We start from the raw sequence: 41377 nt of genomic DNA, 5'->3' as shown, positions 1-41377 counted from the left end.
GAGTTCAGCCCAGCGCCAAGCTGCATTGCAGCCATTCATTGACGGCTACAACTGGTGTCGACCACACTCCGCTCTCAGCCATCAGCCGCCCATGAGCCGCATTCCGGCCATGAACAACCTCCTGAGAATCAACAGCTAGCGCTGTCGTGGGTGGGCTTTGCCGGTGCCACCGTGGACCAGAGCGGCCCCTATCTGCACCTGAACCTGGGGCGCCCCGCCACGGCCGCAGAGATTGCCCAGATTGCGCACGTTGTGCGCGAGTCGGTGCCGGCCCACGTGCGCTTCTGGCGCGTGTACTGGGGGCACGACCGCCGCCCCCTGCGCCTGGACGCTGGCCAGCCGCTGGACACGGCGCAGCTGGGTGGGTCTTCGGGTGTGTGGGGGGACGTTTCCACCGGCGAGCCGGTGAAGGCCAGCTTTGGCATCAAGCACACCGGCACCACCACCCGCACGGCCGGCCAACCGCTGCCCACCGCCACGGCGGCCTACGCGGCCAAGCTCACGCGCAACGACAAGCTGGTGCTCGACTGCTGGCGCTTGGATTCCCGCCTGCTGGCCAATGAGTTCGGCGGCCTGGGCGAGCTGATGCGCGGAGAGTCCCCGCCCTACGTGCGCGTGCAGGGCGAAGGCGGCGCGCCAGGCATCGCCACGCTGGACGCAACCCCATGGAGCGCGCCAGCGGCCGAGCTGGCCGGCACCGCCGACGCCCTGGAAGAACTACCGCCCGCCCTGCCGCAGCCGCAGGGATGGGAGGGCACCTGGGGCGGCCAGCGCTGGCGCCCCGTTTTCATCGAATCGAAATCAACGGAGAGCAACTGATGGCAACCCTGCAAGACGATGGGCGCATTGCCCTGGCCATGGCCATGGCCGCACAGCCCGTGCATTTGGCCTGGGGCCGTGGCCTGCCGGCCTGGGACGCTGTGGCGGACCCCGAGCCCAGCAACGCCACCGCCCTGGTGGACGAGGTGGGCCGCCGCCTGGCCACGTTCGTGGGCTATGTGGAGCCCGACGCGGCCGGCGAAGTGGAGCTGCCCAGCGGCAGCAAATACAAGGTGGTGGCCGGCCCCACCCGCTGGCTGTACGTGCGCGTGGTCTTCAACTTCGAGGACGCGGACGGCGAAACCATCCGAGAGCTGGGAATCACCTTCGGCGCCGCGCCCGTGGGCGGCCTGCCTGCTGGCCAGCGCTACTACACGCCCGCGCAGATCGCACAGCCTGGCCGCCTCTACACCCTGGAGCGCGTGCCCGCCTTCACCCGCAACGGTGCGGTGCGTCAAACCTTTGAATACGTCCTGCCCTTCTGACCATGAGCGCAAACCCAAACGCCATTTATGACCGGTTCGACCCGGCCAAAGACTACGACCGCCACCTGTTCCGCGCTGACCGCGTGCTGCAAAGCGCCGAGCTGAACGAGGTGCAAACCGAGATGCACGCGCGCATCGCAGGCATTGCCGGCATGCTGATGAAAGAGGGCTCCATCATCAGCGGCGCCGGCATCATCGTGAACCACGCCACCGGGGCCACCACCTGCGAAAACGGCGCCATCTATGTGGCTGGGAAGGTGCGCGGCGTGCCACCGGCCGCCCTGGTCATCGCCACCGTAGGGGTGGTGTTCGTGGGCGTGTACCTGACACGCGAAATCATCACCGAGCTGGAAGACCCGGACCTGTTGAACCCAGCCAGAGGAACGGACGGCTATCAAGAGCCAGGCGCCGCCCGCGAGCGCGTGCAGCTCACGTGGGGCGTGCAGGGCAGCGGCCAGGCCGGCGAGTTCTTCCCGGTGTGGACGGTGGAGGATGGCTGGGTGCGCCCGAAGGAAGCGCCGCCCAATATCGACGCGGTAACGCAGGCCCTCAAAAACTATGACGTGGCCAGCACGGGCGGTTCGTACATCGTGCGCGGCATGGAGCTGCGCAAGGCGGCCGACCTGCCCACGGGTGAACAGGTTTACAACCTGGCCGAAGGCGCCGCGCGCATCAACGGCGCCGGCCTGGAGCTGCCCAGCGGCCGGCGCGTGGTGTTCAACGCCCAGCCCGACCTGCAATGGATCGACAGCGAGCCGCACCTGTCCACCACGGACGGCGCGCAGCGCATCGAGTTCGACCGCTGGCCCATGGTGGGGGTGCCGCAAGTGCGCATCATCAAGCGCCGCACCGTGGACGTGGTGCACGGTGGTTTTGTGGGCCAAGCCGACCCGCTGCCCGACAACAGCGTGCAGCAGATCGAGCTGATTACGCAGGGCGGCACAACCTTCAACCAGCCCGCCAACTACAAGCTGACCGCCGGCCAGGTGGACTGGTCCCCCAGCGGGCCAGAGCCCGCACCGGGCAGCACCTATCAGGTGACGTACCTCTACATCGCCCAGGTGGCGGCCACCGATGTGGACACGCGCGGCCTGACCGTCACGGACGCCGTGGCGGGCACCACCGTTTTGCTGTCGTACAACTTCGCGCTGCGCCGTATCGACCGGCTCACGCTGTCGGCTGATGGCGACATTGCGTGGGTGCGCGGTGTGCCTTCGCCCTGGCTCCCGCTGGCGCCCCAGGTGCCTGAAAACGTGCTGACCATCGCATCGGTGTATCAGACCTGGGACGAGCAGCGCCGCGTGACGCTGGACGGCGTGCGCATGGTGCCCATGGAGAAGCTGAACGAACAGGACGAGTCCATTGCACGCATGTGGCAAGACCTGGCCGAGCTGCGTCTGGCGGTGGACATTAGCGGCCGCCATTCCGGCGTGAAAAAGGGCCTGTTTGCTGACCCCATGCTGTCCAACGCCATGCGGGACGCTGGCCAGCCGCAGACCGCGCTGATTGCCAACGGCGCGCTGTGCCTGCCCATCACCTTCACCGTGCACCAGATCGGCCAGGCCATCAAGACGCGGCAGAGCCCGGCCTACTCCCACCGCGTGGCGCTCGCGCAGAACGCTCGCACGGGCAGCATGCTGGTGAACCCTTACAACGCCTTCGACCCCCTGCCCCGCCCGGTGACACTGACGCCGGCCGTGGACCGCTGGACCGAAGTGCACGACACCCTGGGCGTTCCCACCAGCGTGGCCTCGTCGTTCCGCTTCGGCAATGGCGAGAAGGTGGTGCGCAAGGAAACCACCACCGTGCTGGAATACCTGCGCCAGATCGACGTGCGCTTCGACCTCGACTTCGGCCCCGGTGAAAACCTGCAGTCGGTCACGTTTGACGGCATCGCGGTGGACGCCGACCCACTGCCAGGCGGCAGGCTCACCGCCGACGCGGTCGGCCGCCTGAGTGGAACGTTCTCCATCCCCGCCAACGTGCCGGCCGGCACCAAGTCGGTGGTGTTCCGTGGCACGGGTGGCAGCACCGCAAACACCCTGTTCACTGGCCAGGGCGAGCGCGTGGACCGCGAGCTGTCGCAAATCATCTACTTCCAGCCGGTGTTCGTGGACCCGCTGGCGCAGACGTTCGTGCTGGACAAGCCCGAGCATTGCACCGGCGTGGACCTGTGGTTTACCGCCAAGGGCACCACCGGCGCGCTGGTGCAGCTGCGCGAAGCCGAGGCCGGCTACCCATCGCCCCGCGTGCTGGCCGAGGCCTGGCTGCTGCCTGCTGCCATCAAGACGGACGGCACGCCCACACGGGCCGAATGGAGCCCAGTTGTGTTGCAGGCCGGCCGCGAGTACGCCCTGGTGGCACTGAGCGACGACAACGCCACGGCCCTGGCCCTGGCCAAGCTGGGCGGCTGGGATTCCAACTCCATGCGGTGGGTCACATCGCAGCCCTACCAAGTGGGCGTGATGCTTTCCAGCTCCAACGCCAGCACCTGGACCGCGCACCAAGACCAAGACCTGACGTTTTCGCTAATGGCGGCCAGCTACACCGAAACCGAACGGGTGCTGGACCTGGGCACCGTCAACGTGGTGGACGCCACTGACCTGTGCGTGCAGGCCTACGCCCACCAGCCCAGCACGGCCGCATCGTGCGTGATGGAGATTGCAGCCACCGGCATTGCCCACATCGTGCTGGCAGCGCCTGGCCAGGTGGTGGAGCTGCCCAGCCGGTACACCGGCCCCGTGCAGGTGAAAGCCCGTCTGCGTGGCGACACCAACTTTGCCGCCGTGCTGGAGCCCGGTATCCAGCTGGTGGTGGGTTCGCTGCAGAACGCGGGCGACTACATCAGCCCGATGCTGGGCGCTGGCGGCGTGGTGGATGTGCGCGTGACGCTCGAAGCCTATCTGCCGGCCGGCACATCCCTGCAGCTGCATGCGCTGGCTGATGCGCCTGGCGCGGTTTGGACCGAGGTTCCCTACCTGTCGTCCAGCCCGATGACAGCGGGCGTCATGGAGCTGACCTACCGCCTGGAAGACTTCGCGGCCGAGCGCCTGCGCCTGCGCATCACGCTGCACGGCAGCTTCAACGCGCGGCCGTGGGCCACCAACTTGCGCACGGCGGTGCTGTGATGACGAACGACCGCACCCCGGCGCTGAACCTGGCGCTGCCTCACCCGCAGAACCTGCTGCAAGACGATGTGCTGCGCTTGCGTGACGCCCTGGGCGCCGTTGATAGCGCCTGCGACACCCTGGCCGCGCTGATGGAAACCCGCGTGACGGACGGCGAACTGGCCACGGCCGTGGCCGGCCTGCAGGGCAGCATCACCAACCTGGGGACCACCGTGGCCTTTCTCACCAACACCAAGGTGGGCGTGGTCAACGGGCAAACCGGGCCGGCCGTCACGCTCAAGCCTTCGCACCTGGGCCTGGGGCCAGCCAACGGCCCCAGCCTGCAGACCATCACCCGCGACGGCCTGGGCCGCATTGCCACGCTGTCCACCACCGTGGGCGGCCAGGTTGCGCTGCAGACCCTGACCTACGACGCCGAAGGCCGCCTGGCCACGGTGGTGACGGCCCATGACGGCCGCACCCGAACCGAAACCCTGAACTACACGGGCGGAGCCCTGTCGGGCCTGACCGCCGTGGAGGAAACCACACCATGACCGATATTGCAGTTTTTTCCGAAACCCAGCGCCAGGGCGAGGCCACGCGCGCGGCCATGGGCGTGCAAAGGCGCTCGCGCCCGCTGTGGAGCGGCGCGGGCCGATTCAGCGGCGTGCCTGAACGATTCGTGACCCCGTACCGTGTGAGGGGGGTCAACTCGCCCGACTCCCTGTACGAGAACATCGTCCACAACGGGACGGTGTACGTTGCCACCGCGGGGTTGACGGAGTTTGTTTACACGTCCACCAACCTGCGCGATTGGACCGCAAGAAACGCGGGAGCCGGCCAAGCGGTGGCGGGTAGTTCGCTGGTGGCTGCGGGTTCGCTTCTGCTGCTGCGCACTACCTATGCGGGGGCCAGCTACTTTCGCACGTCCGTGGATAACGGCGTCACCTGGGTGATGGGCGCCAGCATGGATTCGATTGATACCGTGTCGGCGGGAGGCATTGGGTACGTGTTGGGCCTCGGAGCGATGACGGCATTCAAGTCGTTGACGCTCGCCAACCCTGGCGGAACAAACCGGAACTTCGCCACGGCCCAGAGCTGGACAAATGTTCTTTATAACGGGACGCGCTGGCTGGCCGTCAACAACGGCGCGACCGTGGCAGAGCGCAGCGCCAATGGACTGGATGGATGGGCAAACTCCGCAGGCCTGGCGACCGCGAGTGCGGCGCTTCCAGGGGGCACCCGAACCGCATATGCCGTGGGGGGCAGGTTCGTGCTGTTGACCGTGGCGGAAGGGACTGTTTCCACCATTTACAGCACGGACGGCGACGCATGGACCCCGGGCACGGTGGGGGAGTTTGAGCCCAACGGCTTGCGCGTGGCGGCAATGGGCGCGAAAGGTGCCGAAATGGGGGGCGTGCTCTATATCCCCGTGCAACTCACGAACGGCACCGACAACTGGAACGCACTGCTGGCGACACCCGATGGCGTGCAGTTCAAGTGGTTGCCAGCATTCTGGAAAGGCGCCGAAGGGGTCCCAACCGTCACCGCCAAGGCGGACGGATCAGGGCTGATCTTCAACGCTGCCAAGACCGGCACAGCAGCTCGCCGCTACGAAACCAACCCCAACGCACTGGAGATTTACCTTGCCGTTTAAGTACGACTACTTCGGGTGGTTCGTTGGTGGTGTGCCCGCCGACGAGATGCGCACCGTGCCCATGGCCCCGCCATCGCAGACCACCACCACCACCGAGGGCCAGCCGCGTGCCAACTGGAACGGCCTGGCCTGGGTGATGCGGCCCTACGTGGCGCCGCCACCAGAGCCAGAACCAGAGGCGCCCTATGTGGCCCGCGATGTGTCGCGCAAAGCCTTTCTGTCGCGCTTCACAGACCCCGAGGCGGTGCAGATTGACCTGGCATCCATCGGAGCCACGGTGGATGCCGCGCAGGTGCGCCGGTATCTATCCAAGGTCAACGCTGCCCAGCACATCGACCTGAACGACCCGGAAACCCGCGAGGGCGTGCACGCCCTGGAAGCGGTGGGCCTGATCGCGCCGGGCCGTGCGCTGGAAATTCTCGACTCCCCCATCCAATCAAAGGAAGTGCCGTGACTCTGCTTTGTGTGGCGGCCAAGCCTGGCCTTCGCCTGCGCACAGTGCTGGTTGTTCCCGGCTCGTGTCAGTTCGTAAAAGAGGTATCTACAGTCATCCGATAGCAAGAATTTCACACCTCGCGTGACATGATGTTTTGGCACCGAGAGGGGGCACCGACTCTTAGCCAAGCGTGTCGCATAGCCCGAGTCTGTCTGCCAAAGCGTGCGTTTCAATTAATCACTCTTTGAAGATTTTTTATGACTATTCAACGTCGCAAGGTTCTGCAATCTGCAACGCTGCTGCCTCTGATGGCCGCAGTTCCTGGTTTGGTACATGCCCAAAGTGCCGGTCTCGCCGTAGGAGCGCATAAGGTCATCACGGCTTCCCCGACGTACGTGGGCGCACCACAGAACAAATACTTCAACTTGGGGATGGACTATCTCCAAACGAATGGTGCACGAGGAGTTTTCTTTGACATCGTGCCCGAAGCAACCAATGGCGGCCATGCAGGGATCTGCTTTCATGCGGCTCCAAACGCCTCCGGCGCTTGGCAAGAGCTAGGACAAGGTCCTAGCCCTAGCTACCCTGTGACCCAGCTGATGTGGTTCCGAGGGGTGGGCGTTTTCTTCGAACCAAACGGTACCAACAACGGCACCATCAAGTCTGAGAAATGGATAGTTAAAGCAGATGGCCAGCCCGGGGCTACGAAGGTAGACCCCATCGGTAGTTATCCACTCAACACCATACTTCGAGTTGCGACCTCAATGGACAGTGCGACTCGCCAGATGCTACTGATCGTTTATTCCGTCGATAGCGCAACAGGGGCGGCGGTAGCGGAATTGGGGCGCGTCACGCTTGAAGCTGAAGTGTTTACCAATCTCGCAGGCGTTTTCGTCATTGGAGGCGGCAGCATTCAAGTTCAGCCCTACGCGCTCTACCCCTAAAAATGGGCCAAGCGGTATAGACCGCGCCATACAAAACACAGCCCGCCCGGCTTCGCGCCCGGCGGGCTTTTTCATGTGCTTTCGGCCCACACAGGGCCAAGCGGTGGCTTTGAAAGTGCGGGCGCAGGACCATCGGTAGGTCCATCCCAACCCTTTCAACTGGAGTACACCATGGCCACAGCTGCCAACTACCACCACGGCATCCGAGTGCTGGAAATCAACGAAGGCCAGCGCCCGCTGCGCATCGTTTCCACATCGGTCATCGGCTTGATTGCCACGGCCAGCGACGCGGACGCCGCCGCGTTTCCCCTCAACACCGCCGTGCTGGTGACAAAGATCGACGCCGCCATGGCAAAGACCGGCACGCTGGGCACGCTGTCGGGTGCCCTGGCCGCCATCAAGGAGCAGGCCAGCCCGGTGCTGGTGGTGGTGCGCGTGGCCGATGGTGAAGGCGCAGACGCTGCAGCCAAGCAAGCCGACCAAGACGGCAAGACCATCGGCACCGCCTTGGGCAGCAACTACACCGGCATGCAGGCGCTTTTGTCGGCCCAGGCAAAGCTGGGCGTCAAGCCCAAAATCCTGGGCGCCCCTGGCCTCGACAGCCAGGCAGCGACCACGGCCCTGGTGGCGGTGGCGCAGAAGCTGCGCGCCTTTGTGTACGCCGAGGCGCACGGCGCCGACACATCCGAGGCCATCGACTACCGCGAGAACTTCGACGCCCGCGAGCTGATGCTGCTGTGGCCAGGCTGGAAGGTTGCGAAGACCGGCACCGGCGTGGTGGAGGAGGTTTCGCCCGTGGGCTTTGCCCTGGGCCTGCGCGCCCGCATCGACAGCGAGCAGGGCTGGCACAAGAGCCTGTCGAATGTGCCCATCAATGGCGTGCTGGGCATCACCAAGGACGTGCACTGGGACTTGCAAAGCGCCGACACCGACGCGGGCCTGCTGAACGCCGCCGGCATCACCACGCTGATTCGCTCGCAGGGTTTCCGCTTCTGGGGATCTCGCACCTGCACGAACGACGAGCTGTTCGTTTTTGAGAGCGCCACCCGCACCGCGCAGGTGCTGGCCGACACCATGGCCGAGGGCCACTTCTGGGCTGTTGACAAGCCGCTGCACCCCAGCCTGGTGAAAGACATTCTGGAAGGCATCAACGCCAAGTTCCGCGAGCTGAAGGCAATGGGCTACATCCTCGACGGCAAGGCCTGGTACGACGAGGAAATCAACGAAACGGCCACGCTCAAAGCCGGAAAGATGACCCTCGATTACGACTACACGCCCGTGCCACCGCTGGAAGACCTGAGTTTTCGCCAGCGCATCACTGACCGCTACTTTGCCGACTTCGCCCTGCGCGTGGGCACCGGCCAGTAAGCACCCAACCGCACCGACTGACTACAGGAGAACACCATGGGACTTCCCCGCAAAATTAAGAACTTCGCCACGTTCGTGGATGGCATCAGCTACCTGGGCGAAATGCCCGAAGTGGCGCTGCCGAAGCTCGCCCGCAAGATGGACGATTACCGCAGCGGGGGCATGAATGCCCCGGTGAAAGCGGACTTCGGCATGGAAGGCATGGAGGCCGAGCTGACGGCCGCCGGCTACATGAAAGACCTGTTCACCAAGTGGGGCGCGCTGCGCCACGACGCGGTGCTGCTGCGCTTCGCCGGCGCGCTGCAGTCCGACGACAGCGAGGGCGTGGACGCGCTCGAAGTCGTGATGCGCGGCCGTATCTCTGAAATCGACCCTGGCAGCGCCAAGGCCGGCGAAGGCACCGAGCTGAAATACAAGTTCGCCCTGAGCTACTACAAGCTGACGATCAACGGCGAAACCCTGATCGAAATCGACGTGGTGAACATGGTCGAAACGGTCAACGGCACCGACCGTCTGGCCGAGGTGCGCGCCGCCCTGGGCGTGTAACGACAGCACCACCCCGCCAAACCACCACCCCGCAGCGGCCCAGCACTGGGCCGCGCCCCCTTCCCCTTCGAGAGATTCAAAACCATGATCATCGACCCGACCACCACCCCCGCAACCACCGCCGCAGGAGCCAAGGCCGCCGAAGGCGTGCCCCTGGACACCCCCATCAAGCGCGGCGACCAGACCATTACCCGCGTGCATGTGCGCAAGCCCAACGCCGGCGCACTGCGCGGCCTGTCCCTGGTGGAAGTGCTGCAGATGAACGTCACGGCGCTGCAAACCCTGCTGCCCCGTGTGACCGAGCCGCCCCTGTTGAAAAACGAGGTGGCCACCATGGACCCCGCCGACCTTGTGGCGCTGGGAACGGAGGTGGTTGCTTTTTTGGTGCCGAAGGCGCAGCGGGAGGCATTCCAGCCCGAGTAGAGGACGCCATGGCCGACCTGGCCATGGTGTTCCATTGGCGGCCCACCGACATGGACTCCATGACGGTGGCCGAGCTGATGGAGTGGCGAGAGCGGGCGCGCGAGCGCTACGAGCGCCACGAATGACCCGTTACCCCTGCGCCTTCTGGATGTGCAAGAATGAACCATGTTCACCGCCCTGACCTACCTGCTTATCACGGCCCTGGCCATCATGGCCCTGGGCGTGCTGCTGCTGCCCGTGTACGTTTGGGTGATGGCGCGCGACCGGGCGCAGGCGGCCGACCTGGCCGAAGCGCGGCAGCTGCTGGGCGCCGACTTCCCCACCTGACACACCGCGCCCGCTGTGGCGCCCGTGGGGGGCGCCATGGCTGACAACCTGCGCCTGCGCGTGGTCCTCGATTTGGTGGACCGCGTTCTATCCCCGCTGAAACGCATCAGCGCCGGCGGCACCGAAACCGCCCGCGCGCTCAAGGCCGCAAAGGACCAGCTCAAGCAGCTGAACGCCCAGCAAGCGGCCGTCACAAACGTGCAAACCCAGGCGGCCGAGTTCCAGCGCCTGAACAACCAGCTCAAGCAGCGCCAGGCGCTGCTGGCCGGCATGCGCGCCAGTGGCGACGCCACGCGCACCGCCATGGCGCGAGAGGAAAACGCGGTGGCCAAACTGACCGCCGCACTGGACCGCCAGCGCGTGGTGGCCGGCGACGCGCGGCGCAAGCTGAACGAAATGGGCGTTACCGGCAACCTGAGCGCCGCCCAGGCCAGACTGAAAACCGATATTGACGGCGCCACGGCCGCGATGGCCAAGCAGCGGGCCGAGCTGGCCAAGATGGGCGAACAGCAGCGCAAGCTGGCCGAGCTGCGCAAGAAGCACGGCAGCGAAATGATGCACGTGGGCATGATGGCCGCCGGTAGCGCGGCGCTGATGGCCGGCGGAAACAAGATGGCCGGCCCGCTGCGTTCGGTGGTGGGTGCGTTCATCCCAGCAGAGAACGCCGAAACCCAGCTGCGCGCGTCCATGATGGAGAAAACCGGCGCGGTGGGGCCAGAGTTCCAGCAGATTCTGGACCTGGCCACGCGCCTGGGGGATCGCCTGCCAGGCACAACGGCCGACTTCATCGACATGATGACGATGCTGCGCCGCCAGGGCATGACCTCGAAAGCCATCCTGGGCGGCCTGGGTGAATCGGCCGCCTACCTGGGCATCCAGCTGCGCATGCCGGTGACGGCCGCCGCTGAGTTCGCATCCAAGATGCAGGACGCCACCCAGACGGCAGAGGGCGACATGATGGGCCTGATGGACACCTTCGGTTGTCGCGAATGGAATTGCTCAAGGTGATTCAAACGTCTACCTCAGAAACGTTCTGTTCAGAATCTGCAAGGAGCCAGCGAAGCTGACGCGCTTCCACGAAATGATCTCATCAGTGTTTCCCGGGCTGACTATTTCATCTGAATTCGATCCTGAGGCCCATCTCTATATCGACATCACCGTAGAACAAGATGGTCGTAAGGTCCCTTTGGAAATGGTTGGGACAGGCGCACTTCAAGCCATTCAGCTTGTCGCATACGTCACTGCATACAACCCTGCACTTCTTCTCTTAGATGAGCCAGACGCGCATCTACACCCGTCAAACCAGAGGCTGCTCGCGCTTACGTTGCAAAAAATTTCTGAGGCTGGCAGTACCAAGGTGGTACTCGCCACTCATAGCAGACATATGTTTGATGCTCTCGCGCAAGACGAAACAACGCAACCCGTCTGGCTGAAATCTGGCACAAAACAGGATGGGACGGACAAAAGGAATCTGTCGGTACTTTTGGACCTCGGTGCCTTGGATAGCTTCGAGTTGCTGCACGCTGGCCAACAGCGGGTGGTGCTTCTCACTGAAGACACGAAAACCGCGAAACTCCGCGTTTTCCTCGCGGCAAACGGGCTTCAAGAAGGAGAGTATTTTCTGCAGCCCCTAAATGGGGTCAACAATTTGGCTGCTGCAGTTCCAATTGCCGACTACTTTACAAGGCAGGCATACAACACCTACGTGCTCGTTCATCGAGATGGTGATGGAATGACGGAAGTGGAAAAAGCTTGGTGGATGGCCAACGAGTCGAAAAAACTTCCCGACCGTACAACAGTGTTTGTCACCCCTTTCACCGACATCGAGCACACATTCTGTAGACCGGAACACATTTCTGCGGTGTACGACATTCCTCTTGAAGATGCCCAGCAAATGGTCGCGGCTGTGATCGCGGCACATAGTGCACCTTTCGCGGCTGAGTTTGCGCAGAAGCGCAGCAGCCTCAAGGACACTGCTCTACGCAAGATGGACAACCTCCCATCAGCCGTAGACCTTTTGGCGAATGGCGTGCAGTTCGAGCAAATCAAAGGCAAGCGGCTCTTACCCCTTGTTCTTAGCGCGATTCAGGGTGCGGGGCACAACCCTATGCACCTCACACAAAAAACGTCAACCGCTCTCATTCATCCAGCACTACGGGACTGCATCACAGGGGTTAAGCAGGCTGCCGCAGTATAGGCAGCGCCCTGAAAACCGAGGCGACGAAGCGCATGCGCCATTGTGATCAGGCGAAGAAACTGATACATGCGCTCCTGTGAAACGGTCGTCATAGGCGGCAAGCTTGCGCATGAATTCTGGCAAGCTCCTTTTCCGCCAGGGCGGCCCGGTGTTGGACCGTGCGGGGTTTGAGAATTTCCGAGGGCACCAGATCGAGCATGGGGTTGGTCTCGATCCGCTGGTGCGTGACGGCCCAGCGGTAGATGGCCTTCACGCGCTGCAGCACGCGGCCGGCCTGATCGGCCGCGCCGCGTGCTTCCACCTGTTTGACTGCATCCATGACGTCCCGGGCTTTCAGGCTGGCCATGGGGCGCGAATCCAGCGCGGGAAAGATGTCGTTTTCGAGTGAGGCCTGGATGCGGCCCATCGTGACAGGCTCCCAGCGGGCCGACTGGTGTGCGATCCAGTCACGGGCCAGGGCTTCGAGGGTGTTGCGGTTTTCGTGGACGACCCGAGCTTTTTGTTCCTTGCGGGCCTCCCCGGGGTCTTGGTTGTCTTGGAGCAGTTTGCGGGCCTTGCTGGCGGACTCCCGGGCGGCCTTGAGGCTGATGTCGGGGTAGACGCCAAAGGCCAGGCGCTTTTCTTTTCCGGCGAAGCGGTACTTCATGCGCCAGTAGCGCCCGCCTGCCTTGGTGATTTCGAGATACAGGCCCAAGCCGTCGGCGTGTGTGCTTCCTAGAAGTGAGTATTCATGCGACTTGGTGGGCAGAATGTGAGAGCTGTCGAGGACCCCGAGCCCCTTACGAATCAACGGCTTACGCCCAACGATCCGTTCCCGGTGACATTGTGGGAGCACCACGGTACGGCAGTGAGATCGACCCGTAACCTCCCACAGATGCAGCCCCGCTTGCGCCTGCCCTCGCCGCTTGGCTGGCCCCGCGCCTACGGGCATTGAGACGGCGCTCCTTCCCCCAGCCCGCCATGGATTCATGCGGCGTTGTCTGACAAAAGCAGGCCGTCAGCCCCCGTACGATTGCTCCGTCGCCCTGCTCTGCGACAACCCTCCCCTCCTTGCCTTGAGCAAGTTAAAGCCCGCTGAGTGCGGGCTTTTTTTTCTTCCGGGTTTCATGGGCAAAATCGAACCCATGGCAGCCCAGAACATTGTTGACCTCCCCCCTTATCGCCCAGGCATGCTGGATGTATTCCGCCGCCTCTCGAACGCGTTCCGCACCCACTGGCGTGACCACGAAAACAAGTACCCCCAGAAGATCATCCTGACAGCCCAGCAGGCAGAGGACTTGTACATCACCCGATGCTATGGCGCCGTTGCGGACCAGAATCGGAAGGAGCCACCTCCCAAGACCGAGTTCTGGAGCCGTCCGATTGAGATTTCCGATTCCACGGCAGGCGTGGTGGTCGCTCATGACGGGACGGAAATGCCGCTCTCGGCTTTCGACCAGATGCCGCCAGCTCGAACCTAGGCACGCGGGCGCCGCACCGTTCGTCATCGGGCAGAATCCGGCCAGGAGCGGACCTGGCGTTGCGCCAGTCGATCCGGATGGCTCATCTGTTCATGTGCTGATTCGTTAGTGGAGGCGATTTTGACCCCAGCTGATTTCGACGGCCGCAAAGAGCTTCACGCCAGTTGCCATTGCGGCGCCGTGAAGTTCACTTTGCTTTTGACCGATGGATTGCGCAGCGCGCGCCGGTGCAACTGCTCGTACTGCGGCATGCGGGGCGCGGTAGCAGTCTCTGTCAACCTGGATGACGTTCATGTGCATGCGGGTGAGGACAAACTGACGCTCTATCAATTCAACACCGGACAGGCCAAGCACTATTTCTGCTCCGTGTGCGGGATATACACCTTCCACTCCCGGCGTTCCGTGCCCACGCAGTATGGTGTGAACGTCGCCTGCATCGATGGGCTCAGCCCGTTCGACTTTGACGAGGTGCCTGTGCTGGAAGGTCGCAGCCATCCAAAAGATCGTCCGGGCGGCGTGCCGACTACCGCGGGCTGGATCACTTACCGCGCCAACTCCGATCACCACAGCTGAAGGCCTGCCCCTGCATCAGCCGCCTGGCAGCTGACAGCCCGCCATTCTTCGAGAGCGGGGCCGCTCCCTGCCGCGGTCTACGGTGCAAGATTGCTTTAGGCCTCACCGTACGCATGGCGTCACCCACACCCAGCGTCACAGTCGCCCGTGGAGAGGCATGTGCCCTGGTTGCCGAGATACAAGCGCCGTCAGGGCTGCGCAGGCGTGGTGGAGCCGGCCCCCTCGCTCAGGCGGAGCGCCAACGGCGGCCATCGGCTCACATCCTCGGCGGCTTGCCGACCGGGTCATCGTCCTCGTTCTCAACTTCGCCCTGGTAAGGATCTGGACCGGAGCCATCGGGCAGCTGCGGTGGTGGTGGCAGGGTCGGCGGTTCGGTGCTGGGCGGCAGATCGCCCGGGGGCAGAGGAAATTCCTCGGGGACTCGGTGGGCGGGGTGTTCGTTGGGGTCTGTGGCCATGGTGCGCTCCTTGGGCAGAAAGCCCATTGGGCGCCGTACCGTGGCCTGCTGCCGTAGGAGGCGGGCCACAAACCAAGCCCGCCAGAGGATGCACTCCGATGGGAGAGCCGTAGCTGAAAGCACCACGCGCCAGGCCGGATGCCGTGCTCGACCCGGCCCATCGCGCGCATTTGAACCCGGACACTCGCAACCAAGGCACGGCCCCAGGCGTGAAAGACGTCCGGGCGGGGGGCGATCTTGGACCACCGCGCCCTGCTTCCGGCCACGAAGGCGTCCTCTAAGATAGCCGCGTGTCCACACCGCCACCATCCCCTCCTCTGCCCGCCGCTTCCTTTTCAGAGCCTTCCGCCAGCGTGCTGGCGCAAGCGCTCGCGTTGCCCGTCTTCACATCGCCCTGGCACACGCCGCACTACCCTGATGGTGCCGTGGGCCCCTGGCGGATCAGGCGTGGCGGCGTCGGGCTGGACTGCGGCTACCACAGCGGCCCGTGTGTCGCCTCGGGTTCAGCCGTGTTGATGCGCGAGAACGGCAAGGGCGGGTGGGACACCTGGATGTCGCTCTCGCCCATGGAAATCGAAAGCCAGGAGCTGCCCTTGCGCCATGTCCGCGGCCACGTCGTCGTGATGGGGCTGGGCATGGGCTGGGTTGCGGCCAACATGGCGCTGCAGCCGGCGGTGGACCGCGTGACGGTGGTCGAGCGGGACCAGGACGTGCTGCAGCTGTTTGGCCTGTGCCGTGTGCTGGAGGGGCTGCCCGATGCCGCCGCGCGCAAGGTGGCACTGGTTCAGTCCGATGCGCTGCAATGGCAACCCCAGGGCGCGCCCGTCGATTTTCTGTATGCCGACATCTGGCTCGGGCTGGCCGAACCCCAGGCCCTGGCGGATGTGCAGCGCATGCAATCGAACGTGCACGCGCAGCAGGTGTACTTCTGGGGCCAGGAACTGGTGCTGGCAAAGATGGCCCGCAGCCAGGCAGAACCTGGAACCCCGCAGTGGGCCCCGGCAGTCGGGCACGCGGTGCGAGAGACGGGCTTGCCCTTGCTGGCGCACGCCGAGCCCGGCTATGCCGAACTGGTGGCGCGTGTGCTGCAGTGGCGCGAAGGCCGGGGTTCGGCCACCGGGTGACCGGCGGGCAGGCAGGCCCACCGCAGGCCACCCATCTCCTGGGGCGTGGTCGTCATTTGAGCCACTTGCGCCGGGCACGCGGCTGGACGGTGATGTCCACGGTCTGGTGCACGGCGGGTTTGCCGCTGGCGGTATCGGTTTCCACGACGTCTTCCAGGTCGATGTCCTTGACATCGGAATCGGTGGTTTCTTCGAGGTCTTCCAGGATGGCGCTGACCTTGCGTTCAGCCTCGTCGACTTCGGATTGGGGCAGCGGGGGAATGCGCATGGGCGACTCCTGTAGGGGCTGTGGTGGGTATATCGATCGGTGCAGCGTCCAGCGGACGGCCACCGCTCCTGCCCCCCGGCGCGGGGCCGCGCCCGGGCGGGCATCGGGGATGCCAGCGTGCCATCCCTCCATGGCTTCCACGGTAGAAAAGGCGGCGGCGCGATGACGTAGGCCACCGCGAGGTTCGGGTGTGGGAATCGCGGTAGCACAACCCAGGCATCGCCCCGCGCCGGGCCGCCATCGGGTGGGCAAGGGATCGGAGAGAGGGCCGCGCCTGCCAGATTGGAGCCTGTCCGCGACGGAACCGTCGCGGCGGGCAACGCCCGCCGTGTCAGGCCGGATGCGGCGCGGCGTGCCCCGGTGCGGCGGACCGCCCCGCCGTGAACGCGCTTCCCATCGACGCCGCCACGATGCAGCCGATGGCCAGCCATTGCAGCAGGCTCAGGTGCTCGTCCAGCAGGCCCACGGCCAGCACGGCGGCCACGGCGGGCTCCATGCTGATCATGATGCCGAAAGCCTCCTTGGGCAGGCGCTTGAGCGCCATCATCTCCAGCGAGATCGGAATGGCGCTGGAGACCGCCGCCACCGCCACCCCGATGAGCAGCAAGGCCGGCGACAGCAGCGCAGCGCCCGCATGCGCCACGCCTACCGGCACCACCACCAGCGCCGCCACCAGGAGGCCCAGCGATACCGAATGCCCCGCGTGCAGGTGCCCGGCGCGCTTGCCGAACACGATGTACAGAGCCCAGAACACGGCCGCGCCCAGGGCATACAGCACCCCCACCGGGTCCAGCGTGCTGCCGTTGAGCCCCAGCGGCAGCAGCATGCCCAGCCCGGCCATCGCCAGGGCCACCCACACGAAATCCACCGCGCGGCGCGACGACCAGATGGCCACCGCCAGGGGCCCCGAGAACTCGATGGCCACGGCCAGGCCAAACGGCAGCGTGCGCAGCGACATGTAGAACATCAGGTTCATCCCCCCGAGCGCCGCGCCATAGCAGGCAAGGGCTGCGGCATCCGCGCGCGACAGCCGCCAGCGCCACGGCCGCCACAGCAGCAGCACCAGCACGGCGGAAAAACCCACGCGCAAGGCGGTCGTGCCCTGCGCGCCCACGGCGGGAAACAGCAGCTGCTTGGCCCAGGACGTGCCAATGCCCAGGGCGGTGACGGAGCCCAGAACAGCCAGGAAGGGAAAGAATCGTTGAAAGCGCGACGCGGTCATGGGTAAAAATATAGTTCGACCCGTGCGTGCTTTTTTCTCTTATTTCGGGCCGTGCACGCAACTTTCGCTCGCTGCTTGAGAGGATTCCATGCCCACCCCGCCCCCGCTCGACCGCTTCGACCTCGCGATCCTGGACATCCTGCAGACCGACAACACCACGCCCCAGCGGGTGATTGCGCAGGCGGTGAACCTGTCGGCGCCCGCCGTGCAGCGGCGCATCCGGCGGCTGCACGACAGCGGCGTCATCCGCGCCAACGTGGCCGTGCTCGACCCGGTGAAAGTGGGCATGCCGCTGACCATCGTGCTGGAGGTGCACCTGGAGAACGAGCGCCCCGACCGCACCGCCCCGCTGCGCGCGCGCATCGCGGCCGAGGGCGCGGTGCAGCAGTGCTACAGCGTGACGGGGGAGGCCGACTACCTGCTGGTGGTCACCGTGGCGTCGATGGCGGACTACGAGGCCCTGACGCAGCGGCTGTTCGAGGGGGATGACAATGTGCGGCGCTTTCGCACCTCGGTGGCGCTGGGCAGCCTCAAGTCGGGACTGCGGGTGCCGCTGGACAAGGCGCTGGCCTGACTGGTCACAGCCCCAGCGCCTGCCGCATCTGCTTGCCGCTCAGCCGCTGGCGCGGGCCGCCGAGCAGTTCGCACATGCGCGCGTTGAGCGGTGCCTGTGCCCCATGCTGCGCCGCCAGCCGCACCACCGCGCCGCTGAGCGCATCGATCTCGGTCACGCGCCCGGCTTCCAGGTCGTCCCACATCGACGAGCGCGCCTTGGCGTCGATCTGCAGCATGCGTTTGGCCAGCCGGGTGAACAGCCAGTTGGGCAGGCGCAGCACATGGGGCAGCAGCGTGGGCGACACGGCGGTGACCTGGGCGGGGGTGATGCCCGCGCGCGCCATCACGCGCAGCGCCTCGGTCTGCAGGGCGGCGAAGACGCGGCGGCAGTCGCGGTCGAGCAGTTCCTGCCGCAAGGGTAGGTCCGACAGCGCATTGACCGGGTTGTTCAGGTTGAGCAGCAGCTTGCCCCACTGCACCGCGCGGATGTCGGCGGGCAGCACGGTGGCCAGGCCCGCCGCATCGAACACCGGCGCGATGCGCTCGGTGGCGGCGTCGCGCTGCAGCTGCAGATGCCCCGCGGTGGCGCGGTGCACCTGGGCGCCACGCAGCACCACGTTGTACGGCACCATGCCCGCCAGCACGTTCAGGCCGGGGGCCAGCGCCGCCACGCAGGCCACGTTGTCCACGCCGTTCTGCAGCGAGATGACGGGGGTGCCGGCCGCGCAGGCCGCCGCCAGTTCGCGCACGGCGGACTCGGTGGCGCCGCTCTTGACGCACAGCAGGATGATGCTGTCGGCACCGGGGGCGGCGTCGGCCAGCGTGGAGGCCAGCCGCAGCGCAGACACGGGCACGGTGCGGTCGAACCCGTCCAGGTCCGTCACCTTCAAGCCCTGCTGGGCGATGGGCTCCAGCGCATGCGGGCGCCCCACCAGGCAGACCGGCTGGCCGTGCGCTGCCAGGCGCCCCCCCACATAACAGCCAATGGCGCCTGCGCCGAGAACGATGAAGTGCATGCGGGTGCTTCCTTGGGCAATGGGAGACAGGGGCGCCACAGTGGGTGCGGCGCCTGCGCATTGTGCGGCGGCGCGCCCACGGGGCCTGGCGCAGAGGCGACGGTGTCTGCGGACACCTCCAGCCTTCAGATTTTGAGTGTTTTTGGCCTCCAGCGCTTATCCATCAAGCGCCAAAAGCTATTAAATTTGAAGCACCATCAGCCCATGGCGCCTGCGTCCAGGGGGGTTGCCGCCAGCAGACCTGCACCAAACCGCACGGTCACCAGCAAGCCGCCCAGGCGCGGCGAGGCCCCCAGTTGCACGGTGGCGCCATGGCCTTGCGCGATGGCCTGCACGATGGCCAGGCCCAGGCCGCTGCCGGGAGCGCCATCGGCGGTTTCGCGCACAAAACGCTGCATCACGCGCTCGCGGTGTTCGGGGGCGATGCCCAGGCCGCTGTCTTCCACCGTGAGCACGGCATGGCCATTGCCGGCGCGCACCTGCAGGTCCACCCGGCCGCCGGGCGGAGTGTATTTGATGGCGTTGTCGAGCAGGTTGCGCGCCAGCATGCGCAGGGCCTCGGCGTTGCCGGGCACGGTGGCGGCGTCGGAATCGAGCAGGCCCACATCCATGCCGCGCACCTGGGCGGCGGGGGCCACGTCGGCCAGGGCCAGCTGGGCCACGGCGCGCAGGTCCACGGGGTCGGTGGCGGCCGTTCCGGCCTCTTGCCGGGCGAGGGTGAGCAGTTGCTCCACCAGGCGCGTGGCACGGTCGATGCCGGCGGACAGGCGTTCGATGGCGGCGGCGCGCGCCACATCGTCGCCCGCGCGCTGCAGGCCCTGCAGCTGCAGGCGCAGCGCGGCCAGGGGCGAGCGCAGCTCGTGCGCCGCATCGGCCACAAAGTGCTGCTGGGCGGTGAAGGCGCGCTGCACGCGTTCGAACAGCAGGTTGAGTTCGCTCACCAGCGGCTGCACTTCGTCGGGCAGCTGCGCGTCGCTCACCGGCGAGAGGTCGTCGGCCTGCCGCTGGGCCAGCTGCCGGCGCACACGCTCCACCGGGGCCAGCGAGCGGCTCACGCCCCACCACACGGCCAGCACCAGCAGCGGCGCCATGATGGCCAGCGGCGCCAGCGTGCGCAGCGCCAGGCTGCGGGCCATGTCGCGCCGCGCGGCCATGTTCTGCGCCACCTGGATGACCTGCGAGCGCGTCTGCATCGAAAACACCCGGTAGGTGCCGCCGCGCGCCTGCACGTCGGTGAAGCCCAGCACGGCGATCTGCGGCAGGGCCGCGCCCACGGCCGATTCAAAGATGCGCAGGCCCTCGTTGGTCCACACCTGCACGATGAATTCGTGGTTCTCGTCCTCGGGGTCCAGGCCCGGCCCCAGGCCCTGCGCATCCACCGGCAGGCCCGAACGCAGGGCCAGCGCGGTCTGCTGCATGTGGTAATCGAACAGCGCATCGGCCTCGGCCAGCGCGCCCCGGTAGGCCAGCGCGCCCTGCACCGCCCCGGCCAGCACGATGGCCGCGAGCAGAAACACCAGCAGCCGCATGCGCAAGGATCGGGGAAGCAGCCCCTGGAGGGCCTGGGTGAGCTTGCGGGTCATGCCTTGGGTACGAGATAGCCGACGCCGCGCACGTTGAGCAGCACCTCCGCGCCGAGCTTCTTGCGCAGGCCGTGGATGTAGACCTCCACCGCGTTGCTGCTCACCTCGTCGCCCCAGCCGTAGAGCTTGTCTTCGAGCTGCTGGCGCGACAGCACCATGCCAGGCCGGGCGATGAGCGGCTCCAGCACCGCCCATTCGCGCGCCGAGAGCACGACGGGAACACCCTGCACCGTGGCCTCGCGCGTGGCGGGGTTGATGCACACGCCCTTGTGCTCGTACACCGGCTCGGCCCGCCCGGCGGCGCGGCGCAGCAGCGCGCGGATGCGGGCGAGCAGCTCGTCCAGGTCATAGGGCTTGAGCACGTAGTCGTCGGCCCCGGCGTCGAGCCCTTCGATGCGCTGCGCCACGGCGTCGCGCGCGGTGGCCACCAGCACGGGGGTGCGGTTCTTGCGGGCCCGCAGGTCGCGCAGCACGGCCAGGCCGTCGCGCTTGGGCAGGCCCAGGTCCAGCAGCACAAGGTCGTAGGGCTGGGTGCGCAAGGCGGTGTCGGCCGCATCACCGTCGCGCGCCCAGTCCACGGCGTAGTGCTCGGCGCGCAGCAGGTCCTGCACGGCTTCGCCGATCATGGGGTCGTCTTCAACAAGCAGGAGGCGCATGGCAATGGGTTCAATGGATCGAGGGGAATCGCCCCTCAAAGGATAGCGGTGGCGCCACGGCCCACCGCCATGCGGAGCATCCCGTTCGCCGCTTTTCTGTCACATCACTGTCACAATCATCGTGCGTCGGGCCCACTGCCCGACCCTCAGTTCGATCCATACCAACAGAGAACAAGGAGCAAGATCGATGGCATTCCACAAGATTCGGTTCATTTCCGCCGCGGCCGTGCTTGCCGCGCTGTCGGCAGGCGCCCAGGCACAGGGCGCGGTCAACGCGCTGTGCAGCACCGACGCCCCCTGGTGCGAAGCCGCCGCCAAGGAGTTCACCAGGAAGACCGGCATCAAGGTCAACCAGGCCCACAAAGGCACGGGCGAGATCGCGGCCCAATTGCGCGCCGAGGCCAACAACCCCAAGACCGACATCTGGTGGGGCGGCACGGGCGACCCTTTCCTGCAAGCGGCCGAGCAGGGCCTGCTGGCCGAATACCGCCCGGCCTACCTGCATGACCTGCACGGCTGGAGCGTGCGCCAGTACGCGATGTCGGGCCACCAGGTGGGGGGCTTCTACAGCTCGGCCATCGGCTTTGGCTACAACACCGAGACGCTCAAGAAGAAAAAGCTGCCCGAGCCGCAGTGCTGGGCCGATGTGATCAAGCCCCAGTACAAGGGCGAAGTGGAAATCTCGCACCCTGCCTCCAGCGGCACGGCCTACACGGTGATCGCGGGGCTGGTGCAGCTCATGGGCGAGGAGAAGGCCTTCGACTACCTCAAGGCGCTGCACAAGAACACCACCACCTACACTCGCAGCGGCCAGGCGCAGGCACCCAACGTGGCCAAGGGAGAGGTGGGCGTGGGCATTACCTTCATGTTCAACTTCGAGAAGTGGAAGGCCGACAAGTACCCGGTCAAGACCCAGGCGCCTTGCGAAGGCACCAGCTACGAGGTGGGCGGCATCGCGCTGGTGAAAGGCGCGCGCAACATGGAGAACGCCAAGAAATACTACGACTGGCTGATGAGCCCCGAAGGCCAGGCCGTGGGCGCCCAGGTCGGCAGCTACCAGGTGCCCGCCAACAAGAGCTTCAAGATGGACCCGCGCATCCCGACGCTGGACAACGTCAAGCTCATCAAATACGACTTCGAGAAATACGGCAAGGCCGCAGAGCGCAGGCGCCTGATCGACCGCTGGACCAAGGAAGTGGAGGCGCTGCCGCGTTGATGCGCGCAGCCCGCCGCAGGATCTTTTCCGACGGCGGGCCTCCCCCACGGCTTATCCCAGGCGCACCGGCACGAAGATCTTGTCGCCGTTGCGCTCGATGAGCAGCGCCACCGACTTGCCCGCCTTGGCCATGGCCGTGCGCACCTGCTCGATGTTCCGGGCCGGCGCGCCGTTGATGGCCAGCAGCACGTCGCCCGGCTGCACACCGGCCGCCGCGGCGGGGCCCCGCGCCTGTTCGATCACCAGGCCCTCGCTCACACCCACCTCGCGGCGCTCCTGCGGGTCCAGCGGGCGCAGCGACAGCCCCAGCTGGCCCTTGCCCACGGCATCGTCGTTGCGCGCCTGCTTGCTGGCCTTGTCGCTGGAATCACCCAGCGTGGCGGTCAGCTCCAGCGGCTTGCCCTGGCGCCACACCGAGAGCCTGGCCTGCTGGCCCGGCTGCGCCTGCCCCACCCAGGCGGGCAGGTCGCCCGAGGCCACGATGGGCTGGCCGTCCACCTGGCGGATCACGTCGCCGGCCTGCAGGCCCGCCTTGTCGGCCGGGCTGCCCTTGCTGACGCTGGCGACCAGGGCGCCCTCGGGCTTGTCGAGCGCGAACGATTCGGCAAACGCCTGGTTCACCTCCTGCACGGCCACACCGAGCTGCGCGTGGCGCACCTTGCCGGTGGCGACGATCTGGTCCTTGATCTTGGCCGCCAGCTCGATGGGGATGGAGAAGGACACGCCCTGGTAGCCGCCCGAGCGGCTGTAGATCTGCGAGTTGATGCCCACCACCTCGCCGCGCGCATTGAACAGCGGCCCGCCCGAGTTGCCGGGGTTCACGGCCACATCGGTCTGGATGAAGGGCACCAGGCTGTCGTCGGGCAGCGAGCGGCCCTTGGCGCTGACCACGCCCGCCGTCACGCTGTTCTCGAAGCCGAAGGGCGAGCCGATGGCCAGCACCCATTCGCCCACCTGCAGGTCGCGCGTGCTGCCCAGGCGCACGGTGGGCAGGTTCTTGGCGTCGATCCTGAGCACGGCCACGTCGGTCTTGGGATCGGAGCCCAGCACCTTGGCCCGGAACTCGCGCCGGTCGGTGAGCTTGACGATGACCTCGCTCGCGCCCTTGACCACATGGGCGTTGGTCAGCACCAGGCCGTCGGGGCTCACGATGAAGCCCGAGCCCTGGCCGTGCGTGGGCACGTTGGGCTGGCCCTGCGCACCCCCGCCGGGAAAACCGAACTGGCGGAAGAACTCGTAGAACGGATCGTTCGGGTCGATCTGCGGGCCCCGGCGCTGGCGCGCTGTGGGCTGCCCTTCGTCATCGTCCTCGTCGTCATTGGCCATCGCCGTCTTGGTGCTGCCCGTCACGCTGATGTTGACGACGGCAGGGCCGTTCTGCGCGGTGATCTGCGCGAAGCTGGGCAGCGCGCCGCCCGGGGCCGCCGGGGTCTGGGCCACGATGGGCGCGGAGGGGGTCAGGGCCCGGGCCTGGTGCCCCGTGATGAGGCCCGCGCCGGTGGCACCCACCGCGCCTGCGGCCACCAGGGCCAGGATGAGGCGGCGGGGGGTGGAGGTCAGCGTCGTGGTGTTCATGGTGTGGTGCCTTTCCCATCGGAGTTGCGATGGAGGGCAGTGTGGGCACCAACACTTAGACGAAACTTAGAGCCGGGAACGCGCCAGGCTCGGCGCGTCGAACGTTGCCGCCTGTTGTGGTGCTCCTCCTCGTGCTGCCTGCGACACGGCGCCCGGCCAGAACCGCTTCGGCGGGCTTTGCGAGCCGCTTCGGGGCGACCCAGGCTACACCGCCCCGCGCCCCTTCTGGCTCTCGAAGTACACCACCTTGCGGGCGCGCATCACGTCGCCCAGCGGCCGGTGCGCCGCCAGTGCCTGCCAGGGGTCGAACACGGCGGCCTCCACCTCGGCGGCCAGCGCGGGGTCGGCCGCAGGATCCTGCCGGGGCAGGGTCAGCCGGGCCACGGTGGTGTAGGGTGTGGGCCAGTCCACGCTGGCATCTTCGATGGGGGTGGTGGCCTCGTCCACGAAGGGCTGCAGTTGCAGGTCCCACACCAGGTCCTGCTGGCGCAGGCGGGCCGAAAACTCGGCGTTCCAATCGTCCTGCACCTGGGTGACCGGCGCGCCGTTGGAGGCATGGGGCAGCAGGCGCACACGCACCGCATAGGGCCCACACGCGATGGGCGCGGCACTGTGCACGGCATGGGCGGCAAAGCCCCCGAAGGGCCGGCCGAAGGTCTTGACCGTCTTGGCGATCTGCCTGGCGGCCCCCAGCAGCCCGTGGCGCTGCACCAGGAACTTGATCAGCGCGCCGCCGCCATGCGAGGCAGCCACCACAAAGTCCACGAACTCGCCGCTTCGGGGAAAGGCGAACTTCTCCTGGTTGATGAGCGTGAAGTCCTGGCTTTTGGCGGGCCCGTTGCCCAGGGCGGAATCGCCCTTCACCCCCAGCACGCTGAACGAAAAGCCCCGGATGTCGGGCTTGCGGTCGGAGGCCTTGTCCATGCCGCCATTGCTCAGCCGCACCCGCACGTCGTACTGTGCGGGCTGGGCAAACAGCCCGTGGGACGCAAACGCAGGCAGATCGCCCAGCACCTGCAGCTGGCCCCGCGCGGCGGTGAGCTGCTTGCGGTGCAGGCCACGGCCATTGCCGTACTTGTGCGACTTGCGCGCCTGTAGTTCGGCGAACTGGCGGGCATACCCGGCAAAGCGCCGGGCTTCGTCGGGCGCCACCACTTCTTTCCAGTCAGTGCTGGGTGCAACGGTTGTATCCATGAGCGACCTCGGTTGAAAGCCAGGTGGCATGGTAGCGCGACCTGCCGAAAATCGGGGCCCTCGCCGGCCACCGCGCTCAGAGGCCGCGAAACCGGTACACGATCGCGCCCCGCACCACCTCCCCGGGCGCCAACCAGCGCATGGGAAAGGCGGCGTGGTTGGGCGCATCGGGGTACTCCATGGGTTCCAGGCAGATACCGTCACCCGGCTGCCAGAGCCAGTTGCCCTGCTGCGCGCCACGGCCTCGGTCCCGCGCCGGGTCCGCCTTCAGGCCATGGCCCGCATAGACCTGCACGCCGGGCGCTGTGCTCCAGACCTCCATCGCACGGCGGCTGACGGGCTCGCTCAGCAGCGCGGCCAGCCGAAGGCCTGATGGGGTGATGGATGACACGGGCGGCGCACGGGATGCATCCGATTCCTCCAGCACCAGGTAGTGGTCCAGCCCGCCGGCCTGGGCCAGTTGTTCGCTGGGCGCCGCCACAGAGTCGCCCACATGGCGTGCCTCGCGAAAGTCGAATGGCGTGCCCAACACGCCGGCCAGCGCGCCCGTGGGGCACACGTCGGCGGCCAGCGGCACATAGCGGCTGGCGGGCACCTGCAGGGTGTGGCCGTGGGTACTGCCACGGCCCGCCAGGTTGAAGAACGCATGTCCGGTGAGGTTCAGCACGGTGGGTGCGTCCAGCGCCTCGGCCGTCCAGGCCATGTGCAGCGCGTTGTCGGCCGTGACCTGCAAGCGAAGCTGCAGGCGCACCATGCCCGGCACACCGTCGTCTTCGGTGCGAAAGGTGTGGCCCAGGGTGAGTGCATCGGCCTGCACCTCCTCCACCGCAAACACCTGGAAGCGGCTGCCCCGGGGACCGCCGTGGTGGTGGTGGGGACCGCTGTTGGTGGGCAATTGCAAAAGCGAACCATCCGGCAGGGTCAGCTTGCCTGCGCGCAAACGCCCCGCCCAGCGGCCGATGAGTGCGCCCATGGACAGCTGGCCGTCCAGGTAGCCCTGCAGGCTGTCGTAGCCCAGCGCCACATCGGCCAGGCCACCCTGCCCGTCGGGCACCGCCACCTGCACCAGGCGGGCGCCGTAGTTGCTCACGGCCACCTGCAGCCCGCCCGCGCCACGCAGGGTGAACAGGTCGGTGCGCTGACCGTGGAGCTCTTGTTGAAACGCTTCGCGGGAAAGGGAGTAAGCCATGGCCGCAAGTTTAGGGGGCCTCTATTTGGCGGCGGGTGGCGCGGCTGGCGCATCGCGCGTCACCAGCCAGATGCCCGCGCACACCAGCACCAGGGCCAGCAGGTTCTTCCACTCCCACAGCGCCTCGCCCAAAAACAGTGCCGACAGCGCCGCGCCAAAGATCGGCACGGTGAAGTTGAACACCGTGACCTGGCTCACGCGGTTGTGTTTGAGCAGGATGCTCCACAGCGAGAACGCGGCCGACGACAACAGCGCCAGGTACACCAGCAGCGCGGCCGAGCCCCAGGTGAAGCCCGAGAGCGAGCCCCCCAGGCCCCAGCCGAGGGCCAGCAGCGCGGCGCCACCCAGTCCCAGTTGCCAGCCTGTCATCACCACAGAGTCCATGCGCTGCGAGACCTGCTTGCCGTAGATGCTGGCGGCAGCCAGCACCAAGGCCGCGATCACCACGAAGCCTTCGCCCAGCAGCGTGAAGTCCATGTCCAGCGTACCGCGCCCCAGGTTGACCACCATGACGCCCGCGAATCCCACCACACAGCCCCAGAGCTTGGCGTGGCTCAGTCGGTCGTTGTGATAGACCCAGTGCGCCAGCAGCACGCTGAAGAACGTGCCCGTGGCATTCATGATCGAACCCTTGACCCCGGTGGTGTGCGCCAGCCCCACGTAGAAGAACACGTACTGCAGCGTGGTCTGCGCCAGGCCCAGCACCACCAGCTGTCGCCCTGCTGCCAAGCCCAGGCTCCAGACGGCCTTGCGCATGGCCACGGCCCAGGCCAGCAGGATCAGCCCCGCCCCCAGGAAGCGCCAACCGGCGAATACCAGCTGCGAGGGAATGTCGCTCCTGGCAATGCCAAACCAGGCGTAGCCGGTCTTGATGGCAGGGTACGAGCTGCCCCACAGCAGGCAGCACAGCAGCGCCAGCGCCACGACGACCTTGCGGTCGGAAAATCGGATGTGACCCATGTGAAATCGTGTCTCTCTAGTGAAACAGCCCGCGCTAAGACGGGCTGTTGAGGGGTGTTCAAGCGCTCAGGGACGCAGGCTGCAAGAACGACATTTCAATGATTCATTTACCTATGCCTCACCCCGCCGCATGCAACGGGCGCGGGCCAAGCCAGAGCTCCCGTGCAAGGGCCGCCCCGCCGCGCTGGGAGCGTCCCCCTCCCGGATTGCGCAGCAATGCGAGAGAGGGGGAAGGCGCGAAGCGACTCAGGGGGTGTCACTTCAAGTCACCGGCGCGGGGTTGAACAGCACCAGCGCGTTGTGCAGCTTCCACTGCTCGGCCCAGGTCTTCTTGCGGCCGCTGGCCACGTCGAGCAGCAGGTGGAACATCTCCCAGCCCAGGTCTTCAATGCTGGCCTCGCCGTCGGCGATCTTGCCGGCGTTGATGTCCATCAGGTCATTCCAGCGGCGGGCCAGGTCGGTGCGCGTGGCCACCTTGACCACGGGGCATTCGGCCAGGCCGTAGGGCGTGCCCCGGCCGGTGGTGAACACGTGCAGGTTCATGCCAGCGGCCAGCTGCAGCGTGCCGCAGATGAAGTCGCTGGCGGGCGTGGCGGCGTACACCAGGCCGCGTTGGTCACGGTGCAGCTTCTCGCCCGGGGCCAGCACGTGCGAGATCGGAGCAGTGCCGCTCTTGATGATGGAGCCCATGGCCTTTTCGGCGATGTTGGACAAGCCACCGGCCTTGTTGCCCGGCGTGGTGTTGGCGGCGCGGTCCACGCGGCCCCGGTCGAGGTACTGGTCGTACCAGCCCAGTTCGCGCACGATGGACTGGGCCACTTCGGGCGTGGCGGCGCGGCTGGTGAGCTGCTCCACGGCATCGCGCACCTCGGTGTTTTCACTGAACATCACGGTGGCGCCGGCGCGCACCAGCAGGTCGGCGCAAAAGCCCACGGCTGGGTTGGCGGTGACGCCCGAGAACGCATCGCTGCCGCCGCACTGCACGCCCAGCACCAGCTCGCTGGCGGGGATGGTCTCGCGGCGGCGGGCGTTCAGCCGTGTGAGGTGCGGGCGCGCGCTTTGCACGATGTGGTCGAGCATGGACATGAAGCCCACATGCTCTTCGGCCTGCAGGCACACGGTCTCCGGGCCCAGCGCCGCATCACGCTCGTCGGTGATGGGAAAGCTGCCCGGGGGCAGCAGGCGGTCGGGCTGGAGCTTTTCGCAGCCCAGGCTCACCACCATGACCTCACCCCCAAAGTTGGGATTGAGGCTGATGTTGCGCAGGGTGCGGATGGGGATGATGGCGTCGGGCGCATCGATGGCCACGCCGCAGCCATAGGTGTGCTCCAGGCCGATCACGTCATCCACCTGCGGGTACAGCGGCAGCAGCTCCGCCTTGATGCGGCGCACCGCCAGGGCCACGACCCCCGCCACACACTGCACGGTGGTGGTGATGGCCAGGATGTTGCGCGTGCCCACCGAGCCGTCTGCGTTGCGGTAGCCCTCGAAGGTGTAGCCCGTGAGCGGTTCGAGCACGGGCGGCTTCACGGTGGCCATGGGCAGACCTTCGAGCGCGCGGGCCGAAGGCATCTGCAGCAGGCGCTCGTGCACCCAGCTGCCTGCCGGGATGGGCTTGAGCGCGTAGCCGATGGGCACGTTGTAGCGGCGCACCACCTCCCCTTCGGCCATGTCCGTCAACGCCACCTTGTGGCCTTGGGGCACCTTGTCGCGCAGGGTGACGCCCGCGCCCGGCACGCCCTCGGGCAGCACCGTGCCTGCGGGCAGGCCACCGTCGTTGGCGACGATGGCGACGTTGTCGTCCGCGTGCATGCGGATGGTGAGGGGTTCTCGCATCGGGTCGTTCACTTCATGTCCGCTTCGTGTTTTGCACGGCCGTGCTCATCCACCGGCCTTCAGCACCAGGTCCGGCAACCACATCGAAAACTGTGGCACGTAGGTCACCAGCATCAGCGCCACGATGAGTGCGCTGTAGAACGGCCAGATGGTCTTCATCACCTCGCCCACGGAGATGCCGCCGATGGTGCAGCCGATAAACTGCGTGGTGCCCACCGGCGGCGTGTTCAGGCCCAGCGCGCAGTTGATGAGCATGACGATGCCGAACTGCTCGGTGGTCATGCCGAATTGCTGGCAGATGGGCAGGAAGATGGGCGTGCAGATGAGGATGGTGGCCGCCATGTCCAGGAAGGTGCCGAGCACGAACAGGATGATGTTCACGCACAGGAAGATCACCCAGGGCGAGGTGCTCATGGACTTGAGCGCATCGCCCGTCAGCTCGGCCACGCCGTACAGGCCGATCAGGTAGCCGAACATGGACGAGATGCCGATCAGCAGCAGCACGGTGCCCGTGGTCTTGACGGCCTTGGAGGCGGCCTTGAGGAACTGTTCGCGCGTGAGCTTCTTGTAGACGAAGACCGACAGCACCAGGGCCCACACCACGGCCACCGAGGCAGATTCGGTGGCCGTGAACGCCCCCGACAGAATGCCCGCGATGATGATGACCACCACCGCCAGCCCGGGGACTGACGCTCTGAAGGAGATCCACACGATCTCCCAGCCGGGGAAAGTGCCCGCAGGGTAGCCGCGCTTGACGGCCACCAGGTAGGCCGCCAGCAGATTGCACACCGTGAGCAGCAGCGCCGGCACGATGCCCGCGAGGATCAGCGCCGCGATGCTCACCTTGCCGCCCGCAGCCAAGGTGAAGATGATCAGGTTGTGCGACGTGGGCATGAGCGCGCCCACCAGCGAGGCGTGCGTGGTCACGTTCACCGCATAGTCGGCGTGGTAGCCCTCTTTCTTCATCTGCGGGATGAGCACGGCGCCCATGGCGGACACGTCGGCCACGGGCGAACCCGACACACCGCCGAACAGCGTGCAGGCGAGCACATTGCTCATGCCCAGACCGCCGCGCACATGGCCGGCCACGCTCTTGGCAAAGTCCACGATGCGGTCGGCGATGCCGCCGTACATCATGATCTCGCCCGCGAAGATGAAGAACGGAATCGCCAGGAACGAGAACGGGTTCATGCCCGAAATCATCTGCTGGAAGCCCACGGCCAGCGGCAGGCCTTCATACAGGATGGTGGCCAGCGACGACAGGCCGATCGAAAACGCCACGGGCACGCCCAGCAGCAGCAGGAGCGTGAAGGTCACGCACAGAATGGTCAACGCCATGATGGTGGAATCTTTACAGGAACGTTAGGGTGCTGGGCGGTACGCTGGGATTGCTTCGATCGTCCCCGGGGCGCTCCGCATGCGGCGGGCGTGACCCAGGCCAGGGCAGCCGAGCCAGGGCCGCCCCGCCGCGAGGGCTGCGTCCCCCTGCCCGCGTGGCGCAGCCATGCGAGAGCGGGGGGAAGCGCTGAAAGCGCTCAGGGGGGTGTGCTTCATCTCAATGCCAGGCGGGCTCGACCTCTGTGCCGCGGACCAGGGCAATGATGTGCTCCAGGGAGAACATCGCCACCAGCACGCCAGCGAGCGCGGGGGGAACGTACTTGAACGCTTCGGAGATGCCGAGCGTGGGAATCTTGTAGGGCGCCACGGACTCGGCCAGCACGCCGCAGTTCCAGGCCATGACCACGCCGAAGACCAGCACCAGCACGTGGATCACGATTTCCAGCTTGTGGCGCAGCCAGTCGGGCGCCAGTACCAGGAACGATTCGAGGCCGATATGGCCCGCGTCACGCACACCCACCGCCATGCCCAGCATGGTGACGTACAACACCAGCAGCACCGCGCCGCTTTCGGCCCAGGTCGGCGTGTTGTTGAAGATGTAGCGGCCGATGACCTGGTAAAGCACGGCGCAGACCAGCAGCACCAGCCCCGCCACCCCCAGTTGCAGACAAGAGCGCGCGATGAAGGCGCAAAGACGCGTGTACATAGAGAACATTCAGAAGACGGAAGGAGGGACCCGCCACAGGACGCACGGCCCTGTGGCATGGAACGCCAGGATTACTGCACCGCGTCGATGCGCTTGACCATGTCCTGGAGCTTGGGGTCCTTCAGGAACTTGTCATACACCGGCTTCATCGCCGTCTTGAAGGCCGCCTTGTCGATCTCCACGATCTGCGCGCCGCCGGCCTTGACGGTGGCCAGGGACTTTTCTTCACGCTCGTCCCAGATCTTGCGCATGAAGCCCACCGATTCCTTGGCGGCGGCGCGGATGGCCTTCTGGTCGTCGGCGCTCAGCGTGTCCCACACGCGCTTGCTGAACAGCAGGATCTCGGGCGCCATCGAGTGCTCGGTCTTGTTGAAGTACTTGGCCACTTCGAAGTGGCGCGAGCTTTCGTAGCTGGGGTAGTTGTTTTCGGCGGCGTCCACCAGGCCGGTCTTGAGCGCGGTGTAGACCTCGCCGAAGGGCATGGGGGTGGCGTTGGCGCCCATGGCCTCGAGCAGGGACACCCACAGGTCGCTCTGCTGCACGCGCACCTTCAGGCCCTTGACGTCGGCCAGGGTCTTGACGGGCTTCTTCACGGTGTAGATCGAGCGCGCGCCGCTGTCGTAGAAGGCCAGGCCCACGAAGCCCTGCGATTCGCAGTCCTTCAGGATCTCGTCACCGATGGCGCCATCGAGCACCTTGCGCATGTGTTCCTTGTCGCGGAACAGGAAGGGCATGGTGGGCACCATGGTGGCGGGGCAGATGTTGTTCATGGGCGCGACGTTCACGCGCGTCATGGCGATGGCGCCCAGCTTGGTCTGCTCGATGGTGTCCTTCTCGATGCCCAGGGAGCCCTTGGCGTACACCTTGATGCTGTGCTTGCCGCCCGTGGCCTTGGACAGCGTCTCGCCCATGTGGCGCACGGCCAGCACGGTGGGGTAGTCCTCGGGGTGGATGTCCGACGAGCGGAATTCCGTGGCCTGCGCGGTGAGGCCGCCGAGCACGATGCTGGCGGCAAACGCCACGCGGCCCATCAATTGGGGAATTTTCATGGTTGTCTCCTGGGTTGAAGTGTTGTGAATGGGGGAGAGTTCCGAAGCCTGTTGTCTTCAGGCGCTCCGATAGGGTGTTTCCGGCAACCCCGCCACGCCGGGGCGGGTGGCAAAAATGGCGCCGCCCAGCGCCACGTCGTCGCCCTGGGGCTGCCCGGGGCGGATGGAGGTGATGAACAGCACGTCCAGCCCCGGGCCGCCGAAGCTGCACATCGAGGGCTTGCTGGTGGGCACGGCGATGGACCGGTCCAGGCGGCCGTCGGGCGTGAAGCGGTGCACCACGCCGGCGTCGTTGCCGCAGATCCAGTAGCAGCCGTCGGCATCCACCGCGCCGCCGTCGGGCCGGCCGGGCAGATCGCGCATGTCCACGAACAGCGAGCGCTCGCCCAGGGACCCATCGTCGTGCAGCGGCAACTGCCAGATCTGCTGCACGCTCGGGTGGCTGTCGCTCAGGTACAGGGTCTTGCCGTCGGGGCTGAAGCCCAGGCCGTTCTGCGTGACCAGTCCCTGCACCTGCGGTGCCGACAGGCCGCGCTGTCCGTCCATGCGGTACAGGCTGCCCGCGGCCTGCGCCAGCGACATGTCGCGCACCATGGTGCCCGCCCAGAAGCGGCCCTGGCGGTCGCAGCGGCCGTCGTTGAAGCGCATGCCGGGCCGGGGGTGGTCCACGCCGGCCAGCAGGGTGGCGGCCAGGGTGCCCCCCACTTGGGGCTGCAGGTGAAAGACGCCCGTGTCCATGCCTGCGATCAGCCCGCCGGCCGCATGCAGCGCGATGCAGGCGGGGCGCTCCACCGTCTCCCAGCTTTGCACGCGCTGGTCCGCATAGGTCCAGCGGTGCAGCTGGCGGCCTTCGATGTCCACCCAGTAGAGCGCCTGCTCGGCGGGGCTCCAGACGGGGCTTTCGCCCACCTGGTCGCGGTGGTCGGGCAGCAGCAGGTCCACGGGGGACGTCATCGGGGCGCTCATTCGAAAGGACCCGTGCGCACGAACGGGCCGCCCTGGTAGATCACGGCGGGGTCGGTCAGGTCGGGGTGCGGGTCGGCCGCCTCGACCTTGGCGCGGAAGGGCTCGGAGCTGTCCTGCGGCCGGTAGCCGATGTGGCGCGCCAGCGTGTTGTCCCACCAGATGGTGGTGTTGTCGCCCATGCCGTAGATGGTGCTGTGGCCCACCACCGGAGCGGTCAGGCTGGCGACCACCAGGCGCTCCAGGTCGTCATAGCTCATCCAGGTGGCGAGCATCCGGCGGTTGCAGGGTTCCGGGAACGAGGAGCCGATGCGCAGGCACACCGTCTCGATGCCATGGCGGTCGAAGTAAAAACGGGAGAGGTCTTCGCCAAACGCCTTGGACAGGCCGTACAGGCCGTCGGGCCGGGCCGGGTCCTTGAGGCCCACCACCTCGTCTTGCCGGTAGAAGCCGGTGACGTGGTTGGAACTGGCGAACACCACCCGCTTGACGCCCTGCTTGCGCGCCGCTTCATACAGGTTGTAGGCACCGATGATGTTGGCCTGCAGGATCGGCTCCCAGGGCTGTTCGGTGGACACGCCGCCCAGGTGCACCACGGCGTCGACGCCCTCCAGGAGCGCGAGCATGGCACCGGCATCCTCCAGCCGCGCGGGGCGCACCTCTTCCCCCGCGCCTTCCTGGCCCAGGTCGGCCACGTCGGACAGGCGCAAGGTGCCGCAGTAGGCTTTCAGGCGCCTGCGCAGCTCGCGCCCCAGCCCCCCGGCCGCCCCGGTCAGTAACAAGCGTTGGAAACGGATGGGGGTGGGATGGCAAGGCATGGCGGTTACAAAGGCGGGGGTTCTTGGTACAGTGGCAACAGATTCTGTTGAACGTCATCAGTTGTCGTACAACAAAAATGCAATGTACTGCTTCTCCCCACGGCGCCACATAGGGATAACACCAAGAGATGAACACCGATACCGCGCTTCGCCGCAAGCCCCGCACCCTGGCCCTGGAACTGGTCGATTCCCTGGGGGACCGCATCCGCGATGGCAGCCTGGCACTGGGCGACAAGCTCCCCACCGAAGCGGCCATCATGGCCGAGTTCAGCGTCAGCCGCACCGTCGTGCGCGAGGCGATTTCCAAGCTGCAGGCCTCCGGCCTGGTGGAAACACGGCACGGCATCGGCACCTTTGTGCTGGGGCTGGGGCAGGCACCGGGCTTCAAGATCACCCCCGACCAGTTCAGCACGCTGCGCGACGTGATCGCGGTGCTGGAGCTGCGCATCGGCGTGGAAACCGAGGCGGCCGCATTGGCCGCCCAGCGCCGCACCGAGGCCAACCTGAAGGCCATGCGCGAGGCGCTTGATGCGGTGGCCGCCGCCGTGGATGCCGGCCGCGACGCGGTGGCGGCGGATTTCCAGTTCCACCTGGAAATTGCGCGCGCCACGCAGAACAGCCATTTCGCCGAACTGATGGGCACGCTGGGCAGCATGATCATCCCGCGCGCGCGGCTGGCCTCACCGGATTCGGGGGACGATGAACGGCGCCAGTACCTGCGCCGCGTCAATGGCGAACACGAAAGCATCTACGACGCCATCGTGGGCCAGGACCCCGACGCCGCGCGGGCCGCCATGCGCACCCATCTGGCCAACAGCCGCGAGCGCAGGCGGCGCGCGCAGGCCGAGGCGAGTTGACGCGCCCGCGCCGTGGGCATCGGCCCTCTCCTCTGCCAGATGCGAAGTGCCCGGTTGTCTCATCAGTACTAACCCGCAGGTCTAAGAGGTCTCAAATGTTGTACGATGACATACAACAAGACTTTCAAGCCCGTTGGCCGCACGACGGCAGATGGCGGCGGGCACCTGCGGGCGAGCTGCCCGCGCCGCGCCACCGCCACCCGGCCTTGCGGTACGCTGCGCAGCCACAGCCCGTCGGCGCCCCGCCACGGGCCCTGGGTGCGGCGCGGCATTCCGCCGAGGGCAGGCACTGCCTTCCGCACACCCTTTTCACTTCACTCACCAACCCACCACAGCCATGCATGCAAACCTGATCGGCGGCGCCTGGACAGACGGCGTCCGCACCTATAGCAACACCAACCCCTCGGACACCCGCGACGTGATCGGCGACTACGCCGTGGCCAGCCGCGAGCAGGCGCTGGAGGCCGTGTCGGCAGCCCACGCGGCCTTCCCGGTCTGGAGCGTGTCCACGCCCCAGCAGCGTTTTGACATCCTGGACGCGGTGGGCAACGAGATCATCGCCCGCAAGGCCGAGCTCGGTGACCTGCTGGCACGCGAAGAAGGCAAGACCCTGCCCGAGGCGATTGGCGAAGTGGGCCGCGCGGCCGCCATCTTCAAGTTCTTCGCCGGCGAGGCGCTGCGCCCCGGTGGCGAAGTGATGCCGTCCGTGCGCCCCGGCGTGGGCATCGAGATCACGCGCGAGCCCCTGGGGGTGATCGGCATCATCACGCCGTGGAACTTCCCCATCGCCATCCCGGCCTGGAAGATCGCCCCGGCACTGGCCTATGGCAACTGCGTGGTGTTCAAGCCCGCCGAAGTGGTGCCCGGCTCTGCCTGGGCGCTGGCCGACATCCTGCACCGCGCGGGCCTGCCGGCCGGCGTGTTCAATCTGGTGATGGGCCGCGGCGCTGAAGTGGGCCAGGTGTTGCTGGAAGACGAGCGCATTGCCGGCGTGAGCTTCACCGGATCCGTGGGCACGGGCCAGCGCGTGGCCGCTGCCTGCGTGCCGCGCGGCGCCAAGGTGCAATTGGAGATGGGCGGCAAGAACCCCTTCGTGGTGCTCGATGACGCCGACCTGGCCGTGGCCGTGGGCGCTGCCGTCAACAGCGGCTTCTTCTCCACCGGCCAGCGCTGCACCGCCAGCAGCCGCGTGATCGTGACCGAGGGCATCCACGACCGTTTCGTGGCCGCCATGGTCGAGAAGATGAAGACCCTGAAGGTGGACGACGCGCGCAAGGCCGGCACCGACATCGGCCCCGTGGTGGACGACCGCCAGCTGGCGCAGGACCTGGAATACATCGGCATCGGCCAGCAGGAGGGCGCCAAGCTCGCCTTCGGCGGCGAGGCCCTGGAGAAGAACGCCGACGGCGCACCCGGCTTCTACCTGCGCCCGGCCCTGTTCACCGAGACCACGCCTGGCATGCGCATCAACCGCGAAGAGATCTTCGGCCCCGTGGTGAGCGTGTTGCGCGCGAAGAACTACGACGAAGCGCTGGCCCTGGCCAACGACACGCCCTTCGGCCTGGCCAGCGGCATCGCCACCACCAGCCTCAAGCACGCCACGCACTTCAAGCGCCACGCGCAAGCCGGCATGGTGATGGTGAACCTGCCCACGGCCGGCGTGGACTACCACGTGCCGTTCGGCGGCCGCAAGAGCAGCAGCTACGGCCCGCGCGAGCAGGGCCGCTACGCCGCCGAGTTCTACACGACGGTGAAGACCGCCTACACGCAGGCCTGAACCGGGGGCCTTCCCGCATCACCGGCCCTGCGGACGGTGGTGCGCGGGCACGGCGCACCACCCGCCGGGTTTTGAGCAAAATGGCTCGCAAGCGCTCATGGGTAAAACGCTGACAGCTATTCTATTGATAGCAAACAATGCCTATGCTGGTGGTGGTGTGCCCGGCAACCGGGAGCGAGAACATGCCAGGGGCGGCACGCCCACCGTCCGCGAGCCGCCACGCGGCAGGGCCCGGCAAAGATAAAGCCGCAGGGCGGACTCCAAAAATGTATCCAATGGTTACACTGACGATGCCGCCTTGTTTCACGGGCGGCAGTGTCCATCCCTGCCCTCTCTTCTTCATCCCCCGCACGGGGAATCTGCGCCATGAAAATCTCCCCCCTCTTCGCCGCCCTGGCCCTTGTTCTTTCGGCCAGCAGCGCGGTGCACGCCGCAGATGACTACAACCGCCCACCCGCGGGCGACGCGCAGTTTCGCCAGTGCCTGAGCCATTCCGCCAAGGTCTACCAGGGCGGCAACGAAGCCAGCCCCATCAAGGGCCAGACCAAGGCCCAGGCGTGGTGCACCTGCATGTGGAACGAAACGCCCGAGGACTTCAAGGGCAACCTGGTGACCTTCTCCGAAACCCGCAAGGGCAAGGAAACCAACAAGCTGTGCGAGAAGCACGCCGACTGGAGCGAATGAACGAGCGCCCGGGCACTGCTCACAGGCCCCATGAACAAAGCCGCCCTCGGGCGGCTTTGTTCATTGCGCAGGCGCCCGGAACGTGCTGACGGTCTCAGGCCCGGCTGCGCAGGGTGCGGCTGAGCAAAATCACGGGAACCAGCCCCACCGCCACCAGCGCCAGCGACGGCAAGGCCGCCTCGCCCAGCCGCTCGTCGCGCGCCAGCTGGTAGGCCACCACGGCGAGGGTGTCGCTGTTGAAGGGGCGCAGCACCATCGTGGCGGGCAGCTCCTTCATCACGTCCACGAACACCAGCAGCGCGGCGGCGGCGGTGGAACGCTTGAGCAGCGGCCAGTGCACGCGCGCCAGCAGCCCGCGGCTGCCGACACCCAGCATGCGGGCCGAGTCGTCCAGGCTGAGCGGAATGCGCGCGTAGCCGCTCTGCATGGACTGCAGGGCCACCGCGCAGAACCGCACGAGGTAGGCCCAGACGATGCCAAACGCCGTGGCGGTGACGAGCGCGCCCACGCCCCACTGCGGCATGGCCGCCTGCAGCCAGCCCACGGGCAGCAGCAGGCCCACCACGATGACGGCGCCCGGCACCGCATAGCCGACGCTGGCCAGCTGCACCACGCCGCGCGTGATGGGGTCGGGCTGGCGGCGCACCGCAAAGGCCAGCGCCAGCGCGATGGCCACCGCCAGCGCGGCCGTGATGCCGCCCAGGCGCACGCTGTGCCAGGCCCATTCCATGAAGCGCTCCCACGGCAGCACCGACCAGTCGGCCGCCAGCGGCCGCAGCATGAAGGCCACTGGCGCCACGAAACCCATGACCACCGGCACCGTGCAGACCGCCCATGCCGCCCAGCGGCGCGCTCCGCGCAGCGCCAGGGGCTGCGCCTCGGCCGAGCCCGCGCGCCCGCCGCCGGTGGCAAAACGCATGCGCTTTTGCGCACGGTGCTCCATGTGCAGCAGCACCATCACCACCACCAGCAGCATGGTGGCGAGTTGCGCGGCCGCCAGGCGGTTGTCCATGGACAGCCAGGCCTTGTAGATGCCGGTGGTGAAGGTCTGGATGCCGAAATAGCTCGCCACGCCGAAGTCGGCCAGGGTTTCCATCAGCACCAGCGCCACGCCGGCGGCGACGGCGGGGCGCGCCAGCGGCAGGGCCACCGCGCGGATGCGGCGCGGCAGCGGCGCGCCCAGCAGGCGCGCGGCCTCCATGAGGTGCGCGGCACGCTCGCCCAGCGCCGTGCGCGCCAGCAGGTAGACATACGGGTACAGCGAGAAGATGAACACCCACACCGCGCCGCCCAGGCTGCGCACTTCGGGCAGGAGGCGGCCTTCGAGGCCGAAGGTGCTGCGCAGGCCCACCTGCAGGGGGCCGCTGAACTGCAGGAAGTCGGTGTACGCGTAGGCCGTCACATAGGCGGGCATGGCCAGCGGTAGCAGCAGCAGCCACTCCAGGGTGCGGCGGCCGGGAAAGTCGAACAGCGTCACGGCCGCCGCGGCGCTGGTGCCCACGATGGCGGCGCCCAGCGCCACCATCACGCTCAGCTGCAATGTGGTCCACACATAGCCGGGCAGCACGGTGGCGGCCATCTCGCGCAGGATGGCCCCGGCCTGGGCGTCGCCCTGGCCCGAGGGCGAGAACGGAAGCCACGAGGCCAGCACCGCCAGCACGGGCAATGCCAGAAAGCCTGCGAACAGGACCAGGGGAATGGTGCGAAAGGCGAAGGGCGTGCGGCGCAAGGGGCGGGAGCTCGGCAGAGGGGGTGGGAAGAAAACGCACACCCGCACGGACGGCAACCGGGCAACGCTCAGGAATGCAAATGCGAATTTTAAGCATTCACTCCCCTACCCCATAAAATGCAGACATGTTTCTTGAGGTCTCCCAACTCGAAGTGCGCTATGCGGGCCGTGCGCAGGCCGCGGTGCAAGGTGTCACGCTGGGCCTGCACGCAGGCGATATCGGCGTGCTGATCGGCCCCTCGGGCTGCGGCAAGACGACGCTGCTGCGCGCGGTGGCGGGGCTGGAGCCGGTGAGCGGCGGCGAAATCCGGCTGACCAAGGGCCTCGTGAGCAGTGCCGCGCTGAGCGTGCCGCCCGAACTGCGGCGCATCGGCATGGTGTTCCAGGACTACGCCCTGTTTCCGCACCTGTCGGTGGGCCGCAACGTGGCGTTCGGCATCCACGCGCTGCCCCGGGCCGAGCAGGCCGCGCGCGTGACCGAGGTGCTTCAGCTGGTGGGGCTAGAAGGCAGCGAGAACCGCTTTCCGCACGAACTCTCCGGAGGCCAGCAACAGCGCGTGGCGCTGGCACGCGCCCTGGCGCCGCGCCCGCAGCTCATGCTGCTGGACGAGCCCTTCTCCAACCTCGACGTGGACCTGCGCGAGCGCCTCGCGCACGAGGTGCGCGGCATCCTGAAGGCCGCGGGCGCCACGGCGCTGTTCGTCACGCACGACCAGTTCGAGGCCTTTGCCATCGGCGATGTGATCGGCGTGATGCACGAGGGCCGCCTGCACCAGTGGGACGACGCGTACACCCTGTACCACCGCCCCGCCACGCGCTTCGTGGCCGACTTCATCGGGCACGGCGTGTTCGCCCCCGCCACGCTGGTGCAGCGCGGCAACAACGTGGTGGCGCAAACGCCCCTGGGCGAACTGACCGACCTGGACGAATGCCCCCTGCCCGGCAGCTACCCGGGCGGCGAATGCGATGTGCTGCTGCGCGCCGACGACATCGTGCACGACGACGATGCGCCGGTGCAGGCGCAGATCGTGCGCAAGTCGTTCCGGGGCGCCGAATTCCTCTACACGCTGCGCCTGGCCAGCGGCCAGACCATGCTGGCCCACGTGCCCAGCCACCACGACCACGCCCTGGGCGAATGGATCGGCATCCGCGCGCAGGTGGACCATGTGGTGACCTTCCCCCGCGAGTGACGGCGTGCGCGGCCCGATGCCGCGTCAGTCCAGGAACCGTGCGGCCATCCCGGGCGCGGGCACCAGGCAGGTCTTGGAGCGCCCCCATATCCGGTAGCGATTGCGCGCCACCCGGCGGTAGAGCGCGTCGCGCACGGGCGCGGGCACCAGCCATCCCAACCAGGCCAGGCGCCAGGGCCACCCCAGGCGGTGCAGCACGCGCAGGATGGCCGCCGTGTGCTGCCAGCTGCGGCCACCCTCGATGACGAGCAGGGTCTGCAGCCCATCCACCTGCAGGCCCGCGCCGGCCAGCAGCCGCCGGCCGGTGGCGCCCTGCATGGAGGCGAAACGGATGCGCCCCGCGCGGTCGTGCCCCAGCAGGAACCGCACCCAGCCGTTGCACAGCAGGCACTGCGCGTCGAACACCACGATCATGGAGGAAGCCCCTCGGTGGTTGGCACGACCAGGTGGCCCCGGTAGTGAACCACCCGCCCCACCCACGGCACGGTGGTCTGCACGTGGAAATGCAGGGTATCGCCCCGCCCGGTCTCCTCGGCCACCACGCGCGGGCGCAGCCACGCGGGGCAAGGGATGCCCAGGAAATGCAGGTGCTGCAAGCGCATGACCAGCCGGCCCTGCTGTTCATCGAGCACGAAGCCCAGCCGCGCGGCCCCCAGATGCTCCACCACCCGGCCACCGGATTCGCGCAGGGTGGAGCGCATGGTCCGCGCGGGGAAGCAACGCGTCCACACCTCGGCGCCGGGAGTGGCATCCAGCTCGAAGACGATGTCGCCCTGGACCGGGCGCAGTGGCGCCCCCAGCGCCCACGCGAGCAGGCGGCCCATCGCGCCCGCCGGAGCCTCGACCACCACCTTGCCCCGAAGCCTGTGCCGGCCCGACAGGCTGTGAAACCGCGCCAGCGCAGGCGCCAGGCGCCCGAAGGCCGGGCCCATGGCGCGCTGGTACAGGGAAGCAAGGGTGGGAGCAGGCATGGGAAGGGGCAGGAAGATCTGGCGGCGCGCAGCGTCCGGCCGCACCGACAAGGGAAACGAACCGGCAGGGCCCGCGCCTGCCCGCCAGTCTAGCGCGCGGAC

At 67.1% G+C, this 41377-nt stretch carries 44 protein-coding genes; 24 read left to right on the top strand and 20 right to left on the bottom strand.

Features of this window, described 5'->3' with window-relative positions:
• From AC1RCS_RS12220 to AC1RCS_RS12150, 15 genes are all read left to right on the top strand, one after another.
• The coding region (locus AC1RCS_RS12220; protein ID WP_492244691.1) for an integrase core domain-containing protein at positions 1–139 on the top strand (139 nt) is incomplete at its 5' end.
• 32 nt (positions 140–171) lie between these two features.
• A complete protein-coding gene (locus tag AC1RCS_RS12215; protein WP_492244516.1) occupies positions 172–819 on the top strand; it encodes a hypothetical protein in 648 nt (215 codons plus the stop codon).
• Entirely contained in the window at positions 819–1304 is a 486-nt protein-coding gene (locus tag AC1RCS_RS12210; RefSeq protein ID WP_492244517.1) for a BW3TFN family phage tail fiber component, read from the top strand. The genes AC1RCS_RS12215 and AC1RCS_RS12210 overlap by 1 nt, the downstream gene beginning before the upstream one ends.
• A 2-nt stretch (positions 1305–1306) precedes the next feature.
• Positions 1307–4432 (top strand): DUF4815 domain-containing protein, encoded by a 3126-nt coding sequence (locus AC1RCS_RS12205; RefSeq protein WP_492244518.1) that lies wholly within the window; start codon positions 1307–1309, stop codon positions 4430–4432.
• Positions 4432–4965, top strand: coding sequence for a hypothetical protein (locus AC1RCS_RS12200; protein WP_492244519.1), 534 nt, complete (start codon positions 4432–4434; stop codon positions 4963–4965). The genes AC1RCS_RS12205 and AC1RCS_RS12200 overlap by 1 nt, the downstream gene beginning before the upstream one ends.
• Positions 4962–6068 carry a hypothetical protein gene (locus AC1RCS_RS12195; RefSeq protein WP_492244520.1) on the top strand — a complete coding sequence of 369 codons (1107 nt, stop codon included), beginning with the start codon at positions 4962–4964 and terminating at the stop codon, positions 6066–6068. Before AC1RCS_RS12200 ends, AC1RCS_RS12195 begins: the two co-directional genes overlap by 4 nt.
• Positions 6058–6522, top strand: coding sequence for a hypothetical protein (locus AC1RCS_RS12190; protein WP_492244521.1), 465 nt, complete (start codon positions 6058–6060; stop codon positions 6520–6522). The genes AC1RCS_RS12195 and AC1RCS_RS12190 overlap by 11 nt, the downstream gene beginning before the upstream one ends.
• Positions 6523–6761: 239 nt before the next feature.
• Positions 6762–7448 carry a hypothetical protein gene (locus AC1RCS_RS12185; protein ID WP_492244522.1) on the top strand — a complete coding sequence of 229 codons (687 nt, stop codon included), beginning with the start codon at positions 6762–6764 and terminating at the stop codon, positions 7446–7448.
• A gap of 171 nt (positions 7449–7619) precedes the next feature.
• Positions 7620–8816 (top strand): phage tail sheath subtilisin-like domain-containing protein, encoded by a 1197-nt coding sequence (locus AC1RCS_RS12180; protein WP_492244523.1) that lies wholly within the window; start codon positions 7620–7622, stop codon positions 8814–8816.
• A gap of 36 nt (positions 8817–8852) precedes the next feature.
• Positions 8853–9362 carry a phage major tail tube protein gene (locus AC1RCS_RS12175; protein ID WP_396503887.1) on the top strand — a complete coding sequence of 170 codons (510 nt, stop codon included), beginning with the start codon at positions 8853–8855 and terminating at the stop codon, positions 9360–9362.
• 84 nt (positions 9363–9446) lie between these two features.
• On the top strand, positions 9447–9785 hold the full coding sequence (locus tag AC1RCS_RS12170; protein ID WP_492244524.1) for a phage tail assembly protein: 339 nt from the start codon (positions 9447–9449) through the stop codon (positions 9783–9785).
• 8 nt (positions 9786–9793) lie between these two features.
• Positions 9794–9910, top strand: a complete 117-nt coding sequence (locus tag AC1RCS_RS12165) for a GpE family phage tail protein (RefSeq protein WP_492244525.1) — start codon at positions 9794–9796, stop codon at positions 9908–9910.
• A gap of 40 nt (positions 9911–9950) precedes the next feature.
• Complete coding sequence (locus AC1RCS_RS12160) at positions 9951–10112, top strand: hypothetical protein (protein WP_492244526.1); 162 nt, start codon at positions 9951–9953, stop codon at positions 10110–10112.
• A gap of 36 nt (positions 10113–10148) precedes the next feature.
• Positions 10149–11120: a phage tail tape measure protein gene (locus AC1RCS_RS12155; protein WP_492244527.1), complete on the top strand. Its 972-nt coding sequence runs from the start codon at positions 10149–10151 to the stop codon at positions 11118–11120.
• A gap of 73 nt (positions 11121–11193) precedes the next feature.
• Positions 11194–12309: an ATP-dependent nuclease gene (locus tag AC1RCS_RS12150; RefSeq protein WP_492244528.1), complete on the top strand. Its 1116-nt coding sequence runs from the start codon at positions 11194–11196 to the stop codon at positions 12307–12309.
• Positions 12310–12397: 88 nt separating this feature from the next.
• Here AC1RCS_RS12150 and AC1RCS_RS12145 read toward each other — a convergent pair whose 3' ends face one another.
• Positions 12398–13003, bottom strand: coding sequence for a tyrosine-type recombinase/integrase (locus AC1RCS_RS12145; RefSeq protein ID WP_492244529.1), 606 nt, complete (start codon positions 13001–13003; stop codon positions 12398–12400).
• A 430-nt stretch (positions 13004–13433) separates the two neighbouring features.
• Here AC1RCS_RS12145 and AC1RCS_RS12140 point away from each other — a divergent pair, with 430 nt between their 5' ends.
• Entirely contained in the window at positions 13434–13769 is a 336-nt protein-coding gene (locus AC1RCS_RS12140; RefSeq protein WP_218339644.1) for a hypothetical protein, read from the top strand.
• A 120-nt stretch (positions 13770–13889) separates the two neighbouring features.
• Positions 13890–14342, top strand: a complete 453-nt coding sequence (locus tag AC1RCS_RS12135; RefSeq protein WP_492244531.1) for a GFA family protein — start codon at positions 13890–13892, stop codon at positions 14340–14342.
• 256 nt (positions 14343–14598) lie between these two features.
• On the opposite strand, the gene AC1RCS_RS12130 is transcribed toward AC1RCS_RS12135, so the two are convergent.
• Positions 14599–14799, bottom strand: a complete 201-nt coding sequence (locus tag AC1RCS_RS12130; protein ID WP_218295992.1) for a hypothetical protein — start codon at positions 14797–14799, stop codon at positions 14599–14601.
• Positions 14800–15089: 290 nt separating this feature from the next.
• Between AC1RCS_RS12130 and AC1RCS_RS12125 the strand changes: the two genes are divergently transcribed.
• Positions 15090–15923 carry a hypothetical protein gene (locus tag AC1RCS_RS12125; RefSeq protein WP_492244532.1) on the top strand — a complete coding sequence of 278 codons (834 nt, stop codon included), beginning with the start codon at positions 15090–15092 and terminating at the stop codon, positions 15921–15923.
• Positions 15924–15975: 52 nt separating this feature from the next.
• Here the strand turns inward: AC1RCS_RS12125 and AC1RCS_RS12120 are convergent, their stop codons facing one another.
• Both AC1RCS_RS12120 and AC1RCS_RS12115 read right to left on the bottom strand, forming a co-directional pair.
• Positions 15976–16191, bottom strand: a complete 216-nt coding sequence (locus AC1RCS_RS12120) for a hypothetical protein (protein WP_218295993.1) — start codon at positions 16189–16191, stop codon at positions 15976–15978.
• 331 nt (positions 16192–16522) lie between these two features.
• Positions 16523–17413 (bottom strand): EamA family transporter, encoded by an 891-nt coding sequence (locus tag AC1RCS_RS12115; protein WP_218295994.1) that lies wholly within the window; start codon positions 17411–17413, stop codon positions 16523–16525.
• A gap of 88 nt (positions 17414–17501) precedes the next feature.
• Here AC1RCS_RS12115 and AC1RCS_RS12110 point away from each other — a divergent pair, with 88 nt between their 5' ends.
• Positions 17502–17987, top strand: coding sequence for an Lrp/AsnC family transcriptional regulator (locus tag AC1RCS_RS12110; RefSeq protein WP_218339647.1), 486 nt, complete (start codon positions 17502–17504; stop codon positions 17985–17987).
• Between the two features lie 4 nt (positions 17988–17991).
• Here AC1RCS_RS12110 and AC1RCS_RS12105 read toward each other — a convergent pair whose 3' ends face one another.
• The 3 genes from AC1RCS_RS12105 to AC1RCS_RS12095 all read right to left on the bottom strand — a co-directional run bounded on the left by AC1RCS_RS12105 (position 17992) and on the right by AC1RCS_RS12095 (position 21223).
• A complete protein-coding gene (locus tag AC1RCS_RS12105; RefSeq protein WP_492244533.1) occupies positions 17992–18984 on the bottom strand; it encodes a 2-dehydropantoate 2-reductase in 993 nt (330 codons plus the stop codon).
• A 197-nt stretch (positions 18985–19181) separates the two neighbouring features.
• Positions 19182–20567 carry an ATP-binding protein gene (locus tag AC1RCS_RS12100; RefSeq protein WP_492244534.1) on the bottom strand — a complete coding sequence of 462 codons (1386 nt, stop codon included), beginning with the start codon at positions 20565–20567 and terminating at the stop codon, positions 19182–19184.
• Positions 20564–21223 (bottom strand): response regulator transcription factor, encoded by a 660-nt coding sequence (locus AC1RCS_RS12095; RefSeq protein ID WP_218295998.1) that lies wholly within the window; start codon positions 21221–21223, stop codon positions 20564–20566. The genes AC1RCS_RS12100 and AC1RCS_RS12095 overlap by 4 nt, the downstream gene beginning before the upstream one ends.
• Positions 21224–21410: 187 nt before the next feature.
• Between AC1RCS_RS12095 and AC1RCS_RS12090 the strand changes: the two genes are divergently transcribed.
• Positions 21411–22439 (top strand): ABC transporter substrate-binding protein, encoded by a 1029-nt coding sequence (locus AC1RCS_RS12090; protein WP_218295999.1) that lies wholly within the window; start codon positions 21411–21413, stop codon positions 22437–22439.
• A gap of 51 nt (positions 22440–22490) precedes the next feature.
• Here the strand turns inward: AC1RCS_RS12090 and AC1RCS_RS12085 are convergent, their stop codons facing one another.
• From AC1RCS_RS12085 to AC1RCS_RS12040, 10 genes are all read right to left on the bottom strand, one after another.
• Positions 22491–24014, bottom strand: a complete 1524-nt coding sequence (locus tag AC1RCS_RS12085) for a DegQ family serine endoprotease (protein ID WP_218339650.1) — start codon at positions 24012–24014, stop codon at positions 22491–22493.
• 204 nt (positions 24015–24218) lie between these two features.
• Positions 24219–25208 carry a catalase family protein gene (locus AC1RCS_RS12080; protein WP_492244535.1) on the bottom strand — a complete coding sequence of 330 codons (990 nt, stop codon included), beginning with the start codon at positions 25206–25208 and terminating at the stop codon, positions 24219–24221.
• A 76-nt stretch (positions 25209–25284) separates the two neighbouring features.
• A complete protein-coding gene (locus tag AC1RCS_RS12075) occupies positions 25285–26397 on the bottom strand; it encodes an aldose epimerase family protein (protein ID WP_492244536.1) in 1113 nt (370 codons plus the stop codon).
• A 21-nt stretch (positions 26398–26418) separates the two neighbouring features.
• Positions 26419–27357: a DMT family transporter gene (locus AC1RCS_RS12070; RefSeq protein WP_369643292.1), complete on the bottom strand. Its 939-nt coding sequence runs from the start codon at positions 27355–27357 to the stop codon at positions 26419–26421.
• A 261-nt stretch (positions 27358–27618) separates the two neighbouring features.
• Entirely contained in the window at positions 27619–29193 is a 1575-nt protein-coding gene (garD, locus tag AC1RCS_RS12065; protein ID WP_255591065.1) for a galactarate dehydratase, read from the bottom strand.
• Between the two features lie 45 nt (positions 29194–29238).
• The gene (locus tag AC1RCS_RS12060) at positions 29239–30531 is read right to left on the bottom strand and encodes a TRAP transporter large permease (protein ID WP_218296005.1); all 1293 of its coding nucleotides are present in this window, start codon (positions 30529–30531) and stop codon (positions 29239–29241) included.
• A gap of 217 nt (positions 30532–30748) precedes the next feature.
• Positions 30749–31237: a TRAP transporter small permease gene (locus tag AC1RCS_RS12055; protein WP_218296006.1), complete on the bottom strand. Its 489-nt coding sequence runs from the start codon at positions 31235–31237 to the stop codon at positions 30749–30751.
• A gap of 71 nt (positions 31238–31308) precedes the next feature.
• Positions 31309–32286, bottom strand: coding sequence for a TRAP transporter substrate-binding protein (locus tag AC1RCS_RS12050; protein ID WP_218296007.1), 978 nt, complete (start codon positions 32284–32286; stop codon positions 31309–31311).
• A gap of 57 nt (positions 32287–32343) precedes the next feature.
• Positions 32344–33240: an SMP-30/gluconolactonase/LRE family protein gene (locus AC1RCS_RS12045; RefSeq protein WP_492244537.1), complete on the bottom strand. Its 897-nt coding sequence runs from the start codon at positions 33238–33240 to the stop codon at positions 32344–32346.
• Between the two features lie 8 nt (positions 33241–33248).
• Positions 33249–34067 carry an NAD-dependent epimerase/dehydratase family protein gene (locus AC1RCS_RS12040; protein WP_492244538.1) on the bottom strand — a complete coding sequence of 273 codons (819 nt, stop codon included), beginning with the start codon at positions 34065–34067 and terminating at the stop codon, positions 33249–33251.
• A gap of 128 nt (positions 34068–34195) precedes the next feature.
• On the opposite strand from AC1RCS_RS12040, the gene AC1RCS_RS12035 reads away from it, so the two are divergent.
• From AC1RCS_RS12035 to AC1RCS_RS12025, 3 genes are all read left to right on the top strand, one after another.
• Positions 34196–34924, top strand: a complete 729-nt coding sequence (locus AC1RCS_RS12035; protein WP_218296010.1) for a FadR/GntR family transcriptional regulator — start codon at positions 34196–34198, stop codon at positions 34922–34924.
• A gap of 337 nt (positions 34925–35261) precedes the next feature.
• Entirely contained in the window at positions 35262–36701 is a 1440-nt protein-coding gene (locus AC1RCS_RS12030; RefSeq protein WP_492244539.1) for an aldehyde dehydrogenase family protein, read from the top strand.
• Between the two features lie 366 nt (positions 36702–37067).
• Positions 37068–37385, top strand: coding sequence for a hypothetical protein (locus AC1RCS_RS12025; RefSeq protein ID WP_218296012.1), 318 nt, complete (start codon positions 37068–37070; stop codon positions 37383–37385).
• A gap of 94 nt (positions 37386–37479) precedes the next feature.
• On the opposite strand, the gene AC1RCS_RS12020 is transcribed toward AC1RCS_RS12025, so the two are convergent.
• Positions 37480–39114 (bottom strand): ABC transporter permease, encoded by a 1635-nt coding sequence (locus AC1RCS_RS12020; protein ID WP_492244540.1) that lies wholly within the window; start codon positions 39112–39114, stop codon positions 37480–37482.
• Positions 39115–39239: 125 nt separating this feature from the next.
• On the opposite strand from AC1RCS_RS12020, the gene AC1RCS_RS12015 reads away from it, so the two are divergent.
• On the top strand, positions 39240–40304 hold the full coding sequence (locus AC1RCS_RS12015) for an ABC transporter ATP-binding protein (protein ID WP_218296014.1): 1065 nt from the start codon (positions 39240–39242) through the stop codon (positions 40302–40304).
• Between the two features lie 24 nt (positions 40305–40328).
• Here the strand turns inward: AC1RCS_RS12015 and AC1RCS_RS12010 are convergent, their stop codons facing one another.
• Positions 40329–40718 carry a thiol-disulfide oxidoreductase DCC family protein gene (locus AC1RCS_RS12010; RefSeq protein WP_492244541.1) on the bottom strand — a complete coding sequence of 130 codons (390 nt, stop codon included), beginning with the start codon at positions 40716–40718 and terminating at the stop codon, positions 40329–40331.
• Positions 40715–41275 (bottom strand): DUF4166 domain-containing protein, encoded by a 561-nt coding sequence (locus AC1RCS_RS12005; RefSeq protein WP_492244542.1) that lies wholly within the window; start codon positions 41273–41275, stop codon positions 40715–40717. Before AC1RCS_RS12005 ends, AC1RCS_RS12010 begins: the two co-directional genes overlap by 4 nt.
• Positions 41276–41377: the final 102 nt, after the last annotated feature.

The sequence above is a fragment of the Acidovorax sp. GW823-FHT01C06 genome (assembly GCF_058798375.1).
Note: the sequence above shows the minus strand (reverse complement) of the source record. Positions and strands in the feature narration are given on the sequence as shown.

Bases quoted from the DNA above. Each gene is read 5' to 3' on its own strand.
- AC1RCS_RS12210 (WP_492244517.1), top strand. From the start codon at position 819: ATGGCAACCCTGCAAGACGATGGGCGCATTGCCCTGGCCATGGCCATG.
- AC1RCS_RS12205 (WP_492244518.1), top strand. From the start codon at position 1,307: ATGAGCGCAAACCCAAACGCCATTTATGACCGGTTCGACCCGGCCAAA.
- AC1RCS_RS12200 (WP_492244519.1), top strand. From the start codon at position 4,432: ATGACGAACGACCGCACCCCGGCGCTGAACCTGGCGCTGCCTCACCCG.
- AC1RCS_RS12195 (WP_492244520.1), top strand. From the start codon at position 4,962: ATGACCGATATTGCAGTTTTTTCCGAAACCCAGCGCCAGGGCGAGGCC.
- AC1RCS_RS12185 (WP_492244522.1), top strand. From the start codon at position 6,762: ATGACTATTCAACGTCGCAAGGTTCTGCAATCTGCAACGCTGCTGCCT.
- AC1RCS_RS12180 (WP_492244523.1), top strand. From the start codon at position 7,620: ATGGCCACAGCTGCCAACTACCACCACGGCATCCGAGTGCTGGAAATC.
- AC1RCS_RS12175 (WP_396503887.1), top strand. From the start codon at position 8,853: ATGGGACTTCCCCGCAAAATTAAGAACTTCGCCACGTTCGTGGATGGC.
- AC1RCS_RS12170 (WP_492244524.1), top strand. From the start codon at position 9,447: ATGATCATCGACCCGACCACCACCCCCGCAACCACCGCCGCAGGAGCC.
- AC1RCS_RS12165 (WP_492244525.1), top strand. From the start codon at position 9,794: ATGGCCGACCTGGCCATGGTGTTCCATTGGCGGCCCACCGACATGGAC.
- AC1RCS_RS12160 (WP_492244526.1), top strand. From the start codon at position 9,951: ATGTTCACCGCCCTGACCTACCTGCTTATCACGGCCCTGGCCATCATG.
- AC1RCS_RS12155 (WP_492244527.1), top strand. From the start codon at position 10,149: ATGGCTGACAACCTGCGCCTGCGCGTGGTCCTCGATTTGGTGGACCGC.
- AC1RCS_RS12150 (WP_492244528.1), top strand. From the start codon at position 11,194: ATGATCTCATCAGTGTTTCCCGGGCTGACTATTTCATCTGAATTCGAT.
- AC1RCS_RS12140 (WP_218339644.1), top strand. From the start codon at position 13,434: ATGGCAGCCCAGAACATTGTTGACCTCCCCCCTTATCGCCCAGGCATG.
- AC1RCS_RS12130 (WP_218295992.1), bottom strand. From the start codon at position 14,799: ATGGCCACAGACCCCAACGAACACCCCGCCCACCGAGTCCCCGAGGAA.
- AC1RCS_RS12120 (WP_218295993.1), bottom strand. From the start codon at position 16,191: ATGCGCATTCCCCCGCTGCCCCAATCCGAAGTCGACGAGGCTGAACGC.
- AC1RCS_RS12115 (WP_218295994.1), bottom strand. From the start codon at position 17,413: ATGACCGCGTCGCGCTTTCAACGATTCTTTCCCTTCCTGGCTGTTCTG.
- AC1RCS_RS12110 (WP_218339647.1), top strand. From the start codon at position 17,502: ATGCCCACCCCGCCCCCGCTCGACCGCTTCGACCTCGCGATCCTGGAC.
- AC1RCS_RS12105 (WP_492244533.1), bottom strand. From the start codon at position 18,984: ATGCACTTCATCGTTCTCGGCGCAGGCGCCATTGGCTGTTATGTGGGG.
- AC1RCS_RS12100 (WP_492244534.1), bottom strand. From the start codon at position 20,567: ATGACCCGCAAGCTCACCCAGGCCCTCCAGGGGCTGCTTCCCCGATCC.
- AC1RCS_RS12095 (WP_218295998.1), bottom strand. From the start codon at position 21,223: ATGCGCCTCCTGCTTGTTGAAGACGACCCCATGATCGGCGAAGCCGTG.
- AC1RCS_RS12090 (WP_218295999.1), top strand. From the start codon at position 21,411: ATGGCATTCCACAAGATTCGGTTCATTTCCGCCGCGGCCGTGCTTGCC.
- AC1RCS_RS12085 (WP_218339650.1), bottom strand. From the start codon at position 24,014: ATGAACACCACGACGCTGACCTCCACCCCCCGCCGCCTCATCCTGGCC.
- AC1RCS_RS12080 (WP_492244535.1), bottom strand. From the start codon at position 25,208: ATGGATACAACCGTTGCACCCAGCACTGACTGGAAAGAAGTGGTGGCG.
- AC1RCS_RS12075 (WP_492244536.1), bottom strand. From the start codon at position 26,397: ATGGCTTACTCCCTTTCCCGCGAAGCGTTTCAACAAGAGCTCCACGGT.
- AC1RCS_RS12070 (WP_369643292.1), bottom strand. From the start codon at position 27,357: ATGGGTCACATCCGATTTTCCGACCGCAAGGTCGTCGTGGCGCTGGCG.
- garD (WP_255591065.1), bottom strand. From the start codon at position 29,193: ATGCGAGAACCCCTCACCATCCGCATGCACGCGGACGACAACGTCGCC.
- AC1RCS_RS12060 (WP_218296005.1), bottom strand. From the start codon at position 30,531: ATGGCGTTGACCATTCTGTGCGTGACCTTCACGCTCCTGCTGCTGCTG.
- AC1RCS_RS12055 (WP_218296006.1), bottom strand. From the start codon at position 31,237: ATGTACACGCGTCTTTGCGCCTTCATCGCGCGCTCTTGTCTGCAACTG.
- AC1RCS_RS12050 (WP_218296007.1), bottom strand. From the start codon at position 32,286: ATGAAAATTCCCCAATTGATGGGCCGCGTGGCGTTTGCCGCCAGCATC.
- AC1RCS_RS12045 (WP_492244537.1), bottom strand. From the start codon at position 33,240: ATGACGTCCCCCGTGGACCTGCTGCTGCCCGACCACCGCGACCAGGTG.
- AC1RCS_RS12040 (WP_492244538.1), bottom strand. From the start codon at position 34,067: ATGCCTTGCCATCCCACCCCCATCCGTTTCCAACGCTTGTTACTGACC.
- AC1RCS_RS12035 (WP_218296010.1), top strand. From the start codon at position 34,196: ATGAACACCGATACCGCGCTTCGCCGCAAGCCCCGCACCCTGGCCCTG.
- AC1RCS_RS12030 (WP_492244539.1), top strand. From the start codon at position 35,262: ATGCATGCAAACCTGATCGGCGGCGCCTGGACAGACGGCGTCCGCACC.
- AC1RCS_RS12025 (WP_218296012.1), top strand. From the start codon at position 37,068: ATGAAAATCTCCCCCCTCTTCGCCGCCCTGGCCCTTGTTCTTTCGGCC.
- AC1RCS_RS12015 (WP_218296014.1), top strand. From the start codon at position 39,240: ATGTTTCTTGAGGTCTCCCAACTCGAAGTGCGCTATGCGGGCCGTGCG.
- AC1RCS_RS12010 (WP_492244541.1), bottom strand. From the start codon at position 40,718: ATGATCGTGGTGTTCGACGCGCAGTGCCTGCTGTGCAACGGCTGGGTG.
- AC1RCS_RS12005 (WP_492244542.1), bottom strand. From the start codon at position 41,275: ATGCCTGCTCCCACCCTTGCTTCCCTGTACCAGCGCGCCATGGGCCCG.